Annotated in this window: 45 protein-coding genes, 1 tRNA gene and 2 pseudogenes (2 of these 48 cut by a window edge); 28 read left to right on the top strand and 20 right to left on the bottom strand. The window is 68.3% G+C overall.

Going from position 1 to position 57671, the window contains the following annotated elements:
* A protein-coding gene (locus BUF17_RS03125; protein WP_073626026.1) for an oxidoreductase crosses the window boundary here: on the top strand, positions 1–187 show its end. The gene continues 734 nt to the left of window position 1, outside the view; 187 of the gene's 921 nt are visible here — the last part of the coding sequence; its start codon lies beyond the left edge, outside the window; the stop codon is at positions 185–187.
* A gap of 48 nt (positions 188–235) precedes the next feature.
* Here the strand turns inward: BUF17_RS03125 and BUF17_RS03120 are convergent, their stop codons facing one another.
* Positions 236–934: a glutathione transferase, Atu5508 family gene (locus BUF17_RS03120; protein WP_073625693.1), complete on the bottom strand. Its 699-nt coding sequence runs from the start codon at positions 932–934 to the stop codon at positions 236–238.
* 177 nt (positions 935–1111) lie between these two features.
* Here BUF17_RS03120 and ppk2 point away from each other — a divergent pair, with 177 nt between their 5' ends.
* Positions 1112–2092 carry a polyphosphate kinase 2 gene (ppk2, locus tag BUF17_RS03115; RefSeq protein WP_428977615.1) on the top strand — a complete coding sequence of 327 codons (981 nt, stop codon included), beginning with the start codon at positions 1112–1114 and terminating at the stop codon, positions 2090–2092.
* A gap of 96 nt (positions 2093–2188) precedes the next feature.
* On the opposite strand, the gene BUF17_RS03110 is transcribed toward ppk2, so the two are convergent.
* The 3 genes from BUF17_RS03110 to BUF17_RS03100 form a co-directional block, all read right to left on the bottom strand.
* Positions 2189–2800: a general stress protein gene (locus BUF17_RS03110; protein WP_073625692.1), complete on the bottom strand. Its 612-nt coding sequence runs from the start codon at positions 2798–2800 to the stop codon at positions 2189–2191.
* A gap of 38 nt (positions 2801–2838) precedes the next feature.
* Positions 2839–3156 carry a hypothetical protein gene (locus BUF17_RS03105; RefSeq protein ID WP_073626024.1) on the bottom strand — a complete coding sequence of 106 codons (318 nt, stop codon included), beginning with the start codon at positions 3154–3156 and terminating at the stop codon, positions 2839–2841.
* 323 nt (positions 3157–3479) lie between these two features.
* Complete coding sequence (locus BUF17_RS03100; protein ID WP_073625691.1) at positions 3480–4517, bottom strand: aldo/keto reductase; 1038 nt, start codon at positions 4515–4517, stop codon at positions 3480–3482.
* Positions 4518–4813: 296 nt separating this feature from the next.
* Here BUF17_RS03100 and BUF17_RS03095 point away from each other — a divergent pair, with 296 nt between their 5' ends.
* Positions 4814–5719 carry a LysR family transcriptional regulator gene (locus BUF17_RS03095; RefSeq protein WP_073625690.1) on the top strand — a complete coding sequence of 302 codons (906 nt, stop codon included), beginning with the start codon at positions 4814–4816 and terminating at the stop codon, positions 5717–5719.
* Between the two features lie 83 nt (positions 5720–5802).
* Here the strand turns inward: BUF17_RS03095 and BUF17_RS03090 are convergent, their stop codons facing one another.
* Genes BUF17_RS03090 through BUF17_RS03080 form a run of 3 tightly spaced genes read right to left on the bottom strand, consistent with a single transcriptional unit; the run spans position 5803 to position 8571 of the window.
* A complete protein-coding gene (locus tag BUF17_RS03090; RefSeq protein WP_244530738.1) occupies positions 5803–6582 on the bottom strand; it encodes a YggS family pyridoxal phosphate-dependent enzyme in 780 nt (259 codons plus the stop codon).
* 22 nt (positions 6583–6604) lie between these two features.
* Positions 6605–7870, bottom strand: coding sequence for a serine hydroxymethyltransferase (gene glyA / locus BUF17_RS03085; RefSeq protein ID WP_073625688.1), 1266 nt, complete (start codon positions 7868–7870; stop codon positions 6605–6607).
* On the bottom strand, positions 7846–8571 hold the full coding sequence (locus BUF17_RS03080) for a glutamine amidotransferase (protein WP_073625687.1): 726 nt from the start codon (positions 8569–8571) through the stop codon (positions 7846–7848). Before BUF17_RS03080 ends, glyA begins: the two co-directional genes overlap by 25 nt.
* A 125-nt stretch (positions 8572–8696) precedes the next feature.
* Between BUF17_RS03080 and pdxR the strand changes: the two genes are divergently transcribed.
* Both pdxR and BUF17_RS03070 read left to right on the top strand, forming a co-directional pair.
* Positions 8697–10127, top strand: a complete 1431-nt coding sequence (gene pdxR, locus BUF17_RS03075; protein WP_244530737.1) for a MocR-like pyridoxine biosynthesis transcription factor PdxR — start codon at positions 8697–8699, stop codon at positions 10125–10127.
* 428 nt (positions 10128–10555) lie between these two features.
* Positions 10556–10816 carry a hypothetical protein gene (locus BUF17_RS03070; protein ID WP_073625685.1) on the top strand — a complete coding sequence of 87 codons (261 nt, stop codon included), beginning with the start codon at positions 10556–10558 and terminating at the stop codon, positions 10814–10816.
* Between the two features lie 68 nt (positions 10817–10884).
* Here BUF17_RS03070 and BUF17_RS03065 read toward each other — a convergent pair.
* A tRNA-Arg gene (locus BUF17_RS03065) sits at positions 10885–10961 on the bottom strand.
* Between the two features lie 695 nt (positions 10962–11656).
* Between BUF17_RS03065 and BUF17_RS03060 the strand changes: the two genes are divergently transcribed.
* On the top strand, positions 11657–12706 hold the full coding sequence (locus tag BUF17_RS03060) for an aldo/keto reductase (RefSeq protein ID WP_073625684.1): 1050 nt from the start codon (positions 11657–11659) through the stop codon (positions 12704–12706).
* Between the two features lie 244 nt (positions 12707–12950).
* Here BUF17_RS03060 and BUF17_RS03055 read toward each other — a convergent pair whose 3' ends face one another.
* A complete protein-coding gene (locus tag BUF17_RS03055) occupies positions 12951–16658 on the bottom strand; it encodes a vitamin B12-dependent ribonucleotide reductase (protein WP_073625683.1) in 3708 nt (1235 codons plus the stop codon).
* A gap of 830 nt (positions 16659–17488) precedes the next feature.
* Here BUF17_RS03055 and BUF17_RS03050 point away from each other — a divergent pair.
* Complete coding sequence (locus BUF17_RS03050) at positions 17489–17896, top strand: NADH:ubiquinone oxidoreductase subunit NDUFA12 (RefSeq protein ID WP_073625682.1); 408 nt, start codon at positions 17489–17491, stop codon at positions 17894–17896.
* A gap of 243 nt (positions 17897–18139) precedes the next feature.
* Here BUF17_RS03050 and BUF17_RS03045 read toward each other — a convergent pair whose 3' ends face one another.
* The gene (locus BUF17_RS03045) at positions 18140–19570 is read right to left on the bottom strand and encodes a helix-turn-helix domain-containing protein (RefSeq protein WP_073625681.1); all 1431 of its coding nucleotides are present in this window, start codon (positions 19568–19570) and stop codon (positions 18140–18142) included.
* A 268-nt stretch (positions 19571–19838) separates the two neighbouring features.
* Here BUF17_RS03045 and aceA point away from each other — a divergent pair, with 268 nt between their 5' ends.
* Both aceA and BUF17_RS03030 read left to right on the top strand, forming a co-directional pair.
* Positions 19839–21134 (top strand): isocitrate lyase, encoded by a 1296-nt coding sequence (gene aceA / locus BUF17_RS03040; RefSeq protein ID WP_073625680.1) that lies wholly within the window; start codon positions 19839–19841, stop codon positions 21132–21134.
* 295 nt (positions 21135–21429) lie between these two features.
* Complete coding sequence (locus BUF17_RS03030; RefSeq protein WP_073625678.1) at positions 21430–21654, top strand: DUF4170 domain-containing protein; 225 nt, start codon at positions 21430–21432, stop codon at positions 21652–21654.
* A 97-nt stretch (positions 21655–21751) separates the two neighbouring features.
* On the opposite strand, the gene BUF17_RS03025 is transcribed toward BUF17_RS03030, so the two are convergent.
* The 4 genes from BUF17_RS03025 to BUF17_RS03010 all read right to left on the bottom strand — a co-directional run bounded on the left by BUF17_RS03025 (position 21752) and on the right by BUF17_RS03010 (position 25679).
* Positions 21752–22519 carry an SDR family NAD(P)-dependent oxidoreductase gene (locus BUF17_RS03025; RefSeq protein ID WP_073625677.1) on the bottom strand — a complete coding sequence of 256 codons (768 nt, stop codon included), beginning with the start codon at positions 22517–22519 and terminating at the stop codon, positions 21752–21754.
* A gap of 240 nt (positions 22520–22759) precedes the next feature.
* A complete protein-coding gene (locus BUF17_RS03020) occupies positions 22760–23188 on the bottom strand; it encodes an HIT family protein (RefSeq protein ID WP_073625676.1) in 429 nt (142 codons plus the stop codon).
* Between the two features lie 186 nt (positions 23189–23374).
* The gene (locus BUF17_RS03015) at positions 23375–24205 is read right to left on the bottom strand and encodes a sulfotransferase family 2 domain-containing protein (RefSeq protein ID WP_073625675.1); all 831 of its coding nucleotides are present in this window, start codon (positions 24203–24205) and stop codon (positions 23375–23377) included.
* A gap of 199 nt (positions 24206–24404) precedes the next feature.
* Complete coding sequence (locus BUF17_RS03010; RefSeq protein WP_139282382.1) at positions 24405–25679, bottom strand: GNAT family N-acetyltransferase; 1275 nt, start codon at positions 25677–25679, stop codon at positions 24405–24407.
* A 302-nt stretch (positions 25680–25981) separates the two neighbouring features.
* Between BUF17_RS03010 and BUF17_RS03005 the strand changes: the two genes are divergently transcribed.
* The 7 genes and pseudogenes from BUF17_RS03005 (at position 25982) to mfd (ending at position 37174) form a co-directional block, all read left to right on the top strand.
* Complete coding sequence (locus tag BUF17_RS03005) at positions 25982–27037, top strand: ArsR/SmtB family transcription factor (RefSeq protein ID WP_073625673.1); 1056 nt, start codon at positions 25982–25984, stop codon at positions 27035–27037.
* A 14-nt stretch (positions 27038–27051) separates the two neighbouring features.
* Entirely contained in the window at positions 27052–27987 is a 936-nt protein-coding gene (gene metF, locus BUF17_RS03000; protein WP_084563848.1) for a methylenetetrahydrofolate reductase [NAD(P)H], read from the top strand.
* Positions 27988–28107: 120 nt separating this feature from the next.
* Positions 28108–29191: pseudogene (locus tag BUF17_RS23475) on the top strand (homocysteine S-methyltransferase family protein); the annotation flags it as partial.
* 105 nt (positions 29192–29296) lie between these two features.
* Positions 29297–31954: pseudogene (gene metH, locus BUF17_RS02995) on the top strand (methionine synthase); the annotation flags it as partial.
* Between the two features lie 333 nt (positions 31955–32287).
* Positions 32288–33013 carry a hypothetical protein gene (locus BUF17_RS22465; RefSeq protein WP_139282381.1) on the top strand — a complete coding sequence of 242 codons (726 nt, stop codon included), beginning with the start codon at positions 32288–32290 and terminating at the stop codon, positions 33011–33013.
* A gap of 256 nt (positions 33014–33269) precedes the next feature.
* Positions 33270–33578: an FAD assembly factor SdhE gene (locus BUF17_RS02985; protein WP_073625671.1), complete on the top strand. Its 309-nt coding sequence runs from the start codon at positions 33270–33272 to the stop codon at positions 33576–33578.
* A 56-nt stretch (positions 33579–33634) separates the two neighbouring features.
* Positions 33635–37174 carry a transcription-repair coupling factor gene (mfd, locus tag BUF17_RS02980; RefSeq protein ID WP_073625670.1) on the top strand — a complete coding sequence of 1180 codons (3540 nt, stop codon included), beginning with the start codon at positions 33635–33637 and terminating at the stop codon, positions 37172–37174.
* A gap of 43 nt (positions 37175–37217) precedes the next feature.
* Here mfd and BUF17_RS02975 read toward each other — a convergent pair whose 3' ends face one another.
* The 3 genes from BUF17_RS02975 to BUF17_RS02965 form a co-directional block, all read right to left on the bottom strand.
* Positions 37218–37595 carry a VOC family protein gene (locus tag BUF17_RS02975; protein ID WP_073625669.1) on the bottom strand — a complete coding sequence of 126 codons (378 nt, stop codon included), beginning with the start codon at positions 37593–37595 and terminating at the stop codon, positions 37218–37220.
* Positions 37596–37788: 193 nt separating this feature from the next.
* The gene (locus BUF17_RS23470) at positions 37789–38643 is read right to left on the bottom strand and encodes a winged helix-turn-helix transcriptional regulator (protein WP_073625668.1); all 855 of its coding nucleotides are present in this window, start codon (positions 38641–38643) and stop codon (positions 37789–37791) included.
* Between the two features lie 464 nt (positions 38644–39107).
* A complete protein-coding gene (locus tag BUF17_RS02965; RefSeq protein WP_073625667.1) occupies positions 39108–39776 on the bottom strand; it encodes a DsbA family oxidoreductase in 669 nt (222 codons plus the stop codon).
* Positions 39777–40154: 378 nt separating this feature from the next.
* Here BUF17_RS02965 and BUF17_RS02960 point away from each other — a divergent pair, with 378 nt between their 5' ends.
* The gene (locus BUF17_RS02960; protein WP_175563593.1) at positions 40155–40991 is read left to right on the top strand and encodes an invasion associated locus B family protein; all 837 of its coding nucleotides are present in this window, start codon (positions 40155–40157) and stop codon (positions 40989–40991) included.
* A 207-nt stretch (positions 40992–41198) separates the two neighbouring features.
* Here BUF17_RS02960 and hspQ read toward each other — a convergent pair whose 3' ends face one another.
* The 3 genes from hspQ to BUF17_RS02945 form a co-directional block, all read right to left on the bottom strand.
* Positions 41199–41528 carry a heat shock protein HspQ gene (hspQ, locus tag BUF17_RS02955; RefSeq protein WP_073625666.1) on the bottom strand — a complete coding sequence of 110 codons (330 nt, stop codon included), beginning with the start codon at positions 41526–41528 and terminating at the stop codon, positions 41199–41201.
* Between the two features lie 238 nt (positions 41529–41766).
* Positions 41767–42753, bottom strand: a complete 987-nt coding sequence (locus BUF17_RS02950; RefSeq protein WP_175563592.1) for a lysophospholipid acyltransferase family protein — start codon at positions 42751–42753, stop codon at positions 41767–41769.
* Positions 42754–42775: 22 nt separating this feature from the next.
* The gene (locus BUF17_RS02945; RefSeq protein ID WP_084563838.1) at positions 42776–44068 is read right to left on the bottom strand and encodes a UbiH/UbiF family hydroxylase; all 1293 of its coding nucleotides are present in this window, start codon (positions 44066–44068) and stop codon (positions 42776–42778) included.
* A 207-nt stretch (positions 44069–44275) separates the two neighbouring features.
* Here BUF17_RS02945 and BUF17_RS02940 point away from each other — a divergent pair, with 207 nt between their 5' ends.
* The 11 genes from BUF17_RS02940 to dnaG form a co-directional block, all read left to right on the top strand.
* On the top strand, positions 44276–45277 hold the full coding sequence (locus BUF17_RS02940; protein ID WP_073625665.1) for a quinone oxidoreductase family protein: 1002 nt from the start codon (positions 44276–44278) through the stop codon (positions 45275–45277).
* Between the two features lie 301 nt (positions 45278–45578).
* Positions 45579–45956: a hydroxyisourate hydrolase gene (gene uraH, locus BUF17_RS02935; protein ID WP_244530736.1), complete on the top strand. Its 378-nt coding sequence runs from the start codon at positions 45579–45581 to the stop codon at positions 45954–45956.
* Positions 45957–45960: 4 nt separating this feature from the next.
* Positions 45961–47442, top strand: a complete 1482-nt coding sequence (gene xdhA / locus BUF17_RS02930) for a xanthine dehydrogenase small subunit (RefSeq protein WP_073625664.1) — start codon at positions 45961–45963, stop codon at positions 47440–47442.
* Positions 47426–49816, top strand: coding sequence for a xanthine dehydrogenase molybdopterin binding subunit (xdhB, locus tag BUF17_RS02925; RefSeq protein WP_084563836.1), 2391 nt, complete (start codon positions 47426–47428; stop codon positions 49814–49816). The genes xdhA and xdhB overlap by 17 nt, the downstream gene beginning before the upstream one ends.
* A 10-nt stretch (positions 49817–49826) precedes the next feature.
* Positions 49827–50846 (top strand): xanthine dehydrogenase accessory protein XdhC, encoded by a 1020-nt coding sequence (gene xdhC / locus BUF17_RS02920; RefSeq protein ID WP_073625663.1) that lies wholly within the window; start codon positions 49827–49829, stop codon positions 50844–50846.
* A 148-nt stretch (positions 50847–50994) separates the two neighbouring features.
* Positions 50995–52170, top strand: coding sequence for a urate hydroxylase PuuD (locus BUF17_RS02915; protein ID WP_073625662.1), 1176 nt, complete (start codon positions 50995–50997; stop codon positions 52168–52170).
* 109 nt (positions 52171–52279) lie between these two features.
* Positions 52280–52834: a 2-oxo-4-hydroxy-4-carboxy-5-ureidoimidazoline decarboxylase gene (uraD, locus tag BUF17_RS02910; protein ID WP_428977614.1), complete on the top strand. Its 555-nt coding sequence runs from the start codon at positions 52280–52282 to the stop codon at positions 52832–52834.
* Complete coding sequence (locus tag BUF17_RS02905; RefSeq protein WP_073625660.1) at positions 52831–54108, top strand: allantoate amidohydrolase; 1278 nt, start codon at positions 52831–52833, stop codon at positions 54106–54108. Before uraD ends, BUF17_RS02905 begins: the two co-directional genes overlap by 4 nt.
* Positions 54105–55325: a M20/M25/M40 family metallo-hydrolase gene (locus tag BUF17_RS02900; protein WP_073625659.1), complete on the top strand. Its 1221-nt coding sequence runs from the start codon at positions 54105–54107 to the stop codon at positions 55323–55325. The genes BUF17_RS02905 and BUF17_RS02900 overlap by 4 nt, the downstream gene beginning before the upstream one ends.
* A gap of 370 nt (positions 55326–55695) precedes the next feature.
* Entirely contained in the window at positions 55696–57381 is a 1686-nt protein-coding gene (locus BUF17_RS02895; RefSeq protein WP_084563834.1) for a methyl-accepting chemotaxis protein, read from the top strand.
* A 159-nt stretch (positions 57382–57540) separates the two neighbouring features.
* Positions 57541–57671, top strand: partial view of a DNA primase gene (gene dnaG / locus BUF17_RS02890; RefSeq protein ID WP_073625658.1) — the start only. It continues 1867 nt past the right edge of the window; 131 of the gene's 1998 nt are visible here — the first part of the coding sequence; it begins with the start codon at positions 57541–57543; its stop codon lies off the right edge, out of view.

Here is a 57671-nt window from a genome sequence, read left to right as displayed (position 1 = left end):
CCTTCAGGCCGCCACCGGCGCCGTCACGCCCGGGGCCTATTACGGCCCGCAGGGATTTCGCGAGATCAAGGGGCCGTCGGGCGTGGTACGGCGCGCGCCGCACGCCACCGACCCTGCCTTGGCGAGACGGCTCTGGGACCTGTCGGTCGAGATGACCGGCATCGAACCGGCCCTGCCGCCGGCGTGAACCACTGCCCGGGGAAACTCGCCCGGGCGGCCGGAGCGTAGCCTTCCGTCAGCCGAGAACCCGCCGCAGCGAGGCCTCGATCTGGCCGCCGCAATAGGCCTCGCCATAGTCCCGTCGCGCCCTGGCGGCGAGGGCGGCGAGCGGCGGCAGAGCCGAAACGCGCCGGGTCAGGCCGGCCGTCATCGGCGCGGCGTCCTCCAGCATCACGGCGATCGGCGGGAAACGGTCGGCCATGGTCGACCAGAGCGTGGCGCTTACGACGTCGGCGATGCCGGGGGATTTGCCGCCGAGCAGAAAGCCTGCATCTGCGGTCAGGCCATTGCGGCGTCCGGTCTCTTCCCAGAACGACATCCAGCGTTTCAGGCGCGGCACGAACTCCCGCCAGCGCCGTTCCGTCCACATCTCGCGCCCGCCATCGATCGTGATGTCGTCGATCACATCGTTGGCGTCGTTGACGATCTTCAGAGTCATGGCGCGCAGGGCAGGGGTGTCGGGCATGAGATCGAGCGTCTCGCCCAGATAGAGCACGATCGCTGGCATTTCGGAGATCGCAAACTTCGCCTTGCGGTCGATCAGCATCGGCGGCCCCATGAACGGCACCGGCATCTCGCTCGCCGGCGCCTCCATCAGCCGCGCGATCTCGGCATCACCAGCCTCGGTCCAGGTCTTCCCGGCGAAGGCGAGCACGGCCCGCACGAACTGGCCCCGGAACGGCACGGACCAGTAGTAGAGATCGTAATCGGCCATTTCGGCTTCTCCCTGTGTTGAGCGCACGACCGGCCCCGCGCGGGCGTCAGTCGGCGATGCCCACCTTCCATGCGTCGGCGACATCAAGGTCGCAGCACAGCGTCGGCCAGCGCCATCGATTTGTCACCAAACCGCATTGGCTTTTCGGTATGGCAGGCGTTGCAGGAGGCGCGACAGATGGCAGATTCCACCACCGATACCGAGATCACCGAAGCCGGCACGACCCTTGCGTCGCAGGGCGAGGCGGACGCGCCTGAGGCGCCGTCGCGCAGCTGGCTCGAGATCGAGCTCGAAGACGACATGGACGAGGAACTCGAACAGGCGGTCGATGATTCCCGCGTGCCGCCGGAGCTTCGGGCGAAGTTCGAGCGCCACAGGAAGAACTCACTCGACCGGCACACCTATTTCAGCGAACTCCTCCGTCTGCAGGGCGAACTCGTCAAGCTGCAGGACTGGGTCCGCTACAAGGGGCTCAAGCTCGTCGTGCTGTTCGAAGGGCGCGACAGCGCGGGCAAGGGCGGCGCGATCAAGCGCATCACCCAGCGCGTCAATCCGCGAACCTGCCGGGTCGTGGCGCTGCCGGCGCCCTCGGATCGCGAGAAGACCCAGTGGTACTTCCAGCGCTACGTGCCCCACCTGCCGGCGGCCGGCGAAATCGTGCTGTTCGATCGCAGCTGGTACAACCGCGCCGGCGTCGAGCGCGTCATGGGCTTCGCCAGCGAAGGTGAGGTCGAGGACTTCTTCCGCGACGTGCCTGAATTCGAGCGCATGCTGGTGCGCTCCGGCATCATTCTGGTGAAGTACTGGTTCTCGATCACGGACGAGGAGCAGCAGCTGCGCTTCCTCATGCGCATCCATGATCCCATCAAACAGTGGAAGCTTTCGCCGATGGACCTCCAGTCGCGGGTGCGCTGGGAGCAGTACACCAAGGCGAAGGAGGCGATGTTCGAGCGCACAAGCATCCCCGAGGCGCCGTGGCACATCGTGGAAGGCAACGACAAGAAGCGCGCGCGCCTGAATTGCATGGCGCACCTTCTGTCGGTGGTTCCCTACGAGGAAGTGCCGCACGAGGAGATCACGCTGCCCGAGCGCGTGTTCGATCCGAACTACGAGCGCCGGACCCTGCCGCCCGAACTCTACGTTCCCGAGCGGTACTGACGCGCGGACAGCCGATCCTGATTGACATGCAGACGCCGGGACGCATCGCGCCCCGGCGTTCGCTTTTCAGCATGTTCTGAAGAAGGTTCGCAGCCGTCAGTAGCGCGAGCGCTCGCGGGCGGCTTCGTCGGCGGTGTAGAGCGGCGCGTCGGGGTCGAAGCGCGACCAGCCTTCCGAGCGATAGAGCTGCTCGCGGGAGGTCATGTCGACGCCGTTGCGCAGGATGGCCGTTGCCTCGGGCACGAGGCCGTCGTGCACGCGAGCGGAAACCAGCGTGCCGCCGCGGCGCACACCCTCGGCATAGAGATTGGCCTCACGCTCCGGAACCCCCTGCGCCGTCATGGCACCGACGAGACCGCCCACGGCGCCACCCGCGGCCGCGCCGGCCACCGCGCCGACGCCGGTGGCGACCAGCCAGCCGGCCGCAACCACCGGGCCCACGCCCGGGATCGCCAGCATGCCAAGGCCGGCGAGCAGTCCGCCAGCGCCGCCCACGAGCGCACCGACGCCCGCGCCCGTCGCGGCATCGTCGCCGGCATTGCTCGCCGTGTCGCGCCGCTCGGCCGGGCGAACATCGTCGCTGTACCATTCGTCCGCATTGTTGGCGACGATGCTGATGTCGTCGCGATCGATGCCGAGCGCTTCCAGCTTGTTCACCGCGATGACGGCGTCGTCATAAGTGTCGAAGAGACCGGAGACTGTGGTCATGTTGTTATCCTCCTGGTGATTTCTCGAGGCTGGGACGCTCAGCGCGGGAAGACGTTGCCCTGATAGTCGATGGCGACATCGACCGGCATACCGTTCTTCTGGGCCGTGCCGCGCCAGACGCCGCTGTTGTCCTTGGTCAGGCCGCTGACGTTCGAGAAGCCCTTCTCCTCGATGCGCTCCTTCGCCTGTGCCTCGGTGAAGCTGTTGGCGCCCTCGGCCGGCTGCGCAGGCTGTGCGGTATCCGGAGTGGCGACCGCCGGGGTATCCGGATCAGGGTTCGCCCCCGGAGCCTGCGTCTGCGCGAGAACTGGAGACGACAAAGCGAGCGCGAGCACGCCAATAACGACGCGTTTCATGTTGACCATCCGTTTCTAATCGATAACGCGGATGATAAACGTCGCGACAGCGTGCGCGTTCCATCGAGTTGAGCGGAACAATTTCACATTTCATGAAGACCGCGTTCGACGGAATTCCCGTCTCTCGTGCCGAATGCGCTCTTTTTGTCTGATTTGGACGAAGGCGAGAACGCGCTCAACTTGAGTGCGAGCGGCGAAGCTGCGGCGTCTCGGCGGCGATCAAGGCCTGCGGGCTGCCGATGATGGCCGCGGCCGAGGCGAAGTCGACCGCGAAGCAGACGCCGGGCAGGGAGGGCCGCGGGTTGAGCCGGCGCCCCTCGATTTTATCCCGCGATCGGCGGATCGAGCCGCGCGAAGCCCTCCTGCCGGCGATAGGGGAAATGCGGGTAGGGCGCGGTGACGGCGCTGGCTGCATCCAGCGTCGCGATCTGCTCGGCTGTAAGCGTCCAGCCGACCGCCCCGAGGTTCTGGCGAAGCTGTTCCTCGTTGCGCGCGCCTATGATGACGGAGGACACGGTGGGGCGTGTGGTCAGCCAGTTGAGCGCCACCTGCGGCACCGTCTTGCCGGTTTCCGCCGCCACATTCTCGAGCGCATCGACGACCCGGAACAGATGTTCGTCCTCGACGGGTGGGCCGTAGCGCGCCGTATCGTGCAAGCGGCTGCCCTCGGGCAGCGGCAAGCCACGCCGGATCTTGCCGGTCAGGCGGCCCCAGCCCAGCGGCGACCAGACCAGAGCGCCAAGCCCCTGATCGTCGCCCAGCGGCATCAGATCCCATTCATAATCGCGGCCGATCAGGGAGTAATAGACCTGATGGGCGACGTAGCGAGGCCAGCCATAGCGGTCGGCGACGGCCAATGCCTTCATGATCTGCCAACCGGAGAAGTTGGATATACCGACATAGCGGACCTTCCCATCCCGCACGAGCGCGTCGAGCGCGGACAGAACCTCCTCCATCGGGGTCGCCGCGTCGAAGGCGTGCAATTGCAGAAGATCGATATAATCGGTGCCCAAGCGCCTCAGCGCCTGTTCGACGGCGCGGATCAGGCGGAACCGCGATGAGCCGGCGTCATTCGGACCATCGCCCATCGGCAGGCCGGTCTTGGTCGAAATCAGCACGTTGTCGCGCCGTCCCTTGAGGGCCGCGCCGAGCACGTCCTCGGAAGCGCCGTTGGAATAGACATCCGCGGTGTCGAACAGGGTGACACCCGCCTCCAGGCAGATGTCGACGAGCCGTCGCGCCTCCTCGACATCCGTGGTGCCCCAGGCCCCGAACAGCGGCCCCGTTCCGCCGAACGTGCCGGCACCGAAGCTCAGCACCGGCACCCTGAGACCTGATCGGCCCAGTAAGCGAGTGTCCATGAGATGACCCTTTCAGAGACTTTCGATCGGGCGCCGACCTAATGGCCGCGCGGGGGAACAAGTCGGCGCCGGCGCGCACGCGGTCTTCCCGGCGCCCGTGCGATCAGAGCGAACTGCGCGAGTCTTGCGCGGTCAGCGCGGGCGGGCCGCCGATGCCGAAGGCCCCGGACGGCAGGGAACGGGGAGCGAAAGGCATGATCTGTCTCGCCATATTGACGTTCGAGATGAGACATAGATCTGCCTTGCGCTGTGATATAGTGCGCTGAATGGAACATCATTTATGAAATCAACGACCAATGGCGCGTTCTGAAATCAACCGTTCCGGCGAAATGGAAGTGTTCGTCTGCGTCGTGGAGCGCGGTGGATTCTCAGCCGCTGCGCGGGCTTGCCGGATGACGCCGTCAGCCGTCAGCAAGCTCGTTTCCCGACTCGAAGCGCGGCTCGGCGTGCGCCTCGTCAATCGATCGACGAGAGCATTCCAGCTCACGCCGGAAGGATGCGGGTTTTATGAACGCGCGACGCATATTCTGGCGGACATCGCCGACGCAGAGCGCAGCGCGGGGGCTGGAGAACAGCCTGTGGGACGTATTCGCCTCAACACCAGCGCGTCCTATGCCACCCATGTTCTGGCGCCGATCATGCCGGCGTTTCTGGAGCGCCACCCGGGCGTGACGCTCGATCTCGTGCAGACCGATATGGTGGTCGATCTGCTGGCGGAGCGCACCGATGTGGCGGTGCGCGCCGGCCCCCTTAAGAGTTCCAGTCTCGTCGCCCGCAAGCTCGGCGACACCGCGATGGTCGTCGTTGCCGCTCCGTCCTATCTCGCTCGGTTCGGCGCGCCTGAGACGCTCGAGGATCTGGAATCGCATCACCGTCTCGGCTTCGGCTACGTCCGCTCCGTCGAAGGCTGGCCGATGAAGAAGGGAACCGGGACGATCATCGTCCCCGCGGTCGGGCGGGTTCAGGTCAGTGATGGCGAGGGGCTGCGCCTGTTGGCGCTGAACGGTGCCGGTCTGGCGCGTCTCGCAGCCTTCAGCGTGCGCGGGGATATCGACGCCGGACGTCTGGTGCCGGTGCTCGAACATCTGAACCCCGGTGATCGCGAAGCCTTCCACGCCATCCATATCGGTCAGGGCGGACCGCTGCCCTCGCGCGTCAGGGCGCTGCTCGATTTCCTGGGGGAGCGCGGCCGGATCTCCTGAGTGCCGCGGCTCCGGCGTAGAGCCGTTGCTATCGGATCGTCGGCGGCAATCCGTTCACCGGAAACGTCACTGACGCGGAGGCATCACGCCGTCCCCGCCGCGCCGGGCCAGTAGTGGGAATCCGGCAGCGGCCGAGGACCGAACACCGCCTGGCCGACGCGCACGACCGTCGCGCCTTCTTCGATCGCCCATTGATAGTCGCCTGACATGCCCATCGACAGATCCGTGAGCGTGTCGCCCTGGGGCGCGTCCTGCCGCGCCCGATCGCGGATGTCGCGCAGCAGGCGGAAGCAGCGCCGCACCTCGGTCTCGTCGGGCGTGAAGGTGGCGAGCGTCATGAACCCTTTGGGGCGTAACGTCTCGAAAGCCGCCAGGTCTTTCAGAAAGGCTGGCACATCCTCGGGCGTCAGGCCGAATTTGCTGGCCTCGCCGGACGTGTTGACCTGCACGAGCACATCGAGGCCGCGCCCCACGGACTGGAGCCGCTTGTCCAGCGCCGTCGCCAGCGAGCGGCGATCCAGCGACTGCACCTCATCGGCGAAGCGCAGCACGTCCTTGACCTTGTTCGATTGCAGATGGCCGATCATCGACCAGCGAACCGGCTCGCCCGCCAGCGCGTCTGCCTTGCGCCCACCTTCCTGCACCTTGTTCTCGCCGAGATCGGCTTGCCCGGCGCGCACGGCTTCCAGAATGCGCGACGGCTCGACGGTCTTCGTCACGAGGACCAGACGGACCGCGTCCGGCGCGCGCCCGGATCGCACCGCCGCCTCCGCGATCCGCTCGCGAACGAGGTTCAGATTCGCGACCACCTCAGACATGGCAGGCTCGGACATGGCAGGCTCAGACATGGCAGGCTCAGACATGGCAGGCTCAGACATGGCAGGCTCAGACATGACAGGCACCATCGACCGGCCAGCGATCGGTCAGGATGCGCACCCGCTTTTGAATCGACGGGTCCGCACATCGCCCGTGTCGAAGCGCTCGCAAACCACCGAGGATCAGATCGCCGACCTCCCGGAAGGCGGCCTCGTCGAAGCCGCGCGACGTCGCGGCAGGCGTGCCCAGCCGCAGGCCGGAGGTAACGGTCGGCGGAAGCGGATCGAAAGGGATCGCATTCTTGTTGGCGGTCAGCCCATAGTGTTCCAGGGCCTCGACCGCGGCCTTGCCGGTCAGGTCGAACGGCCGAAGATCGACCAAAAGAAGGTGGCAGTCGGTTCCGCCGGTGACGAGCTGCAATCCCCCCTCCATCAATGTCTGTCCGAGTGCCTTCGCGTTGAGGATCACCGCTTTCGCATAGTCGCGAAACGCCGGCTGCAAGGCTTCGTGAAACGCCGCCGCCTTGCCCGCGATCACGTGCATCAATGGCCCGCCTTGGGTGCCGGGGAAGACGGCTTTGTCGATCCTCTTCGCCAGGGCCGGATCGTCGGTCAGGATCAGGCCGCCGCGCGGGCCGCGCAGCGTCTTGTGCGTGGTCGAGGTCACGACATGGGCGTGCGGCAGCGGATTGGGATAGAGGCCGGCCGCGATCAGCCCGGCATAATGGGCGACATCGGCGACGAGCCACGCACCGATGCTGTCGGCGATAGCCCGCATCCGTCCGAAATCGATCTCGCGCGGATAGGCCGAGCCGCCGGCGAAGATCAGTTTCGGGCGCTCCTCCTGTGCCTGCCGTGTCAAGGCATCGTAGTCGATCCGGTCATCCTCCGGACGGACCTTATAGGCGGAGACCGCGAACCATCGGCCCGATAGGCTGACCGGCGCGCCGTGGGTGAGATGGCCGCCGCAGGCGAGATCGAGCCCCATGATCCGGTCGCCCGGATCGAGAAGCGCAAACAGGACCGCGATATTGGCATTCGCCCCGCTGTGCGGCTGCACATTGGCGTGGGCCGCGCCGAACAGTCGGCAGGCGCGGTCGATTGCCAGTTGCTCGACCCTGTCGGCCGCTTCGCAGCCGCCATAATAACGCCGCCCCGGATAGCCTTCCGCGTATTTGTTGGTGAGGATCGAGCCTTGCGCAGTGCGAACGGCGGCGCTGACGATATTCTCCGAGGCGATGAGTTCGATATGCGCGTGCTGCCGTTCGGCTTCCTGCGCAATGGCGAGGCGGAGATCGGAATCCAACGCCATCATGGCCGCACCCCTTGCAGCCATTCGGTCAGCATCCGGCGCGCCGCGTCGCGCAGCGTCGGCCCGAAACCGGCGGCATCTTCGCGCAGAACGTTCGGGTCGATACCCGCACCGGCAAGCTCGCTGGCATGACCGACCAGCCAGCGCTCGATCCCGGCGCAGGCATCGACTTCAGGGTGAAACTGAAGGCCAAGGACATGGGCTCCGAGCGCGAACCCCTGCGTCGCGCAGAGCGGAGTCGTCGCCAGAGATGCGGCGCCGTCGGGGATCTGGAAGGCGTCACCGTGCCAATGCAGCACGGCGACGCCTTGCAGATGCCGCAGCGGCGAGGCTCGCCCGGCGTCGGTCAACGTCAATTCCGAAAAGCCGATCTCCTTGCGTCCGGTCGGCGCGACGTCGGCGCCCAGCGCGGCCGCGATGAGTTGCGCGCCGAGGCAAATGCCGAGCGTCGGGCGGCCCTCCGCCAGCCGCGCCTCCAGGATACGCTTCTCGTCGGCAAGAAAAGGGTATGCGTCCGTTTCATAAACGCCGACGGGGCCGCCGAGGACGACCAGCAGATCGGGCAGCAACGGATCGAGGGTCCACAGCTCATGCAAGCCCACATCGTAATAATGGAGGCGGTATCCGGCCGCAGTCAGCACGGTCTCGAACGTGCCCAGATCCTCGAAATGGACGTGACGGATGGCGACGGCGGTTTTCAGTGTGGCGGGCGCACCCTTGGCCATGTGAATCTCCTTCCGGGTCGCGGCCGGTTGCCGCGATCCTCCGCTCGTGCGATAGGCCGTATCCGGCCTAGCATAAAGTGCCGGTTCTGAGATTCGAGATAGGCCGGATGCCGAAACGCGCGGACATGACGATCGAGCTGCCGGAGGACGGCACACAGCCGGTGTTCCTCGCCATCGCCGCGTCCATCATCGGCGAGATCGAACGCGGCCGTCTCAAGCCGGGCGATGCGCTGCCGGGAACGCGCGCACTGGCTGCCAAGCTGAAGGTCCACCGCAACACCGTAGACGCCGCTTTCCAGGAACTGACCATGCAGGGCTGGCTCACGGCAAAGCCGTCGCGCGGCACCTTCGTCGCCGACGACCTGCCCGAGCCCCGGAAGTCCGTGATGAGGGCACCGCCCCGGACGCTGGCCGCCGGCGGAACCAGCACGGAGCCTCCACCGCTCTTGCGCATCTCTGACGGAGCCGCCGACCCCCGTCTGATGCCGCGCGGCGAGTTGGCTCGCGCCTTCCGCCGCGCGCTTTCTGCGCCGGGCTTTCTCGCCGATGCAAGCTACGGCGATCCGCGCGGCGCCCTCGCACTCCGGACGGCATTGGCCGACTATCTCATCGGGGAACGCGGCCTGACGGCGGCGCCCGATGACCTGATGGTGACGCGCGGGAGCCAGATGGGCCTGTTCCTCGCCGCCGCCGCGATCCTGGCGCCCGGCGAAGCTATCGCGGTCGAAGAGCCGGGCTATCCGCTGGCCTGGTCGGCGTTCCGTGCAGCCGGTGCTCGCGTGATCGGCGTCCCCGTCGACGCGCACGGGATCGACATCGACCGGCTGGCGCATCTGGTCGAGCGCGAACCCGGCCTGAAGGCGGTCTACGTCACCCCGCATCATCAATATCCGACGACGGTGACTCTCGGCGCTGGACGACGTCTCAAGCTCCTCGATCTTGCCCGCCGCCGCTCGCTGACGATCATCGAAGATGATTACGACCACGAATACCGCTTCGAGGGACGCCCGGTGCTGTCACTGGCGGCGCGGGCCGGGCCGGGCCTGTCTGTCGTCTATGTCGGCTCGCTCTCCAAGCTGCTCGCACCGGCCGTTCGGCTGGGCTATGTCGTCGCATCGCCGCAAATTCTCCGGCGGATGGCCGATCGACGCGAAGCGATCGACCGCCAGGGCGATCTTCCGCTCGAACATGCCCTTGCCAGTCTGATCGCGGATGGCGATCTGCGCCGCCACACGCGCAAGGCCCGCCGCATCTATGCCGCGCGCCGCGATCGTCTGGCCGAGGAGATTGCGGGAACGCTTGGTGATGCCGTGTCCTTCGATCCGCCGGCCGGCGGTCTCGCCATCTGGCTGCGCCTTCGCGCAGGTCTCAGCGCGGAGACCTGGGCCGCTAACGCTGCGCGAAGCGGCCTTGTCATCACGCCGGGCGTTCGCTTCGCCCTCGACGCCGGGCAGGCTCCCCAAGCGTTCCGGTTCGGCTACGCCAATCTCGATGAGACCGAACTGAAGCGGGCCGTGGCTTTGCTTTCAAAGACAATGCCGCACGCAGGAAATTAAATCGCACCAATAGCGATTAAATCAGATCGCTACTGATTTAAGCAGACCGCTATTGATGCCCGCGAAGGCGTATTTGACGGTCTGTTTCCCGGCCCTTACTGGCGCTCATGCCGGGCGGTTTGCTTTGCTGCGCTACTCCCGGCACGGCGCAAGGGATCGCCGACACCCGGCCGGGCCGGCTTCCCTGACTTGCCTCGCGTCGTTCCTCAGTTCCGAGCCGGCCGCCGCCGAACAACGCGGATCGAAGGCCAAGAGAAACGGAGATCGCTCCGCTGCAGCCCAAGTGACAAGAAGCCGTTCTCACCAGCGTTGTCGACTGTCGGCAGGACCGCGTGGAGCGTCGCCGCAAGCATCTTACAGAGCTTCACAGGCGGGTCGCGGAGACCGACCACCGCCGCGGCCGTCTCCTTGACGCTATCGATGCCGGCATGGTGGACGAGGACGATGCCATGGCGAAAGCGCGCTTGGAGAGCCTCAAGGAGTTTCGGGATCAGGCCGCCGCCGACGCCGAGCGCATTCAGCTTGCACTCAACACGTCAGCCCTGATTGCCCAAGGGGTTTGCCCGCAAGGCCCGCGAACGGATACGGCTCGAAATGGCGGCTATCGGCGCGACCATCTGCGCACACTGGCGCAACGCGTCGAGGTGCTGACGATGAAGTTCGCATCACGGGATCGAAGTCGAAATTGATGCAAACGCCCGACGCCGCTTCGAGCGGGCAATCGGCGGCTTTTGCGGTTCGCAGTTCTGTACTGAAATGGCGCGCCCGAAGAGATTCGAACTCCTGACCCCCAGATTCGTAGTCTGGTGCTCTATCCAGCTGAGCTACGGGCGCCTGCCTTGTGTCGGGGTGTTGTCCCCGTCGGCGAGGCAGGAAATAGCGGCATTGGCCGGACATTTCAAGCCGCATTTGCGATCGGCGGCGATGTCGGCTTGATGCCTGTGGATGACGGGCGAATGCTTTGCCGGGTTTCCTCAGGCGGCGCGCGGCTTTTCCCGCGGCCGCCGCCGGTTTCCGCGCCGAACCACCCGGAAGCCGCTGCGCCCCGGCGAAGGTCGGGGCGCAGCGGCGGCGGCACGGAACGGGACGTCTGCGGGTCCAAGAGTCGCCGCCACGGGTCCAAGAGTCGCCGCCACGGGTCCAAGAGTCGCCGCCACGGGCCCAAGAGTCGCCGCCACGGGCCCAAGAGTCGCCGCCACGGCGCATGAGTCTCCGCCACGGGTCCATGAGTCTCTGCGACAGGTCCATGAGTCGCCGCGATGGGTCAAAGCGTCTCCGGTCAAGGCACGCGAGTCTCCGGGAGGGGCCGTGTCCGGGGCCACCCCGATCGCCCGGGGGAGCGCCCCGCAAATCTCCGCATGATGCGCCGGCGGCTGATGTCTCGCGGGCCGATGCGTCTCCTGGGGGCGCCTCAAGCGGTCTCTGCTGCTATATGGAGGCCAAGGCCCCGCCGCCGCGTCACATCGGTCGGACAGGGGCTCGTGTCGCGCCGCCGGGCCTGCCGGGGCGCCTTTCAAGGGGAAACGCGCGTGGAATATCGTCCGCTCGGCCGTTCCGGCCTGAAGGTCTCGACCATCACCCTCGGCACGATGACGATGGGCGGCGGCGGCCAGTTCGCCCAGACCGGGACCGCCGGCGTCTCGGAAGCGCGCCGCCAGATCGATCTCTGCCTCGACGCCGGCGTGAACCTGATCGACACCGCCGACATGTATTCGACCGGCATCTGCGAGGAGGTCGTTGGCGAGGCGCTGGGCGGCCGCCGCAAGGACGGTGTGCTTATCGCCACCAAGGCCCGCTTCGCCATGGGGCCGGGTCCCAACGACGCCGGCCTGTCGCGTTATCACCTGATCCGGGCGTGCGAGGCGAGCCTGAGGCGGCTGCGGACCGACGTCATCGACCTCTACCAGCTCCACGAGTGGGATGGCGCCACGCCGCTGGAGGAGACGCTGGAGGCGCTCGACATCCTCGTTCGTCAGGGCAAGGTGCGCTATGTCGGCTGCTCGAACTATTCCGGCTGGCACATCATGAAGGCGCTCGGCGTCTCCGAGCGGCAGCGGCTGCCGCGCTTCGTCAGCCAGCAGATCCATTACACCCTCGAAGCGCGCGAGGCGGAATACGAACTCGTGCCGATCTCCCTCGACCAGGGCCTCGGCATCCTGGTGTGGAGCCCGCTCGCGAGCGGGCTTCTGTCGGGCAAGCACCGCCGCGGCGTGACGCCCGAAGGCACGCGCCAGTTCGCCGGCTGGGACGAGCCGCCGATCCGCGACGAGGACCGGCTGTGGCGCATCGTCGACACGCTGGTGGAGATCGGCGACGCCCGCGGCGTTTCGGCGGCCCAGATCGCGCTTGCCTGGACGCTGGGGCGCCCGGCGATCGCCTCCGTCGTCATCGGCGGCCGCACCGAGGCGCAGCTGCGCGACAATCTCGCCGCAGCCGACCTGAAGCTCTCCGCCGACGAGCGCGGCCGCCTCGACACCGTCAGCGCCCCGCCGCTGCTCTATCCCTACTGGCACCAGGCGGCGACCGCCCGCGACCGCCTCAGCCCCGCCGACCTCTCCCTGCTCGGCCCGCATCTCTGAGGCAGGCTGGGGTGGGCGACGCCCACCCCGCGTGCGTTTCGGCTGGTGATCCAACAAAAAATCCGGCGGTCTGAGCCGCCGGATTTCAAGAGCCCTCAGTCTGTCTACCGGCCGTTCCGGCGTGCCCGTCGATCAAATGATCCCATCTGATCGACGAGCGTAAGTGCCGGATTCGGCTGCCTTCGCGAAGTCCCGCCGTTCAGGCCGCTTCGATCGAGCGGGGCCTGAACAGCGGCGCCGGCGATTACGAACAGCCGCTGGTCGAGCCGCAGGTGTCGCACTTCAGGCAGGTGCCGTTGCGCACCATGGTGAAGTTGCCGCACTCCGAGCAGGATTCGCCTTCGTAGCCCTTGAGGCGGGCGAGGGCGGACCGCTCGGCGACCGAGGCCGTCGCGCTGGGCTGCGGGGCAGGGGCGACTTCGACCTCCGGCTCCGGCGCCACGTCGAGCGCGCGGTGGAACAGCGTGGCGGTCGCAACCGCCGCGGCCGCGCCGCGGCCGTGCAGCGTCGTCACGTTGGCGGCGCCCGAGGCGCGCGGGCCCGAACCGGCCGCGCCGGCCGGCTCCAGCACCCGGAAGCGCTCGGTCTGGCCGCGCACCAGACCGCGGGAGACCACGGCTTCCGCGCCCGGCGCCCGGCCCTCGTTCACGCCCGAACCCATCGTCGTCGCGCCGATATCCTCCGGCGAGACGTGGCTGAGATCGGTGCGGCCGAGATAGGAAACGGCCAGCTCGCGGAAGATGTAGTCGAGGATCGAGGTCGCGTTCTTGATCGCCTCGTTGCCCTGCACCATGCCGGCCGGCTCGAACCGGGTGAAGGTGAAGGCGTCGACATATTCGTCGAGCGGCACGCCATATTGCAGGCCGAGCGAGATGGCGATGGCGAAGTTGTTCATCAGCGAGCGGAAGGCGGCGCCTTCCTTGTGCATGTCGATGAAGATTTCGCCGAGGCGGCCGTCATTGTATTCGCCGGTGCGCAGGTAGACCTTGTGGCCGCCGACGATCGCCTTCTGGGTATAGCCCTTGCGACGGCCCGGCAGCTTCTCGCGGCGGCGCACCTCGCGCTCGATGATGCGCTCCACGATCTTCTCGGCGGCGATCGCCGCCTGCTGGGCGGTCGGGGCGGTGACCAGCGCCTCGACGGCGTCCTCCGCCTCGTCCTCGTCGTCGGACAGAAGCTGGGAGTTCAGCGGCTGCGACAGCTTGGAGCCGTCGCGATAGAGCGCGTTGGCCTTCAGCGCCAGGCGCCAGGACAGCATGTAGGCGTTCTTGCAGTCCTCGACGGTGGCGTCGTTCGGCATGTTGATCGTCTTGGAGATCGCGCCGGAGATGAACGGCTGGGCCGCCGCCATCATCAGGATGTGGCTCTCCACCGACAGGAACCGCTTGCCGAGGCGGCCGCACGGATTGGCGCAGTCGAACACCGGCAGGTGCTCGTCCTTCAGGCCGGGCGCGCCTTCCAGCGTCATCGCGCCGGAGCACCAGATGTTGGCCGCCTCGATGTCCGCCTTGCTGAAGCCGAGATGGGCCAGAAGCTCGAACGACGGGTCGTCCAGCTTCTCGCGGGCGATCTTCAGCGTCTTGAGGCAGAATTCTTCGCCGAGCGTCCACTTGGTGAAGGCGAACTTGATGTCGAACGCCGACTTCAGCGACCCCTCGAGCTTCTCCAGGGTGGCGTCGTCGAAGCCCTTCGCCTTCAGCGCCTCATGGCCGATGGCGGGCGCGCCCTTCAGCGAGCCGTGGCCGACGGCGTAGTCGATGATGGCCGTGATCTCGGTCTCGCCGTAGCCGAGCGCGCGCAGCGCCTCGGGAACCGCGCGGTTGATGATCTTGAAGTAGCCGCCGCCGGCCAGCTTCTTGAACTTCACCAGCGCGAAGTCGGGCTCGATGCCGGTGGTGTCGCAATCCATCACCAGGCCGATGGTGCCGGTCGGGGCGATCACCGAAACCTGCGCGTTGCGATAGCCGTAGAGCTCACCCCATTCGAGCGCGCGGGTCCAGGCGGCTTCCGCGTGGCGCACGAGCACGGGATCGGGGCAGTTCGCGCGATCGAGCGGCACCGGGTTGATGGCGAGCGCCTCGTAGCCCTCCGCCTCGCCGCGGGCGGCGCGGGCATGGTTGCGGATCACCCGCAGCATGGCGTCGCGGTTGGCCTTGTAGCCGGGGAAGGCGCCGAGTTCTCGGGCCATCTCGGCCGAGGTCGCATAGGCGACGCCGGTCATGATGGCGCTCAGCGCGCCGGCGATCGCACGGCCCTCGTTGCTGTCATAGGGAATGCCCGACGACATCAGCAGGCCGCCGATATTGGCGTAGCCGAGGCCGAGAGTGCGGTACTCGTAGGAAAGCTTGGCGATCTGGCGCGAGGGAAACTGCGCCATCAGCACCGAGATTTCGAGCACCACGGTCCACAGCCGCACGGCATGCTCATAGGACTCGACGTCGAAGCTGCGGTCGTCGCGGCGGAACTGGAGCAGGTTCAGCGAGGCGAGGTTGCACGCCGTGTCGTCCAGGAACATGTATTCCGAGCACGGATTGGACGCGCGGATTTCGCCCGAGGCCGGGCAGGTGTGCCAGTCGTTGATGGTGGTGTGGAACTGGATGCCCGGATCCGCCGAGGCCCACGCGGCATAGCCGACCTGGTCCCACAGCTCGCGGGCCTTGATGGTCTTGGCGATCTTGCCGTCGGTCCGGCGCACCAGCGCCCAGTCGCCGTCGAGTTCGACCGCCTTCAGGAAGGCGTCGGTCACGCGCACCGAGTTGTTGGAGTTCTGGCCGGAGACCGTCAGGTAGGCTTCCGAATCCCAGTCTGTGTCGAAGATCGGGAACTCGATCTCGGTGTAGCCCTGGCGCGCGAACTGCATCACGCGGCGGATGTAGTTTTCCGGCACGAGCGACTTCTTCGCCGCGCGGATCTCGCGCTTCAGCGCCGGGTTCTTCTCGGGGTCGAAGCAGGCCTCGCCCGGTCCGTCGCAGTTCACGCAGGCCTTCATCACCGCCTTGAGGTGGCGGGCGACGATCTTGGAGCCGGTGACGAGCGCGGCGACCTTCTGCTCTTCGCGCACCTTCCAGCCGATATAGTTTTCGATATCGGGATGGTCGACGTCGACCACGACCATCTTGGCCGCGCGGCGGGTGGTGCCGCCGGACTTGATGGCGCCGGCCGCGCGGTCGCCGATCTTGAGGAAGCTCATCAGGCCGGACGACTTGCCGCCGCCCGAAAGCCGCTCGCCCTCGCCGCGCAGGGCGGAGAAGTTGGAGCCGGTGCCGGAGCCGTACTTGAACAGGCGCGCCTCGCGCACCCACAGGTCCATGATGCCGTTCTCGTTGACGAGATCGTCATTGACCGACTGGATGAAGCAGGCGTGGGGCTGCGGGTGCTCGTAGGCGCTCTCGGAGGCCTTCAGCTCGCCGCTCTTGTAGTCGACATAATAGTGGCCCTGGCCGGGTCCATCGATGCCGTAGGCCCAGTTGAGGCCGGTGTTGAACCACTGCGGCGAGTTCGGCGCCACCTTCTGGGTCGCCAGCATGTAGCGCAGCTCGTCGAAGAAGGCGCGGGCGTCGCGCTCGCTGTCGAAATAGCCGCCCTTCCAGCCCCAGTAGGTCCAGGTGCCGGCCAGCCGGTCGAACACCTGGCGGGAATCGCGCTCACCGGTCATCCGCTCGGAGGGGGCGATGTCGCCCATCGCCTCCTCGTCGGCGGTCGAACGCCAGAGGAATTCCGGCACGCCCTCTTCGGCGACGCGCTTCAGCCGCACCGGCACGCCGGCCTTGCGGAAATATTTCTGCGCCAGAACGTCGGAGGCAACCTGGCTCCAGGTCGCCGGCACCTGGATGTCTTCCAGGCGGAACACGACCGAGCCGTCCGGGTTGCGGATCTCGCTCAGGGCATTGCGGAACTCGATCCCGCCATAAGCCTGTCCGCTCTCGCTGGTATAGCGCCGTTCGATCCGCATCGTCGTCGTCCTTGCTCGCCCGCCTGGGGGCGCTGGTGCATCCGGGGCGCGCGGGCGCGCCTCATTCTGTCGAGCGGGCACGCAGACGCGCCCCATATTCGCCGAGCGGGCACGCGGGCGTGCCCTCTGTCCATCGAGTGGGCACGCGGGCGTGCCCCATGTCCGTCGAGCGGGGCACGCGGACGTGTCCCCGTTTCCCTCGACCGCGCGACCGAGTCGTCCTCGATCTGCATCTGGTCGGGATCGTGCTCTCAAGCACTAAATATAGTGTTACTCGCGCGCCTCTGCCACTTCATGTGGGGACAATGCCCGTGTTGGGGGCGCACTCAAAGGACGCCCGTATCAACGCGATACGAACGCAACAGCTCCGGAACGTAATAAGGTTTGCCTGTCGGGAACGATCACACACCCGTCTGTCGGCCTTGAAGGCAGACTAGGGCGACTCGGCGCGGCGGGTCAAGGTGCGCTCATAGGGATGGTGGTGGACGCTTGGCGACATCCCTAGATGTTGTGTGTTTCGCGCGCCTCTTTTCCCCCGCTATCCCCAGGCTCGTGCAAAGAACGCCGCCGCGTGGCGTCTGTGCGCTTGACGGGCCGGCGAATCTGTTGCCGGCGCAGGAATAGGCGACTGCGAAGGCGTCAGCCGGCTCGCGCGGCGAGGGGCCGCGCCCGCCGGCGCGCTGCGGACTGGACACCGCCGTGCTGCAATGCGATGGTCCGGCGACATTCCGGGGCGGCGGCGGCCCGGAAGCGGCTGCGCTTGGGGTCCTGGCAGGGCGTCGCGCAATCGGTACATTGGTTTCCGTCGGCTCGAACAGGCCTTGTGTGCGATGAAGAACTTCCTCCTGCGTTTCTTCACCTGGTGGAACAGCTACACGTTCGGCACGAAGCTCTACACCACGCGCTTCGGCGAGAAGGTGGGCGAGGACGAGTTCGGTAACGTCTATTACCGGCAGAAGTCCAAGGAGATTTCGCCGGATTTCCGGTTCGAGCGGCGCTGGGTGCTCTATAACGGCCCGGTCGAGGCGAGCCGCATTCCCCCCGGCTGGTGGGGCTGGATGCACCATCGCCATGATACGCCGCCGACCCAGGAGGCCTACAAGCCGCGCCCCTGGCAGAAGCCGCATCGCCCGAACATGACCGGCACCCGCGAGGCTTACCGCCCGGCCGGCTCCATCCTGCGTGACGCGCACCGTCCGGCCGCGACGGGCGATTACGACGCATGGACGCCGGGCTGAGGCGCTGGCCGGCGCCGCCGGCGAATCGCTGCGAGTTTCGAAAGGCCCGCCGGCATCCCGGCGGGCCTTTCGCGTTTCACGGCGCCTCATGGCGCGTTCTGTGGATGATTCCGTCGGGCGGGCGGCCGGCGAGAGCATAACCCGTTCAGATCGGACCGATCTGAACGACAAGGATATGCTCAAGCTTTTGAATCTGGAGCGATTTCTTGTCGATCTGATGATTCCATCAGATCGGAAAGCGCTCTACTCGAACCGGAACGGTGCGATGCCGCGGGTGTGTTCCTCCACCAGCAGCGTCTTGGAGAACGGCGGCATGGCGCGCTGGGTGCAATCCGGCCGGTCGCAGAGCCGGCAGTTCATGCCGATCGGCGTCGCGTCGGGCCGGGCGAGGTCGAGCCCGCGGGCATAGACCAGCCGCTGGGCGTGTTTGAGGTCGCAGCCGAGGCCGATCGCGAGTTCCGCCTCCGACTGCACCCACGACGACACCGTGCGGCTCACCGCGCGGGCGATGGTGAAATAGCGCTGGCCGTCCGGCATCTCCACGACCTGAGTGAAGATGCGGTTCGGGATCTTGAAGGTCGAGTGCAGCGCCCACAGCGGGCAGGTGCCGCCATAGCGCGAGAACGGGAAGTTCGCGGCCGCGAATCGCTTGGAGACGTTGCCGGCCGAATCGACCCGCACCATGAAGAACGGCACGCCGCGCGCGGTCGGCCGCGACAGCGTCGTCAGCCGGTGGCACACCTGCTCGAAGCTCGCGCCGAAGCGGGCCGCCAGCACCTGGATGTCGTAGCCGAGATTTTCTGCCGCGGTCAGGAACGGGCCATAGGGCATCATCAGCGCCGCCGCGCCGTAATTGGCGAGGTTGACGCGCAGCAGCCGCCGCGTCGCCGCAGAGCCGATGCCCGCCTTCTCCGAAAGCGTGTCGAGCACCGGGCCGAATTCGAGCTGGGCGAGCTGGTAGGCGGCCGAGAACGTCCGGCCGGCGCCGTCCAGCATCTCCGAGATCAGGAGCTGGCGGCGGTGGCGGTCGAACCGGCGCAGCGCACGCGGCATCACGTCGACCGGCAGCACGCGCAGGGTGATGCCGTGCTTCTCCCGCAGCCGCTCGCGGATGGCATGGAGCAGGTCGGGCGAGATCGCCAGCAGCGTGCCCGACAGCGTCTCCGCCGCTTCCTCGATGGCAGGGAAGTGGTTGCGCTGGTCCTGCACATAGTCTCGGACGAGTTCGACGGCGTCCTCGGCGCCGGCCGGCGGCGCGTCGCGGTCCGCCGCCTCGCGCGTCGCGGTCTCCGCGCGCCGCTTGGCATCCAGATAGGCGCGATAGAGCCGGGCGAACGCATCGCCGATTCCCGGCGCGACGGAGGCGAGTTCCACGATCTCGTGGTGCGGCACCGGCGTCTCGCGGAACAGCGGATCGGCCAGCACCTCGGCGAGATCGACGACCGCCCGCTGGTCCGCCTCGCCCGCGAGAGCGCGCAGGTCGACCTCGTAGACTTCGGCGAGGCGCAGCAGAAGTTGCGCGGTGACGGGCCGCTGATTGCGCTCGATCAGGTTCAGGTAGCTCGCGCTGACCGAGAGTTCCTCGGCCATGCGCATCTGCGTCAGACCGAGGTCCTGCCTCACCCGCCTGAGCCGCGGGCCGATGAACAGCTTCTTGGCGCCGATATCCGCCATCGGGGTCCTCCCGCGCGGTTCCCCGCGCCGGCGTTGTGAAGACTGTCGATCTTTACAAAATTGACAGTTTTACATTTGTGACGAGTACACACACGTACATGCCTGCATTATCTGCACTTCCCCAGTTCCCTGGAAAAATGTCAAGTGTCCCTGCCGCTGAACGGCGCGGCGGAGCACGGTTGAAGCCGATCCTCCCGGCCGGACAGCGACGGAAGACGAACTTGCGAACGGCTGTTGTAACAACAGTAACAGTGAACTGGAGAGGACTATGACGACCCGTTTCGAGACCCTCGTTCCCGGTGCCCCCGCCGGCCGCTTCGCCGGCATCGAGCGGCCCTACGCGGTAGCCGATGTCGAGCGGTTGCGCGGATCGCTGGTCCCGCAGATGACGCTGGCCGAGCGCGGCGCCAACCGGCTTTGGGCCGACCTTCACAGCGAGGACTTCATCGCGGCGCTCGGCGCCGTCACCGGCAACCAGGCGATGCAGATGGTGCGCGCCGGCCTCAAGGCGATCTACCTGTCCGGCTGGCAGGTCGCGGCGGATGCCAACGTCGCCGGGGCGATGTATCCCGACCAGAGCCTCTATCCGGCGAACTCCGCGCCCGAGCTTTGCCGCCGCATCAACCGCACGCTCCAGCGCGCCGACCAGGTCGAGCATGCCGAGGGCGGCGCCGGGCGGGACTGGTTCGTGCCGATCGTCGCCGATGCCGAGGCCGGCTTCGGCGGACCGCTCAACGCCTTCGAGATCATGAAGGCGTTCATCGAGGCAGGCGCCGCGGGCGTTCACTTCGAGGACCAGCTCGCGTCGGAAAAGAAGTGCGGCCATCTCGGCGGCAAGGTGCTGATCCCGACGGCGCAGCACGAGCGCAATCTCGTCGCCGCCCGCCTCGCGGCGGACGTCATGGGCGTGCCGACCCTGACCGTGGCGCGCACCGATGCGGAGAGCGCCCGGCTCATCACCTCCGACATCGACGAGCGGGATCGTCCGTTCATCGAATCGGGCGAGCGGACGCCGGAAGGCTTCTTCCGCCTGAAGGAGGGCACGGGCCTCGATCACTGCATCGCCCGCGGTCTCGCCTACGCGAAATATGCCGATGTGCTGTGGTGGGAGACGTCGCACCCCGATCTCGACGATGCGCGCAAGTTCGCCGAGGCGGTGCACAAGCAATATCCGGGCAAGCTGCTCGCCTATAACTGCTCGCCGTCGTTCAACTGGCGCGCCAAACTCTCGCCGGAGGTGATCGAGACCTTCCAGCGCGAACTCGGTGCCATGGGCTACAAGTTCCAGTTCGTGACGCTCGCCGGCTTCCACAGCCTGAACCACGGCATGTTCACGCTGGCGAACGGCTACCGCGACCGCGGCATGGGCGCCTACAGCGAGCTTCAGCAGGCGGAATTCGCCTCGGAGGTGGACGGCTACACCGCCACCCGCCACCAGCGCGAAGTCGGCACCGGCTATTTCGATCAGGTGGCGATGGCGATCTCCGCCGGCCGGTCCTCGACCACGGCGATGAAGGAATCGACCGAGTCCGACCAGTTCACCACGGCCGCCGCGGCCGAGTGAACCGCGTTGGACGGCACCGGTGACGTAAAGGCGGGCGGCGAGGCGCCGTCCGCATCCGACAGCGGCGACGGCGCGATGCCGTCGCCGATCCCGGCGCCCCGGAGCGGGCTCCGTCCCGGCCGGATCGATCCGGCCCGGCGGAGAGGCTCCCCGAAGCGGAGGCAGGCCTGAGCGAGGGCCGGCACCGAGGCGGGCAGGGGCGGCGGGCATTCAGCGGGGATCCGGCGCGAGCCTTCGGTCCCTCCGTTCTTCACCCCGTTTCGCGCGCCCGGCAGGGGCGCAGAGGGAGAGTGTCATGCACCATCACATCCGCTTCTGGGTCGTCGGCGGCAAGTACCGCGACATGAACTTCACCGATCTCGTTCCCGGCACCGAGAACGTGTTCGGCCCGTTCCCCACGCGCCGCGACGCCGAGGAAACCTGGCGGCGCATTTCCGAAAGCCACCGCAGCCAGTGCCTGACCCGCTTCGTGATCACCGCCGAGGGCGCGCCGGCGCGGGCGCAGCCGCTCCACGCCTGATCGCCGCACCGGTCTAAAAAACGAAACGGCCGCCGGGTTATCCCCGGCGGCCGTCTGCCGTGTTCGATATCGTTCGGGCGGCGATGGCCGCGGGCGGTCAGATCCAGCCGCCGTCGACGATGAATTCCTGCGACGTGCACTTCGACGAGGCGTCGGAGCCCAGGAACAGCGCCATGTCGGCGATGTCCTCGGGCATCACCCGGTCCTTGATGCACTGGTTGCGGTCGATCTCGGCCTCGCCTTCCGGCGTCACCCACAGGGTGAGCTGGCGCTCGGTCATCACCCAGCCCGGCACCAGCATGTTGAGGCGGATGCGGAACGGGCCGTAATCGCGCGCGAGACCGCGCGTCAGGCCCTGCACCGCCGACTTCGCCGTGGTGTAGGCCGGCATCCCGCCCTGGGGGATCATCCACGAGACCGAGCCGAAATTGACGATGGAGCCGCCGCCGAGCCGCTTCATCTGCGGCACCACGGCCTGGATGGCGAAGAACATCGGCCGGATGTTAATGGCCATGCGGTCGTCCCAGTACTCGACCGTGACGTCTTCCGGCTTGTGGCGCTGGTCGTTGGCGGCGTTGTTGAGCAGCACGCCGATATCGCCGAGTTCCTCGCCCGCGCGGGCGATCGCCGCCTGCAGCGCCGCGACATCGCGGATGTCGCACGGCATGAACAGCGGCGCGCGGCCGGTCTCGCGTTCGAGGCGTTCGACCAGGGCGCGGCTCGGCTCCTCGGCGATGTCGACGAAGGCCACCTTCGAGCCCTGCAGCACGAAGGCTTCCGTCAGTGCCGCGCCGATGCCGCTGCCCCCACCGGTGATGAACACGGTCTTGCCGGCGAGATCGGAATAGGTGGCTTTCTGGAGCATGAAGAACGGTCTCCTGAGGGCCGGGGGCGGCCCGCTTCGCGGAGGTTCACTTATACGAGAGAACTGCCCGCGGGAAGGGCATCGCAGCGTGCACGCGCGCCGCCGCGTCCGGCGGCGCCGGGTGTTGCATCAATGCCAACGGCCCCCGGCACGAATGCCAAGGGGGCCGGCACCGAAGCGAAGGTCCCTGCGCGGGCGGATGCCCACTCTGCCCCGGCCCGGCCGCTCCCGTCCGATGGCTCAAAGCGCCTCGAGCGCGGCCTTCAGCTTGCCGGCGCTGGCGGCGAGTTCCGCGGCCGGCGCCATCTGCCCGGTGTGGGGCTTCAGCGGCACGTCGGCGTGGCGGGGAATGACGTGGAAATGCAGGTGGAACACGGTCTGGCCCGCGGCCGGCTCGTTGTACTGCATGATGTTGATGCCGTCGGCGGCGAACGCCGTCTTCGCGGCCCTTGCGACCTTCTTGACGAGAGCGATGGCCTTGGCGAGCACCGCGTCGTCGGCATCGAGCAGGTTGCGCGAGGGCGCCTTCGGAATCACCAGGCAGTGGCCGGGCGCCTGGGGCATCGCGTCCATGATCACGACGAAGCCGTCGTCCTCGAACACCGTGTGGGAGGGGATTTCGCCGCGCAGGATGCGGGCGAACACGTTCTGGTCGTCATAATCCGACACGCGATGGTCTCCTCGTGGGCCGGCGCTCCGTCCGGCGATGGGGCCGGCCGGCCCTCCGCCATCCGGCAACGGGCGGCCTGAATGCGGCAGGCATATTGCCTTTAGAGTGCTTTCCGACCGGATGGAATCATCCGATCGACCGGAAAATCGCTCCGGATTCTCGGTTCGATCCAAACGGGACGGGCTCTAGGCGCGCGGCACCGTGCGGTCCAGGCTCGTGGTGAACTGCACGCGGTCATAGGCGGAATCCGCCGATCCCGCATCCGGCTCCGGCAGGCTGTCGCGCTTCTGCCGCCGGCCGAACAGGCGGGCGAGCGCGCTCAGCGCCCGCGGCGCCTTCACCTCGTCGCGAATCTTCAACCGGCTGAGGAACACCTGGGTCGCCTCGGAATAGAGCGCGAGATCGGGAATGTTCTCCATGGCGATCGCCGCGCGGGTCGCGCGGTCGGCGCTCGGCCGCCCGCCGTCCACGTCTGGCAGGATGCGCTTGCCGCCCGGCAGCGGCAGGCCCAGCATTTCCACCCCGGCGGAAAAATGCTCGGTGATGCCGACGAAGCCGAACGCGCCGATCGGCAGCGAGCCGATATAGCGGGTTTGCAGGTTGCGGATCGCGGCATGGGCGGCGAAGCCCGCCATCGTCACGCTGCCGCTCGCCACCGCGCGGCCGAGCTTGGAGCGCCCGCCGGCCTGCTGCTTGTAGAACTGGTACTGCGCGATGGTGCGCTCGATCGGGTCGCGCAGCCAGATCCAGTAGCGGCTCGGATCGGGCTCGACCTCCACGAGATCGGCGACGGTGAAGTGCCCGTGCACCACCAGCACGCCGTCGCTCGCCAGCGCGCGCGCCGCGGCCTGGTCGATGGTGGCTCCGGACTCGCGAATCCGCGGATGCGTGCGCGGATGGTCACGGCCGTAGGAGAACGCGACCCGGGCGCCGTAGGCGTGGCTCAGCACCTCCGCGAAGGTGGTGCCCCCGGTCTTGGGAACGTGGATCGAGAAGATCGGGCGGTGTTCGGTCATCGGTTGATCGTCGCGTGTTGATGTCGCGCTGCTGGGCGGATGAGCGGGCGTCTGCGTCTACGTCTCGGGCGTTTCCTCGGGCGTCTCTTGGGGCGTTCGCACGCCGCCTTCGCGCGCCGCGCGGCATCCCCGGTCCGCCTTCCGGGCGGAAGCCGGCGAACGCCAGGGCAGCCTCCACCTTCGCCGCGAAGAGTGAATATTACGTCGCCTTCCCGTCCCGGTCTGCCTCCTCGTCCGTTGAGGCGGCGAAATTCTTCCGGAACGGCCCGGTCTCGGCCAGGTACTCGGTTTCGGCCTCCACCGCCGGCCGCTCGCGGGCCAGAAAATCGGCTACCGCGTCGCGCAGGCCGCCGTGGGCGATCCAGTGGGCCGAGCGCGTCAGCACGGGGCGATAGCCGCGCGCCGCCTTGTGCTCGCCCTGCGCACCGGCCTCGACGCGCGACAGGCCGTGGGCGAGCGCGAACTCCACCGCCTGATGATAGCAGACCTCGAAATGCAGGAACGGATGGTCCTCGACCGCACCCCAGTAGCGGCCGAACAGTGTGTCCGAGCCGATCAGGTTGAGCGCGCCGGCGATGGGCCGGCCGTCGCGCACGGCAAAGATCAGCAGGATCCGCTCCGCCATCCGCTCCCCGATCAGTGAGAAGAACGTGCGGTTGAGATAGGGCGTGCCCCACTTGCGCGCGCCGGTGTCGGTGTAGAATTCGTAGAAGGCGTCCCAGTCGGCCTCGGTGATGTCCGCGCCGGTGCGGTGGACGATGGAAATCCCGTCTGCGAGCGCTTCCCGCCGCTCGCGGCGGATCTGCTTGCGCTTGCGCGACGCGAACGCGGCGAGGAAATCCTCGAAATCGCGGTAACCCTCGTTGAACCACTGGAACTGATGGTCGTAGCGGGCGAGCCAGCCGGCCTCGACGAGCGCCTGCCAGTCCTCGTCCTCCGGGAACGTGACGTGCACGGACGACGCGCGCCGCGCCACCGCCACCTGTTCCAGCGCCCCGGCCAGCAGCGCGCGGCCGGCCGCGGCGTTCCCGTCTTCCTTCACCAGCAGCCGGGGGCCCGTCACCGGCGTGAACGGCACCGCCACCTGGAGCTTCGGATAGTAGCGTCCGCCGGCCCGCTCGAATGCGTCCGCCCAGCCCCAGTCGAACACATACTCGCCGCGCGAGTGCGATTTCAGATAGGCCGGCACGGCCGCCCGCGGCGTGCCGTCGTCCTCGGCGATGAAGATGTGCTGCGGCATCCATCCGGTTGCCGCGTCCACCGTGCCGGAGGCTTCAAGCGCGTCGAGGAAGTCGTGGGCGACGAACGGGTTGAACGGCCGCGCCGCCGCGTCCGTCCGTTCGATCCGTCCCCCCGGACCGATGGTCCAGCCCGGATTGGCGAGGCTGTCCCAGGCATCCCGCCCGATGGCGGAAATGCGGTCGGCGATGGAAACGGCGACCGTGCGGCTTTCCTCGGCGGGACTGGGACTCATCATCAACTCCGGCGTTCGCACGGTGGTGCGTCCAGATCGGGCAGGCGGGGAAGGGCAGGGACGCGACGGCGGCAGGCTGCACTCCGGCAAGCGGCACTCCGGCAAGCGGCACTCCGGTAGATGGTGGTCATGGCAACGCGCCGCAAATACGGCGGCGCCGTCTTGTCGCGGGCCGGCGCCAGGGCGCGCCGGCGCTCTCCCGGCAGGGGCGGGGCGGGGCTGCCAACTTGCGTTCGTGCGAAATAAGAGATAAAGATATCTTTATATCAGCCATGCGAAATGGCGCAGCTCCGAAGGCCACGATGCCCGGCAACGCACCCGCCGTCGATCTCGATACGCTCGTCGCGGCCCTCAAGGCCGCTGGCGAGCCGACGCGCCTGCGCATCCTCGCCCTGCTGCGGGAAGGCGATCTGACGGTCAAGGATTTGACGACCATTCTCGGTCAAAGCCAACCCCGCATCTCGCGCCATCTCAAGCTCCTCGTGGAAGCCGATCTCGTGCGGCGTTATCCCGAAGGTGCGTGGGCCTATTATCGTCTTGCGGAGACCGGGCGCAACGGTGGCTTTGCCGCCGGTCTCGTCGGGTCCCTCGACCGTGGCGAGCCGCTGCTCCGGCGCGATCTGGAGCGGCTCGATGCCGTGAAGCGCGCCCATGCCGAGGCCGCGGCCGCCTATTTCGCCACCAATGCCGGCAGCTGGGACGAACTGCGCTCGCTGCACGTCTCCGAGGCCTCCGTCGAGCGGGCGATGCGCGAGGCGATCGGCGAGCGGCCGTTCAACGCCATGCTCGACATCGGCACCGGCACCGGGCGGATCCTCGAACTGTTCGGCGACCTCTACCAGCACGGCATCGGCATCGACCAGAGCCAGCCGATGCTCGCCGTCGCGCGCGCCAATCTCGACCGCACCGGCGACGGCCGCGGCCAGCCTGCGGGCGCGCCGTCGCCGAGCGTCCAGGTCCGCCACGGCGATGTCTACGCCATTCCGCTCACGCCCGGCTCGTTCGATCTCGTGACGATCCATCAGGTGCTGCACTTCCTCGACGATCCGGCCCGCGCGGTGCGCGAGGCGGCGCGGATGCTGCGGCCGGGCGGCCGGCTCCTGATCACCGATTTCGCCCCCCACGGGCTGGAGTTCCTGCGCTCCGACCACGCTCACCGCCGGCTCGGCTTCGACCACGCCACGGTGGAGGACTGGATTCGCGCCGCCGGCCTCGAACCCGTGTCGACCCGCGACCTCGTCGCCGCCGACGAGACCGCCGATACCCTCACCGTGACCATCTGGCTCGCCCGCGATCCGCGCATCGAGATCGCCGGGGAGCGGGCCGATGGCGCCCGGACCGCGGTCCGGACCGCATGACTGGAGACCCTTCGATGACCGACCTGCCGACGCCCGATTCTCCGACGTCCGGCCACACCCGCCTCAGCCGGGCGGTGGGCGATGCGCCCATCAACGTCTCGTTCGAGTTCTTCCCGCCGAAGACCGACGAGATGGAGAAGACGCTGTGGACCGCGATCCAGCGTCTGGCTCCGCTGGCGCCGAACTTCGTCTCGGTCACCTACGGCGCCGGCGGTTCGACCCGCGAGCGCACTCATTCCACCGTCGCCCGCATCGTGCGGGAAACCGCGCTGAAGCCGGCGGCGCACCTCACCTGCGTCGCCGCCACCCGGGCGGAGGTGGAGGACGTGGTGCGCGGCTATCGCGAAGCGGGCGTGCACCATGTGGTGGCGCTGCGCGGCGATCCGCCGGAAGGGCCCGGCGCCGTCTATCATCCCCATCCCGACGGCTTCGCCTCGACGCCGGAACTCATCGAGGGCATCCGCGCGATCGGCGATTTCGAGGTTTCGGTCTCCGCCTATCCCGAGCGGCACCCGGCGAGCCCGGACTGGGCGAGCGAGATCGATCTTCTGAAGCGCAAGGTCGATGCCGGCGCGACGCGGGCCATCACCCAGTTCTTCTTTGAAAACGACCTCTACGATGCCTATGTGGAGCGGGTTCGCGCCGCGGGCATCTCGATTCCCATCGTGCCCGGCATCCTGCCGATCCTCGGCCTCGCCCAGGTGACGCGGTTCGCCGAGCGGACCGGGGCGAGCGTTCCGGCCTGGGTGGCGCGGCGTTTCGAGGGGCTGGAGGACGATGCCGGCACGCGGCAGCTCGTTTCTGCGGCGGTGGCGGCCGAGCAGGTGCTCGATCTCGTCGATCGCGGCGTGACCGACTTCCATTTCTACACCATGAACCGCGCCGATCTGGTCTATGCCATCTGCCATCTGCTGGGCCTGCGCCCGCAGCCGGCGGCGGTGGCGGCCTGATCCCTGTCCTTCCTCGAACGCTCCGGGCGTGTTCGCGCCGGGGTGTTCCGGGCTTTCGATGCGAGCGTTTCCCTTCCGGCCGGCTCATCGCCCGGCGGGGAAGCGGTCCGGAGGTGAACCATGACTGTCAGGGCACATGACGCTGCTTCCGCCGCGAAGCTGAAGGCGCAACTCAAGGCCATCGCGGCCGAGCGCATCCTTGTCATCGACGGCGCCATGGGCACCATGATCCAGGGCCGGCGGTTCGACGAGGCCGCCTTCCGCGGCGAGCGCTTCAAGGACTGGGACCGCGACCTGAAGGGCAACAACGACCTTCTGATCCTGACCCAGCCGGATGCGATCCGCGACATCCACCGCCAGTATTTCGCGGCGGGCGCCGATATCGTCGAAACCAACACGTTCTCGTCCACCACCATCGCCCAGGCCGATTACGGCATGGAGGCGCTCGCCTACGAGCTGAACCGCGAAGGCGCGCGGCTCGCCCGCGAGGCGGCGGACGCGACCTCGACGGCGGACAAGCCGCGCTTCGTCGCCGGCGCCATCGGTCCCACCAACCGCACCGCGTCGATCTCGCCGGACGTCAACGATCCCGGCTACCGCGCCGTCACGTTCGACGATCTGCGCATCGCCTATGGCGAGGCCGTGCGCGGGCTCGTCGACGGCGGCGCCGACCTGATCCTGATCGAGACGGTGTTCGACACCCTCAACGCCAAGGCGGCGCTGTTCGCGGCCGACGAGGTGTTCGAGGAGAAGGGCTTCAAGCTGCCGGTGATGGTCTCCGGCACGATCACCGACCTGTCGGGCCGCACGCTGTCCGGCCAGACGCCGACGGCGTTCTGGTACTCGGTCCGCCATGCCGACCTGTTCTCGGTCGGGCTCAACTGCGCGCTCGGCGCACGCGAGATGCGCGCCCACGTCGACGAACTGTCGCGCGTGGCCGATACGCTGATCTCGGCCTATCCGAACGCGGGGCTGCCGAACGAGTTCGGCGAGTACGACGAGAGCCCGGAGGCGATGGCGGCGCTGGTCGGCGAGTTCGCCGAGGCCGGGCTCGTCAATGTCGTCGGCGGCTGCTGCGGCACCACGCCGGCCCATATCGGCGCGATCGCGCAGGCGGTGGCCGGCAAGGCGCCGCGCAAGGTGCCGACGCTCGCCCGCAAGCTGCGGCTGTCCGGCCTCGAGCCGTTCGACATCGCGGCCTGACGGCCTACCCTGCTACCGGCCGCGGGTGCTGAACGCCCGCGGCCGTCTCCCGCACCCGACGTCCTTCGATCCCACCGCCGGAAACACGCTCATGACCGCTCCGATCGCCACCTTCATCAATGTCGGAGAGCGCACCAACGTCACCGGCTCGGCGCGGTTCCGCAAGCTGGTGCGCGAGGGCGACTACGCCGCCGCGCTCGACGTCGCCCGCGAGCAGGTGGAGAACGGCGCCCAGATCATCGACGTCAACATGGACGAGGGCTTGCTCGATTCCGAGAAGGCCATGGTGACCTTCCTCAACCTCGTGGCCTCCGAGCCCGACATCGCCCGCGTGCCGGTGATGGTCGATTCCTCCAAGTGGAGCGTGATCGAGGCCGGGCTGAAGTGCCTGCAGGGCAAGGGCATCGTCAACTCGATTTCGCTGAAGGAAGGCGAGGAGGCGTTCATCGCCTCGGCGCGCAAGGTCCGCCGCTACGGCGCCGCCGTCGTGGTGATGGCGTTCGACGAGACGGGGCAGGCCGACACCTACCAGCGCAAGATCGACATCTGCAAGCGCTCCTACGACATCCTGGTCGACGAGGTCGGGTTCGATCCGGCCGACATCATCTTCGATCCGAACATCTTCGCCGTCGCCACCGGCATCGAGGAGCACAACAATTACGGTGTCGACTTCATCGAGGCGACGCGCTGGATCCGGCAGAACCTGCCCGGCGCCCACGTCTCCGGCGGCGTCTCCAACCTGTCGTTCTCGTTCCGCGGCAACGAACCGGTCCGCGCGGCGATGCACTCGGTGTTCCTCTACCACGCCATTCGCGCGGGCATGGACATGGGCATCGTCAATGCCGGCCAGCTCACCGTCTACGACGACATCGACCCGGAGCTGCGCGAACTCTGCGAGGACGTGGTCCTCAACCGCCGGCCGGATGCGACCGACCGCATGGTGGAAGCCGCCGCGCGCTTCAAGGGCGACGGCGTCAAGCAGCGCGAGGTCGATCTCAAGTGGCGCGAGGCGCCGGTCGAGAAGCGGCTGGAGCACGCGCTGGTCAACGGCATCACCGAGTTCATCGAGGCCGATACCGAGGAAGCCCGCGCCGGCTCGAAGCGCCCGCTCGACGTGATCGAGGGCCCGCTGATGAGCGGCATGAACGTGGTCGGCGACCTGTTCGGCGCCGGCAAGATGTTCCTGCCCCAGGTGGTGAAGTCCGCCCGCGTCATGAAGCAGGCCGTGGCCTATCTGATGCCGTTCATGGAGGAGGAGAAGCGCCTCTCCGGCCAGTCGGAAGCCCCGGCTCAGGCCAAGATCCTGCTCGCCACCGTGAAGGGCGACGTCCACGACATCGGCAAGAACATCGTCGGCGTCGTGCTCCAGTGCAACAATTACGAGGTGATCGACCTCGGCGTGATGGTGCCGACCGCGACCATCCTGGAGCGGGCGCGCAAGGAGAAGGTCGACGTGATCGGGCTTTCGGGCCTCATCACCCCGTCCCTCGACGAGATGTGCCACGTCGCCGCCGAGATGGAGCGCGAGGGCTTCGACGTGCCGCTGCTGATCGGCGGGGCGACCACGAGCCGCGTCCACACCGCGGTGAAGATCAACCCGAATTACAACCGCGGCCAGACCGTCTACGTCACCGATGCCAGCCGCGCCGTCGGCGTGGTGTCGCGCTTGCTCTCCGACCGCGAGGGTTACTTCGCCGAGGTCCGCAAGGAATATGCCGCCATCGCCGAGGGCCACGCCCGCGCGCAGGACGACCGCCGCCGGCTTTCCATCGCCGATGCGCGCGCCCGTGCGCCGAAGCTCGACTGGTCCGGCTATACCCCGACCCGCCCGCGCTTCATCGGCACGCGAACCTTCAACGACGTCCCGCTCGACAAGATCGTGCCCTATATCGACTGGACGCCGTTCCTGTCCGCCTGGGAAATCAAGGGCACCTATCCTCTGGTGCTGGAAGACCCCAAGGTCGGTCCGGCGGCCAAGGCGCTGATCGCCGATGCGCAGCGGATGCTGGCGCAGCTCGTCCGCGAGCGCTGGCTGACGGCGAACGGCGTCGTCGGGTTCTGGCCGGCGAACGCCGACGGCGACGACATCGTGCTCTATACCGACGACAGCCGCACCGAGAAGCTCGCCGTGCTGCACACCCTGCGCCAGCAGATGGCCCGCTCCGGCGACCGCGGCAATGTCGCACTCGCCGATTTCGTCGCCCCGGTCGGCTCCGGCATCGCGGATTATGTTGGCGGCTTCGCCGTCACCGCCGGTCTCGGCGAGGATGCCGTCGCCGAGCGCTTCGCGCGCGCCAACGACGACTATTCCAAGATCCTGTCGCAATCGCTCGCCGACCGTCTGGCCGAGGCCTTCGCGGAGGCGATGCACGCCCGGGTGCGCCGCGAACTCTGGGGCTACGCCGCCGGCGAAGCGCTCGATTATCCCGATATCATCGGCGAGAAGTACCAGGGCATCCGCCCGGCGCCGGGCTATCCGGCCCAGCCCGACCACACCGAGAAGGCGACGCTGTTCCGCCTGCTCGATGCCGAGGCCGCGACCGGCATCAAGCTAACCGAGAGCTACGCCATGTGGCCGGCTTCCGCCGTCTCAGGGCTCTATTTCGCCCATCCCGGCAGCCACTATTTCGGCGTCGGCCGCATCGAGCGCGATCAGGTCGAGGACTATGCCGCCCGCAAGGGCATGAGCCTGGCGGAGGCCGAGCGCTGGCTGGCCCCGATCCTCGCCTACGATCCCGCCCGCGTCGGCATCGCCGCGGCCTGAGGGAAGGCCGGCCGGTCTCCCGCTAGAGCGCTTTACGATCTGATGGAATCATCAGATCGACAAGAAATCGCGCCAGATTCAAAAGCTTGAGCATATCCCGTCCAGATCGATCCGATCTGGACGGGATATGCTCTAAGGTCCGGTCCCTGTCGCGACGGCGGGTGAGAGCCCGTCCCCGCGCCGCGATTGCCGTTGCGGGCAGCGCCTGTCCTGCGCCTTGGCGGTCGTTCTACCGGACGACGTTTCGCCGTTGCGGGACGATTCACCCCTTTCGCATTCTCGGATTGTCTTCTACGATTACTTGAGGGTGGCCTCTTGAAATCGGAAGTGTACATGCTGACAAAGGTGCAAATGTACGCGCGGACAGCCCCAGGCAGAGGCTTCCTGCAGCATTTCCGGCTTCTCACGGACAGCCCGCTCCACCTACCCGGCGTGTGCTACGGGGCGAGCGTGGAATGGCTGAGCAGCTATTACCTGAACGATGGCGACCGGCGATTCTGGGAGAAGTATTCCAATCCGTTCAAAAGTCATCACGAAATCGTGACAGCTCATGACACCAAGAGAAGTTCGGCTGGCCTGAAGATTTGCGATCCAGGGATGCCGGGCGCTCCGACCGATCCGCAGCTCTGGCGGTCCGGGCATGAGAGCGGTCTGAAATATTACAGGGTCGGCTTCGAGACAGGCATTTTGTCGAAGAAGATGATGGCCCATGCGATGGCCGCCTACACCACAGGTGACGACAGGCGAGGCAGCCTGTTCGACCCCAATATCGGCCAATACGATATCGGCGAGGGATACTACAAGGACTGGCCGAGCCTCTGGAAGGATCTCTGGGAATATTACGATTTCAAGTCCGTCGAGGCGTGCGACGTCATCCCGGCGAGGATGGTTCACCACACCGATGGCGACGATTTCGTCCATGTCGACTACGACACCCTGCTGACGTTCAGCCCGGGCAGTTCCGCCGCTGCTTCCCATGCGCCGCCGCCACCGTCCGCATCAGCGGCGTCCGGACTGAAACGGTCGGATTCGACCGACTCGTTCACGTTGATCGACTGAATACAACGCCGCTCGCCACCGCATCGGGCATCGCGAGCGCGGTTGCCCGGTGGGCGAGGCGGGTGACGCCCCGATCCTCCGGCAACGCCGCGTCGTCGGTGCCGCTGTCCTGCGCGGGCTGCATCCCGCGCGGTTGCCGGGCGCTTGTGCGTCACAGCCGCCGCCGCCGTCAAACGCCTGCTGACAGCCGCGCCCGACGGCGCTATGACCGCAGCGGTTCCCCGTTCGTTCGGGGCCGCAGCGGAGTTCAGCTTCCATGACCGGCACATCCGTCACCAGCGCCGAAGTCGATGCGCGCCGCCGCAAGGTGCTGTTCCGGGCCTGGCATCGCGGCATGCGGGAGATGGACCTGCTGCTCGGCTCCTATGTCGATGCCCGCATCGTCGGCTGGTCCGACGACCAGCTCGCCGTGTTCGAGGCGCTGATGGACGTGCCCGACCAGACCCTGTTCGGCTGGGTCGTCGGCCGGATGCCGATCGACCCCGAGCACGACACGGCGATCTTCGCCGACTTTCTCGCGTTCCATGCGGGAACCGAGATCGCCAAGGGGCTTTATGACCTCTGATACTTCGCCACTTGTGAGACTTTGCCACCCGTGAGGCTTCGACACCCGTGCGCCCGATGACCCGCCCGAGCTTCGCCGACCTGCTGGCGCACGGTGGCGACGCCACCCTCTCCGCCGTGCCCGACGGCTACGACGCCCTCGTCGTCGCCGATCTCGCGCGCGCGTCGTTCGCGCGGGGCGGCGAGGGGCCTTCGCTGGTCGTCGTCGCGCGCGACGGCGTGCGGCTGTCGGCGATGGCGGAAGCCCTCGCGGTGTTCGCGCCCGAGGCGGAGCTGATCCACCTGCCGGGTTGGGACTGCATGCCCTATGACCGGGTGTCGCCGTCCGCCGTCGTGGCGGCACGCCGCATGGCGGCGCTGGCCTCGCTCGCCCGGCCTCCCGCCAAGGGCGGTCCGTCCCGCCCGCGCATCGTGCTCACCACCGTCAATGCCACGTCCCAGCGCGTGCCGGCGCGCGACGATCTCGCCGCCGCGCTGTTCTCCGCCCATGTCGGCAATCGCGTCGACATCTCCGTGCTGGTACGCTGGCTGGAGGACAACGGCTTCCTGCGCACGGCGACCGTTCGCGACGCCGGCGAATATGCGGTGCGCGGCGGCATCGTCGATCTGTTCGCGCCTGGGGCCGAGGCGCCGGTGCGGCTCGATTTCTTCGGCGACACGCTGGAATCGATCCGCCGTTTCGATCCCGAAAGCCAGCGCACCACCGGCCAGCTCACCCGCGTCGACCTGATGCCGATGAGCGAGGTGGTGCTGACGCCGGATACGATCCGCCGCTTCCGCCAGGCCTATGTCGCGGCGTTCGGCGCACCGGACCGCTCCGACGCGCTCTACCATTCCATCAGCGAGGGTCGGCGCTTTCCCGGCATGGAGCATTGGCTGCCGCTGTTCCACGAGCGGCTCGACACGGTGTTCGCCTATTTCGGCGCGGCACCGCTGGTGCTCGATCCGCTGGTGGACGAGGTGCTCGGCGAGCGGCTGAAGCAGGCGCTCGATCACTACGAGGCGCGCCGCGCCACGCTGTCCGGCCCGAAGCAGGCGGCCGGCGAGGTGCCCTACCGGCCGATCGCGCCCGAAAGCCTCTATCTCGATCAGGATTCCTGGATCGCGGCCATGGCCGGCCACACCCGGCTGCGGCTGTCGCCGTTCTCGGTGCCAGAGACCGCGCTCAGCGGTCCCGTCATCGACATGGGCGCCAGGCACGGCCGCACCTTCGCCGCCGAGCGGGCGGCCGGCGCCAACGTGTTCGACGCGGTGGTGTCCTACATCGTCGACCTGCGGCGGGCGAAGCGGCGCATCGTGCTCGCGTCCTGGAGCGCCGGCTCGCGCGACCGCCTCGGCCAGATCCTCGCCGATCATGGCCTCGGCGCCGTCAAGCCGGTCGAGGCGTGGTCCGAGATCGACGGGCTGCCGCGCGAGGTGGTGGCGCTCGCCGTGCTCGGCGTCGAGACCGGCTTCGAGGCGGGCGACCTCGTCGTCGTCGGCGAGCAGGATATTCTCGGCGACAGGCTGGTGCGCCAGCGGCGCCGCAAGTCGAGCGGCGCCGAGGCGCTGACGGAAGCCTCCAGCCTCTCCCAGGGCGACCTCGTGGTCCACGTCGACCACGGTATCGGCCGCTTCGTCGGCCTCAAGACCGTGGAGGCCGCCGGCCATCCGCATGATTGCCTCGAGATCGTCTATGCCGGCGGCGACAAGCTGTTCCTGCCGGTCGAGAACATCGAGCTTCTCACCCGCTACGGCTCCGAGGACAACGACGCCCAGCTCGACAAGCTCGGCGGCGGCGCCTGGCAGGCCCGCAAGGCGCGGATCCGCCAGCGCATCCGCGAGATCGCCGAGCAGCTCATCAAGACCGCGGCGGCGCGGATGCTGCGGGCAGCGCCGGTGATGGCGCCGGCCGAAGGCGTCTACGACGAATTCGTCGCCCGCTTCCCCTATGACGAGACCGAGGACCAACTCGCCGCCATCGAGGCGGTGGTCGAGGACCTCTCGGCCGGCCGGCCGATGGATCGTCTCGTCTGCGGCGACGTCGGCTTCGGCAAGACCGAGGTGGCGCTGCGCGCGGCCTTCGTCGCCGCCATGTCGGGCCATCAGGTCGCGATCCTCGTGCCGACCACGCTGTTGGCGCGCCAGCACTTCAAGACCGTGGTGAGCCGCTTCCAGGGCATGCCGCTCAAGCTCGCCCAGCTTTCTCGGCTGGTCACCGCCAAGGAGCAGTCCGAGGTCAAGAAGGGGCTTGCGGACGGCAGCATCGACGTCGTCGTCGGCACCCACGCTCTGCTCGCCAAGGGCATCCAGTTCCGCGATCTCGGCCTTCTCATCGTCGACGAGGAGCAGCACTTCGGCGTCAAGCACAAGGAGCGGCTGAAGGAACTCAAGGCCGACGTGCACGTGCTGACGCTGTCGGCGACGCCGATCCCGCGCACGCTGCAACTGGCCCTGACTGGCGTGCGCGAGCTGTCGCTGATCGCGACGCCGCCGGTCGACCGGCTGGCGGTGCGCACCTTCATCTCGCCGTTCGACCCGCTCGTCATCCGCGAGACGCTGCTGCGCGAGCGCTTCCGCGGCGGCCAGACCTTCTATGTCTGCCCGCGCATCTCCGACCTCGCCGAGGCCAAGACGTTCCTCGACGAAACGGTGCCCGAGGTGAAGGTCGCGGTCGCCCACGGCCAGATGCCGCCGGGCGAGCTCGACGACATCATGAACGCGTTCTACGACGGCCAGTACGATGTGCTGCTGTCGACCACCATCGTCGAATCCGGCCTCGACATCCCCTCCGCCAACACGCTGGTCGTGCACCGCGCCGACATGTTCGGTCTGGCGCAGCTCTATCAGCTGCGCGGCCGCGTCGGCCGTTCCAAGACGCGCGCCTACGCGCTGTTCACCGTACCGGCAGGCAAGCCGATGACGGCGACCGCCGAGCGCCGTCTCAAGGTGCTTCAATCGCTCGACACGCTCGGCGCCGGGTTCCAGCTCGCCAGCCACGATCTCGACATCCGCGGCGCCGGCAACCTTCTCGGCGACGAACAGTCCGGCCACATCAAGGAAGTCGGCTTCGAACTCTATCAGTCGATGCTGGAGGAGGCGGTCGCCAACCTCAAGGCCGGAGGCGACGAGGACGAGACCGACGAGCGCTGGTCGCCGCAGATCTCCATCGGCACGCCGGTGCTGATCCCGGAAGACTATGTGCCGGACCTGCAACTGCGCCTCGGGCTCTACCGTCGCCTCGCCGACATCGCCGAGCCGGCCGAGATCGACAGCTTCGGCGCCGAGATGGTGGACCGCTTCGGGCCGCTGCCCGAGGAGGTCGAGCACCTTCTCAGGATCGTCTACATCAAGGGCCTCTGCCGCCGGGCCAATGTCGAGAAGATCGATGCCGGGCCGAAGGGCGTCGTCATTGCGTTCCGCGGTGGCGTGTTCGCCAACCCCGTCGGGCTCGTCCGCTATATCGGCGAGCAGGGCGTGCTGGCGAAGATCCGGCCGGACCATCGCGTCGTGCTCTCGCGCGAATGGGCGAAGCCCGACGACCGGCTCAAGGGCACGGCCGCCGTGCTGGTGAAGCTCGTCCGGCTCGCCGAGGAAGGCACCAAGAAAGCGGCGTGAACCGAAGAAGGCGGCGCCCGCTCGGCCGCCGCCTTCCGCTTGCTCAGCGAGCGATGGGCTTCATCAGGCCGACATAGGCCCCGCCGGCGTCCTGCACGACGGCGATGCGGCCGACATTCGGAATGTCCCAGGGCGCCCGGGCCACGCAGCCGCCGGCTTCCGCGAACAGGGCGGCGCGACGGTCGACATCGTCGACCTCGATATACGAGAACCAGTGCTCCGGCACGCCCTCGAAATACTTGCCTTCCATGGTGAAGATGCCGGCGACATAGGCCTCGCCGTCGCGCGCGGTGTAGTAGGTGCCGCCGCCTTCCATCGGCATCACCTCGAACGTCCAGCCGAGGGTCGCCTTGTAGAAATGCACGGCCGCCTCGGCATTGCGGGTGGTGAGCTCGTTCCAGATGAAGTGGCCGTGCGACATCTCGTTGTTCTCCGGTTTTCTCGCGCCGCTGCGCGCACGAATGCCATGGTCGGGACGGCGACGGCCGGCCCGCCGCGCGCGCCCGTATCGTCCGTCCGGCCGATCATGAAGTCTCGCCGAACAATATGACAGTGCGTCCACCGCGCCGGCATTTCGGCGCGCGGAAAGGCCGACTGCGACAGGCGGGGGAGGCTTATCGGAACAGCGAGAAGTCGCGCGGCGTCCAGGGCCGAATGCGGTATTTCGGCTGCTCTTCGGTCTTGGCTTGCTCTTCGGTCTTTGGCTGTTCTTCGGTTTCGGGCTGCGCGGCGCTCTCGGGCTCCGCCGGAACATCCGCCGCAGGCGCTTCCGCCGCCGCGTCGGTGGGAGCGGCCGTGTTCGCGTCCGGCTCCGACGTGGCGGCCGGATCGGGCTCGGCCGGCGCCTCATAGGTCTCGGCATAGGCCGAGCCGCCGAAGACCTCGCTCGGCCGGAACGCCTCCTCCTGTCCGACCGACGGGGCCGCCTCGGGCTCACCGGCGTCCTCTTCCTCGCGCGTCAGAGCCGACAGCGCTTCCATGAAGCTCGCGGCAGCGGCGGGGGTGGCGATGAACGGGGAGGGGATGAACGGCTCCTCCGCCTCCGGCCGGACACTAGTAGCACGGGGCGGCGGCAAGGGCTCGACGGCGGGCAGCACCGGCTTCAGCGCAGCGGCCGCCGTCACGGCTGCGGGCTCGGGCGCCGGATGGGCCGCCCCCCACGCTTCGAGCGCCGAGAGGATCGAGGCGAGGCTCGTCCCAAGCGGCGACAGCGCATAGTCCACCCGCGGGGGGACCTGGGCATAGACGGTGCGGGTGATCAGGCCGTCGGCCTCGAGTTCCCGCAACTGGCTCGTCAGCATCCGCTGGGTGATGCCCGGCATCCGGCGCCTGAGCTCGTTGAAGCGCAGCGTCGACGCCGAGAGATGGTGCAGGATCACGCCCTTCCACTTGCCGCCGATCATCGACAGCGTCCGCTCCATCGCCTTGCCGGCGGGGGATTCCTGATGGGACTGGCGGGCACGCGCCATTGCGAGGCTCCGTTTGCAGTATCCTGATCGCCACTATACGTGGCCGGCACCCTTGTGCACGACTATGTACGTTGTTCTGAATCGGCGGGCAACGTCGCGCCGCCGACCAAGGCCACCGATCTGTCCGAATCCACCCATCGGCCGTCAGGGGTCCGCGCGGGATCGTTCCGTCACCGGCGAACGGTTCTCACACGGGCGTCGATTGAAGGGGAGGCGGGCACCGGTCGCGGTATCGAGGTGGCATCTGCGGACGAGAACGAACGCAAACCGCCACGGCCGTGACGGTTGTCGCCGGTCGATCCTATGCCGGTGCGGTAAAGAGAGCGTTAGGCGCTCATCGACCAGGCCTCAGCCGCTCATGCGCGCGCATCGGGCGCGCATTAAGTGAGCCATGAGCGGGCCATGAGCGGCCGTTGTCAGAGTGGGCCTCGCGCGCGTCCCCGTCGTCGGGCAAGGGGCAGACCTCAGTCCGCCGCCTCCGTATCGCCGCGCTGTTCGGCCGCCTGCCGGATCGCCTCTGCGAGGGACTCGGCCTCCTGCGCGCCCATCACGGCATATTTGCCGTCGAGGATGAAGCAGGGAACGCCGGTGACGCCGATGCGCTGGGCGGTCTCGATCTCGCTGCGCACCGCGTCGACGTCGGACGGCCCCTCCAGCAGGCGCGCCACGACGGTGCCGTCCATGCCGGCGTCCTTCGCCGCTTCGACCAGCACGGCGTGATCGCCGATGTCCGCGCCCTCGGAGAAGAACAGGGTGAACAGCCGGTCGACCACCGCGTCCTGCGCACCCTCCATCCCCGCCCAGCGAATCAGCCGGTGGGCATCGAGGCTGTTCGGCTGCCGGGCGATGGCGTCGAACGCGAAGGCGATCTCCTCGTCGGCGCCGAGCGCGTTGAGACGGGCGTGGATCTCCTCGAGATGCACGGGATCCTTGAACTTCGCCGCCATATAGTCCTGCCGGTCGACGCCCTCCTTCGGCACGCCGGGATCGAGCTGATACGGCCGCCAGCGAACCTCAATGGCAAGGTCTGGCAGCATTTCCAGCGCGCGGTGCAGCCGGCGCTCGCCGAGAAAGCACCAGGGGCAGACGACGTCGGAGACGACGTCGATGATCATGGGCTCCAGCGGGTTCATTCTGGCCTCGATGGGGTCGGCGGGCTTGGCGGGCGGTGTGCCAGGCCGGCGGGCTGCGGGCTGCGCCCCGTCGCGGCGGCACGCCGGCGGCGGGATCGTCATGTCGCCTTACATAGTTCATGCGCCCCGCTCATTCGAGGGTCCCCGACAGTAACAGGAAACCGATCCAGGGCCGGCCGCCGCTTCTGTTGCCGGCTTGCCATGGGGCGGCGGATTTCGTCCGGGCTCACTCTGGAAGGACGGAAATCCGCTCTGTCACGCTGGCAATGGCGTGGGTGGGGCGTTAAGGATGCGCGCGATATGCGGCGGGTCGTAAATCGGCCATGCTCTCGCCCCAGTCGGCAGTCACGACGGCTCGCTCATAGCGAAGCGTGCGCCATGGACTGCTCACCGGTCGGTGTTGAGACGGGCTGCCGCGATTGCTGGATCGGCAACGGATTCGAGAACGACGGGGATTCCATGACGAGTGAGATGCTCGCAAATCGCGGACGGACCAATCGCGGGCGGCGTCTGGCGACGGCCGGCGCGGCGGCTGCGCTGCTCGCGGCCGTGTTCGGCGCGGATGCTCAGGCCCAGGACCAGCAGGCCGCTCCGGCACCCAAGGGTGGCCAGCAGCAGGCGGCGCCTTCGCCCAACAACTTCCTCGACACGCCCTGGCTGAAGTTCTGCAGCACCGATCCGCAGTCCAAGAAGCAGCTCTGCGTGGTCGCCAAGGACCTTCGCCTCGACACCGCCGGCGGTGCGCCGATCGCGTCCGTCGCCGTGCGCGAGTTCCAGGGTGAGTCGCGCCGCGTGCTGATGGTTGCCGTGCCGGTCGGCATGCAGATCCAGCCGGGCCTGCGTGTGCAGGTCGACAGCGGCAAGCAGGATCAGGCCAAGTACTCGATCTGCTTCCAGAACGCCTGCTTCGCGGAGATGGTGGCGAGCGACCAGCTCATCGCCTCCATGAAGAAGGGCAACCAGATGACGCTGGTGACCATCAACCAGCAGGGCAGCCCGATCGCGTTCCCGGTTTCGCTGAAGAACTTCTCCAAGGTCTATGACGGCCCGGCGACCGATCCCGCGGTGCTGCAGAAGCAGCAGGAAGAGCTGCAGTCGCAGCTCGACAAGCGCGCCGAAGCCCAGCGCCAGAAGCTCATCGAGGAGCAGAAGAAGGCGACCTCGGGCGAGACCAGCGACACCGGTTCGGCGCCGGCTCCGGCCCCGGCCCAGTAACGGCGACGCGGCCGTCCCGCTGACGCGCATCCCGGCCAGGCGGAGCCGCCCGGCCGGGCCGATCGCGGAAAACCGTCCTTCAGGAAACAAAAAAGGCGGCGAGCCCAAGGGTTCGCCGCCTTTTTTGTTCGGGTCGGTGTTCGTTCGGTTGCTCGATGTCGCGCCAAGGCCGGCTGGTCGCGCGACGGCGCGACGAGGTCTGCGGCCTCAGTGCCGCCGCTTCAGGCGGGTCTGATAACGGCCGTCTTCCATGTCGAACACTTCGTCGATCTGCGGATGGCGCACCGGCTCGCCGGATTCGTCCGGCAGCAGGTTCTGCTCGGAGACATAGGCGATGTATTCGGATTCTTCGTTCTCGGCGAAGAGGTGATAGTAGGGCTGTTCCTTGGTCGGGCGGATTTCTTCCGGAATCGACAGCCACCATTCCTCGGTCTTGTCGAAGATGGGGTCGACGTCGAAGATCACGCCACGAAACGGGTAGAACCTGTGCCGGACGATCTGGCCGATACTGAACTTCGCTGTCCGGACTTTATCCATCGTTCCTTGCCCGTCCGCCGTACCTGGCTTCATGCCTGCTCTTTCCCGGTTGTGCCTTCGAGGCAACCGTCGATGAAGGTTGGCGGGTCACTCGATCCGTGGCCTCAATGGCCGGTCCGGGGCCGCAAAGTCAAGACGAAGGCGGCCGGGGCGGTGTAAGTCGCCTCATTTTTCGCCCTTCCGTCCACGGACACCGGCGACGCGCCATGAGGCTCACGGCCCGCCGGACCGGCCCGACTCACGACTGCGCAGCCGCACGCCGCTGAACGCCGCGCTTCGGATGCTTGATGGCCCATTTGCGGTGGGTCCACATCCACTGCTCCGGGTTCTCGCGAATCCACGTCTCGAACTGCTGGTGCAGCGCCGCGGTCGCCGCCACGATGTCGGCCTGCCGGTCGGCGGTCTCCGGCACCTCGATCGGGGCCGAATCGATCAGGAAGCGTGCGCCTCCATCGAGCCGGCGGACACGGACCGCGACCAGCGGCGCGCCGGAGCTGCGGGCGAGCACCGCGGGAAAGGAATTGGCGAGCGCCGGCATGCCGAAGAACGGCACTTCGACGCCCGCCGCCTCGCGAAGATCGCCGAGGACCGCGATGGTGCCGCCGCGCTTGATTCCGGCGAGAAGGCTGCGGGCGATATGCGGGCTCTTCGCCAGCAGCGCGCCATAGAGCGGCCGGCGCATCCTCCAGAGCCAGGCGTCGATCAGCGGATTCTGGATGGCCTGATACACGCTCGTCGGACGGACGCCGTAATTGCGGCCCGCCACGATGGCGACTTCCCAGTTCGCCATGTGCAGCGACACGAACACCGCCTGCTTTTCCACGCGGATGAAGGTATCGGCGGTCACCGGCTCGACCTGAACGCGGGTGACGTCCTCGCTCAGGTGGTCGAGATGGAAGGTCTCCGCCATCACCCGCCCGTAGTTCATCCACATCTCGTGGATGATCCGCGCGCGCTCGTCAGCGCTTAGCTCCGGCATCGCCAGGGCGAGATGCCGGTCGGCACGCTGCTGGCGCCGGGTCATCGGCGCCAGCAGTGCCCAGATCCGTCCGAACACGACCGAGGCGACATCGATCGGCATCAGGCGCACGATGCAGGCCAGCACGCGCATCGCCCAGTATTCGACATGGTGGCGCGGCGTTGCGGCGTCCGTCGCCGGCGCGTGGTCGCCTGCCTTTTCCGTGGCGGCCTTGCGCTCGGCCGGAGTGCGTTCTGTATCTGGCACGTGATGCCCGGGCCCCACGGTCTCAGAAGCCGCCGGAGGCGACCAGTGGACGGCGGGGGCGGCCCGCGGGCAGCGCGCCGGGACCGAGGCCGCCGCGCATGAGAAGGCGGCGCAGCGGCGGGAACTCGGCGGCCGCATAGAGCCCGACCGAGCGGGCGAGCTGCAGCGGCAGGAAATCCGACAGCAGGCTGCGGTTTAGAAGATCGACCCCGACCGCACGTCCCGCTACGTCCGTCCGTCGTGCACGGTCGTAGGCGTCGAGCACGCCGGCCTTGCCCGGATCGCCGTTGCAGCGCGTTTCCTCCGACACCAGGGCGGCGAGGCTCCTGACGTCGCGAAGGCCGAGATTGAGGCCCTGGGCGCCGATCGGCGGGATGCGGTGGCCGGCCTCTCCGATCAGCGCGACGCGGTTGCCGGCGAAGCGCCGGGCGACATGGGTTGAAAGCGGCAGCACGCCGCGGGGGCCGTCGACCTGCATCGCCCCGAGGATCGAATGGGCGCGCCGCTCGATCTCGCGCGACAGCACGCCGTCGGCAAGTGCGGCGAGGGCATTCGCCCGCTCCGGCCGCTCCACCCAAACGAGGCTCGACCGCCGTCCGGCGAGCGGCACCAGCGTGAACGGACCCGTCGTCGTGTGGAACTCGGTCGAGGCGAGGCCGTGCGAGCGCACGTGCGAGAGCGTGGTGACGAAGGCCGCCTGCGGATAGGACCACGAGATCACGTCGAGGCCGGCAGCCTCGCGCGCGGGCGAGCGCGCACCGTCGGCGGCCACCAGCAATCGGGCCCGCACGCTGCCTCTGGCTGTCTTCACCGTCACGCCGGCGGCATCGATCTCGAATCCGTCGGCCGTCACCGGCCGGTGGAGCAGGTTGGAGGCCGCGGCGACGGCCGTGGCGAAGCCTTCGTTGAGGGCCTCGTTGGCGACGTTCCAGCCGAAGGCGTCGAGGTCGAGTTCGCCGGCATGGAACGTCACTTCCGGCGCGCGCACCAGCCGGCCGGTGTCGTCGATCAGCCGCATGGTCTCGAGCGGCGTCGATGCCGCCTCGACATGCTGCCAGACGCCGATCTCGCGCAGCACGTCGGCGGAGGCGCCGAGGAGCGCGGTGGTGCGCGGATCGGCGCCCGTCGGCGGCCCGATCAGCACCGTGTCGATGCCGGCGGCGGCGAAGGCGAGGGCGGCGGCCATGCCGGTCGGCCCGGCGCCGACCACGGCGATCTCCGCGACGATGTCGCCGTCCGTGTGTGCCGGGGACAGGGGGGCCTCTCCGGCTGCCACGGGTTCGTCCGCCGATGCGCTCGCCAGTCCGTCCGCCATGGTTCCAATCCCTCATGCTGCACCGCAGGCGCGGTGGCGCCGGCATCCCCTGCGTGGCGGGGTTGCCGGCATCTTGATAAAACGATCCGGGCGGCGACCCTCCGCGCGGCCTGCCGTCGCGGCAGCCGTGTGGCTGGCCGCACCGGGGCCGGCCGCATCGCTGCGGACCGGAACCCGGCCATGTAAGACCATCGAGGAGCGCCGACAATGGCCGATACGCAGTCCACCACTATCAATGCCCACGCCATCAGGCTCCACGACTATGGCGGTCCGGAGGTATTGCGGTACGAGGAGGTCGCAGTGCCGCCGCCCGGCCCCGGCGAGGTTCGGATCGCCAACCGCGCCGTCGGGCTCAACTTCATCGACGTCTACCAGCGCAGCGGGGTCTACAAGGCGGCGTCGCTGCCGCTGGTGCTGGGTGGAGAGGGCGCGGGTGTGGTCGAATCGGTCGGCGAGGGCGTTGCCGGCCTCGCGCCGGGCGACCGCGTGGCGTACGTGCTCGGCGACGGCGCCTACGCGCAGGTCCGGCTGGCGCCTGCCGCCCGCCTCGTGAAGATCCCCGAGACCATCGACGACAAGACCGCCGCGGCGATGATGCTGAAGGGCATGACCGTGCAGTACCTGCTGCGGCGGACCTATCCGGTCAGCCCCGGCACCACCATCCTGTTTCATGCGGCGGCGGGCGGCGTCGGGCTCATCTTCGGCCAGTGGGCGCGCCATCTCGGCGCGGTGACCATCGGCACTGTCAGTTCTCCCGCCAAGGCCGAGCTTGCCCTGGCCCACGGCTTCGACCATGTGATCGACTATTCCCGCGAGGACTTCGTCGCGCGCACCCGCGAGATCACGGGCGGCAAGGGCGTGGACGTCGTCTACGATTCGGTCGGCAAGGACACGTTCCCGGCCTCGCTCGACTGCGTGAAGCCGCGCGGGCTATGGGTCACGTTCGGGCAGTCGTCCGGCATGGTGCCGCCGTTCCCGCCGACGCTCCTGTCCTCGAAGGGGTCGCTATTCATGACGCGCCCCTCGCTGGCGCACTATACCGGCACGCGGGAGGACCTCGTCGAGACGGCGGCCGACCTGTTCTCGGCGGTCGGCAGCGGCATCGTCACGATCCGCGTCGACAATGAATATCCGCTCGCCGATGCCGCCCGTGCCCATGCCGATCTCGAGGCGCGCCGCACCACCGGCTCGACGGTGCTGATTCCCTGATGCGCGTGCGGGACAGGGGAGTTCAAGCGACAGGAATCTGACCCGCTGAATCGCGGGGGATTCCCCGCGATTTTAGGCGATCGGACGACACCATTCGATCGCAGGGTTCTCCATCGGGGGGTGCGGCACCGTGGCGCCACACCCCGCTGCGGCGGCGCTTCCGGCGGCGGGATCGCTGCTGCATACTCCTTATGCATGGGTGCAGATTGTGCATTGCGCCGATGCCGGGCGCTGGCGCACGATGCCGGCGATACAAGCCCAGGTGGGCGCCGCCGGCGCCCCTGACGGCAAGAGGCGCTGAATGACGATGAACGACGGCGTGCCCAAGGGCTGGCTTTCGACCCACGTGCTCGACACCGCCGCCGGCCGCCCGGCCGCGGGCATTCCGGTCACGCTGTGGCGTCTGACCGAGACCGGACGGGTGGAGATCGCGAGCGCCGTCACCAACCACGACGGCCGCTGCGACGGCCCGCTTCTCGCGGGCACAGACTTCGAGCCGGGCCTCTACGAGCTGGTGTTCGCGACGAAGCGCTATCTCGCCGCCAACGGCCACCCGCTGCCGGACCCGCCGTTCCTCGACGAGATCCCGATCCGCTTCGGCATCGCCGATTCGGCCGCGCACTATCATGTGCCGCTGCTGCTCTCGCCCTATGGCTATTCGACCTACAGGGGGAGCTGAGCCGATGGCGCGCGACCGCATCCGCTTCATCCGCCGGGGACGCACGGTCGAGATCCGCGACCTGAAGCCGACCGAGACGCTGCTCGACTATCTGCGCCTGCGCGAAGGCGCGAAGGGCACTAAGGAAGGCTGCAACGAGGGCGATTGCGGCGCCTGCACGGTGGCCATCGGCCGTCCGCACGACGGCCGCATGATCTACGAACCCGTCAATGCCTGCATCCACCTCGCCGGCATGGCGGACGGCGCGGAGGTGGTGACGGTCGAGGATCTCGGCACGCCCGAGAACCTGCATCCGATCCAGGAGGCGATGGTGCAGCACCATGCCTCCCAGTGCGGCTTCTGCACGCCCGGCTTCGTGATGTCGCTGTTCGCGCTCTATCAGGACGGCCGGCCGGTCGACCGCCAGGGCCTGAACGAGTGGCTCGCCGGCAATCTCTGCCGCTGCACCGGCTACCGGCCGATCGCGGACGCCGCGCTCGGCGTGTGCGGACATGGCGCCCGCGACGTGTTCTCCGCGGCCTCGGCGGGCAAGGCGACCGCGCTCGCCGCGCTTGCCGACGACGAGGACGTGATCCTCGGCGGCGAGGAGCGGTTCTTCGCCGCCCCGGCGAGCCTTTCCGCCCTCCTCGCGCTCTATGGCCGCCATCCGGATGCGGTGATCGTGGCCGGGGCGACGGATGTCGGCCTCTGGATCACAAAGGCGCTGCGCGACCTGCCGAAGGTGATCTGGCTTGGCCGCGTCGCCGAGTTGAAGCGGATCGAGGAGGCGGCCGACAGCCTGATCATCGGCGCCGGCGCCACCTACAATGCCGTCGAGCCGTTCATCGACGCCGTCGATGCCGATCTCGCGGTCCTCTGGCGGCGGATCGGTTCGCGGCAGGTGCGCGCGGCCGGCACGGTCGGCGGCAATGTCGCCAACGGTTCGCCCATCGGCGACACGCCGCCCGCGCTGATCGCGCTCGGTGCCGAGGTGGTGCTGGCGAGCGCGGCCGGGGAACGCACCCTGCCGCTGGAGGATTTCTTCATCGCCTACGGCAAGCAGGACCGCCGGCCGGGCGAGATCGTCGCCCGGCTCGTGCTGCCCAGGCTCGGGGAGGGCGACGTGTACCGCGCCTACAAGCTCGCCAAGCGCCATGACCAGGACATCTCGGCCGTCATGGCCGCCTTCCGGTTCCGCGTCGCGGACGGCAGGGTCGCCGCGGCTCGGATCGCGTTCGGCGGCATGGCGGCGACGCCGAAGCGCGCGGCGGCGGCGGAACGGGCCGTGATCGGCTGCCGGGTGGGCGATCTTTCCGCCGCGCTCGCGGTTGCGGGCGTGCTCGCCGAGGACTTCGCCCCGATCGACGACATGCGGGCGAGCGCCGCCTATCGGCTCGACGCCGCCGGCTCGCTTCTGGTCAAGGCTCTGGTGGAGGCGGGCGGCGAGGCGACGACGACCACGCGCGTCCGCGGGTTCCGGGAGGTTGCCGATGCCGCTTCGCTCTGAAAGCGAACATGCCGCGGTCGCTCTCGACGTGCGGCCGGAGGACCGGCCGGGCGTGACGCCGTTCCAGACGCGCGTGGTCCACACCTCGCGCTTCCATGACAGCGCGGCGCGGCACGTTTCCGGCACGGCCGCCTATATCGACGACGTGCGCGAGCCCGTCGGCACGCTCCACGTCGTTCCGGGCTACGCCAGGCAGGCCGCCAAGGGGCGGATCGTCGGGCTCGATCTCGCGGCGGTGAAGGCGTTTCCGGGCGTCGTCGCCGTGCTGACGGCGGCCAATGTTCCCGGCCATAACGACATCTCGCCTTCTGGCTTCCACGACGATCCGCTGCTGGCGGAAACCGAGATCCGCTTCCACGGCCAGCCGGTGTTCGCGGTTGTGGCCGAAACCCGCGAGGCGGCGCGGCGCGCCGCGCGCCTCGGGCGCGTCGACGTCGAAGCGGAGACGCCGATCGTGACCGTCGACCAGGCCATCGCCTCCGACCGGCCGGACATCCTGCCGTCCTATGCTTTCGTGCGTGGCGATGCCGAGGCGGCGATCGCGGCGGCGGAGCCCGAGGCGGTGGTGGAAGGCTCGATCCTCATCGGCGGCCAGGAGCATTTCTATCTCGAAGGCCAGATCTCGCTCGCGGTGCCGGGCGAGGATGGCGAGATGCATGTGTTCGCCTCGACCCAGCATCCGAGCGAGGTCCAGCACCTCGTCGCCCACGTTCTCGGCCTGCCGAACGCGCGGGTGACCGCCGAGGTGCGCCGCATGGGCGGGGCCTTCGGCGGCAAGGAGAGCCAGGCCTCGCAGTGGGCCGCGCTCGCCGCGCTCGCCGCCCACGTCACGGGCCGGCCGGCGAAAGTCCGGCTCGACCGCGACGACGACATGGCGATGACCGGCAAGCGCCACGATTTCCGCGTCAACTACCGCGCCCGCATCGACGCGGAAGGCCGTCTCGAAGCCGTCATCCACGACCAGTTCGCCCGCTGCGGGCACTCGGTGGACCTCTCGATCGGCATCTGCGACCGCGCGATGTTCCATGCCGACAACGCCTATTATTACCCGGAAGTGGCGATCAACAGCCGCCGCCTGAAGACCGACACGGTGTCCAACACCGCCTTCCGCGGCTTCGGCGGGCCGCAGGGCGTGCTTGCGGCCGAGCGGCTGATGGACGAGATCGCGCTGCGCACCGGCCGCGATCCGTTCGACGTGCGCCTCGCCAACCTCTATGGCGAGGGCGAGCGCGACGAGACGCCCTACGGCATGAAGGTCCAGCAGAATCTCGGCCGCGAAATGATGCTGCGGCTTGCCGAGACGAGCGAATACCGCGCCCGCGCCGCCGCCATCGACGCCTTCAACGCGAACAGTCCGTTCCTGCGCAAGGGCATCGCCATCACGCCGGTGAAGTTCGGCATCTCGTTCACGCTGACCCACCTGAACCAGGCCGGCGCGCTGGTGCACGTCTATACCGACGGCTCGGTCCACCTCAATCACGGCGGCACCGAGATGGGGCAGGGGCTCTACGTCAAGGTCGCCCAGGTGGTGGCCGAGGTGTTCGGCATCAGCCTCGACATGGTGCACATCACCGCCACGACGACGGCGAAGGTGCCGAACACCTCGCCGACGGCGGCGTCCTCCGGCACCGATCTCAACGGCATGGCCGCCCTGCTCGCGGCCCAGGCGATCCGCGACCGCATGGCGTCCCACCTCGCGAACGTTCACGGCGGCGTGCCGCCGGAAAGCGTGGTGTTCGCCGACGACCACGTGGTGGTGGGCAACGAGCGGATGACGTTCGCCGCCGCCGCGAAGTCGTCCCACGCCGGCAAGGTCGGGCTTTCCTCGACCGGCTACTACGCCACCCCGGACCTCGTGTGGGACCGGAGCGTCGCCAAGGGGCGGCCGTTCTACTACTTCGCCTGGGGCGTCTCGTGCTCGGAGGTGACGGTCGACACCCTGACCGGCGAGACGCGGGTCGACCGGGTGGACGTGCTGCACGATGTCGGCCGGTCGCTCAACCCGGCGATCGATATCGGCCAGATCGAGGGCGGCTTCGTGCAGGGCATGGGCTGGCTGACGACCGAGGAACTGGTCTACGACGCCGAAGGCCGCCTGCGCACCCACGCGCCGTCGACCTACAAGATCCCGACCGCGACCGACGTTCCGGCCGATTTCCGGGTCGAGCTCTACGAGAGCGGCGGCAACGCGGTCGACACGGTCTACCGCTCCAAGGCGGTCGGCGAGCCGCCTCTGATGCTGCCGATCTCGGTCTTCTCCGCCATCGGCCGCGCCGTCGGCAGCCTGAAGCCCGGCGCGCCGGTGCCGCTCGATGCCCCCGCGACGCCGGAAGCGGTGCGTCGCGCCGTGAAGGCGCTGGTGGACCGGGCGTAGGAGGGGCGCGATGGAGGTCTGGCAGGCAGTCGCCGAGGCCCTGGAGACCGTCGGACGCGCGGCCCTCGTGACCGTCGTCGAGGTGCGCGGCTCGTCGCCACGCGAGGCCGGGGCGCGGCTGGTGGTGTGGCCGGACGGCCGCTTCCGCGGCACCATCGGCGGCGGCGCGCTGGAATGGCGGGCGATCGCCGAGGCAAGCCGCGACCTCGGATCCGGCAGGCGCAGCGTGCGGCTGTCGCGCATCGCGCTCGGTCCCGAACTTGGCCAGTGCTGCGGCGGCCAGGTCGGGCTGATCACCGAGGTGCTGGACGCATCCGACCTGCCGGCGGCCAAGGCGCTTGCCGAACGTGCGAAGGCTGGGCCGTTCACGACCGTCGCGCGGTTCCGGCGCAGCGCCGAAGCGCTGGAGCGCGACGCCGTCGACACGCTCGCGGGGCCCGTGGGCGCACGGCTCGACGATGACGGTCTGCTGACCGAGGTGTTCGGCGAACGGCGCCGGTCCGTGTTCCTGTTCGGCGCCGGCCACGTCGGTCGCGCCCTCGTGATGGCGCTGGCGCCGCTGCCGGTGTCGGTCGCATGGTTCGACCCGCGCCCGGATGCCTTCCCGGCCCATGTGCCGGCGAATGCCGGCGTGTCGCTGCTGGGCGATCCGGCGGACACCCTTGCGGCCGCGCCGGAGGGCAGCTTCGTCGTGGTGATGACCCACAGCCATTCGCTCGATCTCGCCATCGTCGACGCGGCGCTCGCCGCCGATGCGGCGCGGTTTCCCTATGTCGGGGTGATCGGGAGTGCCACCAAGCGCGCGCGGTTCGAACGCCGCCTGACCGAGGCCGGGCGGGCGGCGACGCGTGTCGCGGATCTCGTCTGTCCCATCGGCGGCACCGCGCTGAAATCCAAACTGCCCGCGGTGATCGCCGCGGCCACGGCCTGCGAACTGCTGGTCCGGGATGAGCAGTGCATCGCCGCGCTGTCGCCTGTCGCCGGCGGACGCCCGGTGGACCTGCGTGCACCCCTGTCCGCCCAGGCCTGAAGTACGTGACTGATCCCGGAGACCGACGACGTTGCCGATCGGCCGTCCCGGTCTTCGAACCGCCTGCCTTCTGAACCGCCTGCCTTCTGAATTGCTGCCTTTCGTACCGCCTGCCGACCCCGCCCTTTCCACCGGAGCGCCCCGCTTCATGAGCGCCTTCTTTCTCGATTGGCTCAATCTCCTCGCCCGCTGGTTCCACCTCGTCGTCGGCATCGGCTGGATCGGCGCATCGTTCTATTTCGTCGCGCTCGATCTGGAACTGCGCAAGCGGGAGAAGATGCGGCCCGGCGTCTACGGCACCGCGTGGCAGGTTCACGGCGGCGGCTTCTATCATGTCGAGAAATATCTGGTCGCGCCGGACGAACTGCCGCCGGACCTGATCTGGTACAAGTGGGAGGCCTACCTCACCTGGATGTCGGGCTTCGCGCTGCTGATCATCCAGTACTACGCCAATGCCCGGCTGTTCCTGATCGATCCGAACGTGCTCGACATGACGCCCGGCGAAGCCGTGGTGATGTCGGTCGCGACGCTGATCGGCGGCTGGCTGATCTATAACCGGCTGTGCCGTTCGAAGCTGATCAACTATCCGGCCGCCCTCGCGCTCTGCGTGATGGCCCTGATCATCGGGGCGGCCTATCTCTACACCCACATCTTTTCCGCCCGCGGCGCGTTCCTGCATGTCGGTGCCTTCGTCGGCACCATCATGGCGTTCAACGTGTTCATGGTGATCATCCCGAACCAGCGGAAGGTGGTGGCGTCGCTGATCGCCGGCGAACAGCCCAATCCGGCCTACGGGCGCGAGGGCAAGCAGCGCTCGCTGCACAACAACTATCTGACGCTGCCCGTGCTCCTGATGATGCTGAGCAACCACTACCCGTTCCTGACCGGGCATCCGCAGGGCTGGCTCGTGGTGGCGCTGGTGGTGGTGGTCGGCGGCTCCATCCGCCACTTCCTCAACCGAACGGACGCCCACGATCCCTTCCATAAATATTCGTGGACGGTTCCCGTTGCAGTTGTCGGACTCGGTATCCTGGTGTACCTGACGGCGCCGGCGAGAACGACGTCCGAGGGAACCGTTTCCGACGCGCAGGTGATGGCGATCGTCGATAAACACTGCGTGATGTGCCACGCGGTGAAACCGACCCACGCCGGCATCGACGCGCCCCCGAAGGACATCGCCTTTACCGGCCCGCCCGCCCTCATCCGCTACAAGCCGCTCATCATGGCCCAGGCCGTGCAATCCCAGACCATGCCGCTCGGCAACGAGACCGGAATGACCGAGGCCGAGCGCCAGGAACTGGGGGAATGGCTCAACGCGCACTGAAAGCCGCGCCCGAACGCCCGGGCGCATCTCCTTCCGGGGCTCCTGGTTTAGCCCTATGACAAAACGGGCGGGGAACGCCCCGCCTTGAGGTCCGGGAGGAACGAGCGCCATGGCATCTTCAACCGCAGCTTACCGGGGCGGATCGCCGTTCCCGATGACCATCGGCGAGGTCAATGCGCTGGACGACGCCGAGTTCGTCGCGCTGTTCGGCGAGATCGCGGAGCACTCGCCCTGGGTGGCCGCGCGTGCCTGCCGGTCGCGGCCCTATATCGACCGCAACGGCATGATCGCGGCGTTCGCCAACGCCGTCGCCGACGCGGACGAAGACGACCAGCTCGCCCTTATCCGGGCGCATCCCGATCTCGCCGGCAAGGCGGCGATCGCCGGAGACGTCGCGCCGGATTCCCGCAAGGAACAGGCCTCCGCCGGGCTCGGCAGCCTGACGCCGGAGGAATATGCCCGCTTCACGGAGCTCAACGACCGCTACCGCACGCGGTTTGGATTTCCCTTCATCCTCGCGGTGAAGGGGGCGACCAAGGATGTCATTCTGTCTGCCTTCGAAGAACGAGTGGAAAACTCGCTGGAGACCGAATTCGCAACGGCTCTCGTGCAGATCGAAAGGATCATCCGATTCAGACTGGAAGAAAGAATAGGGGAACCATGACGGAAGACTCTCTCTCGTTCGGCCGTGAGGCCGAATCGATGCTTCAGACGCTCGCCGGCTTCACCTCCGAGCCCGGCCGCATCACCCGCCTCTATCTCACGCCCTCTCACCGCGCCGCATCCGGCCGCATCGCCGGCTGGATGGCGGAAGCGGGGCTCGCCGTCTCCGAGGACGCCATGGGCACCGTGCGCGGCGTGCTCGCGGCCGGCGATCCCGCGTCCGGCAACCGGCGGCTGCTGATCGGCTCCCATATCGACAGCGTGATCGATGCCGGCCGCTATGACGGCACCCTCGGCGTGGTGGTCGCGATCCTCGCCGTGCGCGAGCTGCGCCGGCGCGGTGTTCGCCTGCCGTTCGGCATCGAGATTCTCGCGTTCGGCGATGAAGAAGGCGTGCGCTTTCCGATCACCCTGTCGTCGTCTTCCGCGGTGGCCGGCATCCTCGAACGCGACGCGCTCGACGTGAAGGACAGCGACGGCGTGAGCGTGCGCGATGCACTTAAGGCGTTCGGCTGCGATCCGTCCCGCATCACCGAAGCGGCGATCGACCCCGATTCGGTGATCGGCTATCTCGAAGTGCATATCGAGCAGGGGCCGGTGCTGGAGCAGGAGGGCCTCGCGCTCGGCGTCGTCACCTCCATTGCCGGGGCGACGCGCGCCACCTTCCGGGTGAAGGGCGAGGCCGGCCACGCCGGCACGGTGCCGATGGCCGGCCGCAAGGACGCGCTGGCGGCGGCGTGCGAGCTGGTGGTCGCCATCGAGGCGATTGCCAGGGCGCAGGGCGGCGATCTCGTCGCGACGGTCGGGCGCATGAAGGTGGAGCCCGGCGCGATCAACGTCATCCCGGCGGCGGTCGAATTCAGTCTCGACCTGCGCGCGGGCGCCGACGATCCCCGCGAGGATGCCTTCGCCGCCATCACCGAGGCGGCCGAACAGATCGCGGCACGGCGCGGCGTTGCCATCAGCTGGAATCGCGACCACGATCGTTCGACGGCTGCCTGCGCGCCCCGGCTTCAGGCGGCGCTGGCGGCGGGCATTGCCGGGCGCGGCGACGGGCGGGTCCGCTCGCTGATGTCGGGAGCCGGTCACGACGGCCACGCCATGGCGGCGCTGACGGATATCGGCATGATGTTCGTGCGCTGCCGCGGCGGCGTCAGCCACACCCCGGCCGAGTTCTGCTCGGTCGAAGACATGAACGAGGCCGTCGAGGCGCTGGTCGGGACGATCCTGGCCCTCGCGGATCAGACGGCCGATCAGGAGGCGCCGGCAAAATGAGACAGGCCATCGAGGCCGCGTTCGCGGAGGAAGTCGATTTCCTCAAGGCCATCGTGCGCGTGCCGAGCGACAACCCGCCCGGCGATTGCGCCGGGGCCGCGGAGGTCGCCGCCGGGTTGATCGAGGCGCTTGGCTACGAGGTCGAGCGCCATCCCGTGCCCGAGGCGTTCGTGCGCGCCTACGGCATGCGCAGCGTGACCAACCTCGTCATCCGCCGGCGCTTCGGCACCGGCGCCGGTCCCGTGATCGCCCTCAACGCCCACGGCGACGTGGTGCCGCCGGGCGAGGGCTGGACGGCCGATCCCTATGGTGGCGAGGAGCGCGGCGGGGCGATCTACGGCCGCGGCGCGGCGGTGTCGAAGTCGGACTTCGCCACCTACCTGTTCGCCCTCCGCGCCCTGGAAACCGAGGCGGAGGAACGCGGCCTCGATGGCACCGTTGAGATCCACCTCACCTACGACGAGGAGGCCGGCGGCTTCGTCGGCCCGAAATGGCTGATCGCCCAGGGGCTGACCAAGCCGGACTTCGCGATCTCCGCCGGCTTCTCCTATGCGGTGACCGTTGCCCACAACGGATGCCTGCATCTGGAGATCGTCGTCAGGGGGCGGCAGGCCCACGCGGCGATGCCGGAGAGCGGCGCGGACGCGCTGGAGGCCACGACGCCGATCCTCGCCGCGCTTTATGCCGAGCGGCACCGTCTTGCCGACGTCGTCAGCGCCGAGAAGGGCATCGGGTCGGCGAAGCTGACCGTCGGCCTGATCTCCGGCGGCATCAACACCAACGTCGTCCCGGACCGCGTCGCGCTGCGGCTCGACCGGCGCCTGATCCCGGAGGAAAACGGCGAGGCGGTGGAAGCCGCCCTCGTCGCCCTCGTGCAGGCGGCGGCGCCCGCGACGCCGGGCATCGAGGTCGAGTGCCGGCGCATCATGCTCGCCGAGCCGCTGAAGCCGCTGCCGGGCGTCGAGCGGCTGGTGGAGCCGCTGACCCGCCATGCGAGCGCTGTGCTCGGCACGTCCGTCGAACCGACCGGCGTGCCGCTCTACACCGACGCGCGGCATTATTCGGAAGCCGGCATTCCGACCGTGCTCTATGGCGCGGGCCCCCGCTCCATCCTGGAGGCGAACGCCCACAGCGCTGACGAGCACCTGGAGCTCGCCGACCTGAAGGCGGCGACGCTCGTCATCGCCGAAACGCTGGCCGACCTTCTCAAACGATAGGTCGGGCCGGGACGGGCGGGGCGCCGGACGCTCCGCCCGCCTGTGTGAAGGACCGATGCAGTGCGCGAGTGCACGCAGAGGTGGTTTATTGTTTTGCCGTAAAAGTATTTCAGATTAACCGGATTGAATTTAAGTCTTTTTGTTTAACGACATTGATTTTATCAAGACGAAATATCGTCTATAGACGTGTCATCAAAGTGCAGTCGTGACGACATAGACTTCGCGCCCATCAGTTCGATGCATGCCGGCGAACGTGCCGGCGATCGAATCGCGCTGTTGATCGGTCGAGGAACGGGCGGGCTCGCCCCGTGCTCTCGTGCCGGTGCCCCGGGGTCGGCCGGGCGCAACAGACGCTGGCGAAGCGGAGTTCATGACCATGCATCTCACCATCGGCCGAAAGATCGGTCTGGTTCTCGGCCTGCTTGCCGCGGCCGCGGCCGCGTTGGCGGCCTTCTCCGTGGTGCAGCTTTCGGCTGAACGGGCGCGCGGCGACCTGATCGAGACGCGCTGGGGCGCGGCCTATCAGGCGATGTCGCTGGCCGAGGCGATCCAGAGCGCGGTGGTGCAGGCGACGGCGGTCTACACCGCCGAGGACAAGGACGCCGCCAAGCCGAAGTTCGAGGCGCTGCAGGGCGCGCTGAAGCACGTCGAGGCCTTGCGCAAGCCGTTCTTCGCCGCTGTCGGCGATCAGCTCAACGAAAAGGACCGGCGCGTGCTCGAAAACGCGCTGACCGAATTCCTCGCCTATCAGGAAGATACCGCCAAGCTCGGACTGGACGTCTCGCCCGCCGCCGCCCTGATCCAGGCGACCGACGAGCCCACCATCCAGAGCCGCGAGCGCATGGTGGCGAGCATCGGCAAGCTTGCCGAACTGGAGCTTCAGACGCTCGCCGCCGACCGTGCGGAAGCGGCGACCGCCCGCCAGCAGGCTGTGGTGGCACTGGTGGCGATCCCGGCGGTCGGCATCGTCGTCGCGCTGATCGCCGCGTGGTGGATTTCCGCCAATCTGATCCAGCGTCCGCTGCACCGCCTGAAGGGCGCGACCACCCAGCTCGCCGGCAACGACCTCGATGCCGAGGTGCCGTTCGAGGGGCGCCGCGACGAGATCGGCGAGATGGCGGACGCGATCCGGGTGATGCAGACCGCGCTCCTCGAAAAGCGCCGGCTGGACGAGGCCGCCCGCGAGCAGGCGGAGATCGAGCGCCGGCGGATGATGGCGCTCGCCGATGCAAGCCGGGCCTTCGAGGAAGAGGCGCAGAGCGCGCTGGAGGAATTCCTCGCCACCGCGTCGGAGATGGAATCGGCCGCCGCCACGATGGAGGATGCCTCCGAACAGGCCCGCGAACAGGCCGGCGTCGTCGCCAACGCGGCCTATCAGGCGGCCGAGGCGGTCAACACCATTGCCGCTTCGAGCGAGGAACTGTCCTACACCGCCAATCACATCCAGTCGCGGATCGACTACACCAACCAGATCGCCGCCAACGCGCTGAAGGAAACCCGCGAGAACAGCGCGACCATGCGGCAGTTCGCGTCCGCCGCGCAGGAAATCGGCGAAGTGGCCGACATGATCGCCGGCATCGCGGGCCAGACCAACCTCTTGGCCCTCAACGCCACCATCGAGGCGGCGCGGGCCGGCGAGGCCGGCAAGGGCTTTGCAGTGGTCGCCAACGAGGTGAAGGCGCTGGCCGGCCAGACCAAGACCGCCACCGAGAAGATCGCCGCCCAGATCGCCAACGTCCAGGCCATCACCGAGGACGTGATGCAGGCGATCGCCGCCATCGAGGGCCGCATCGAGCAGATGCACGAGGTGGCGGCCGACGTCGCCACCGCAACCCACCAGCAGGGCCAGGCGAGCCAGACCATCGCCAGCGGCATGGCGCAGGCGGCAGCCGAGGCCAAGACGGTGTCGAGCAGCATCGGCCACGTCCGTCAGGCGACGGAGGCCAACAACATGGAGGCGAGCAAGGTGCGCTCGGTGACGGCGAACCTCCACCGCTCGTCGCAGGTGCTGACAGACGCCGTGCAGCAGTTCCTGAGCCGGGTACAGACGGCCTGACGAACTGCCGCCTGATGACCGGGGTGCGCGGCCGTCGGCATCCGCAGCCAGGCGGCCTCCGCCGGTTCCTGGCGAGCGCCCGCCGGATTCCCCCGCCGGCGGCGCGCGGCGGCTGCAAGGGCCGTGAAACGGCCCGGGCATCCGTGCTATCGTCGCGCCATGCGTCTGCCCGATACCCTTCTCGATGAAATCCGCGCCCGCCTGCCGCTGTCGGAGGTGGTTGGCCGCCGCGTGACGTGGGACCGGCGCAAGTCGCAGCCGACCAAGGGCGACTTCTGGGCCTGCTGCCC

The sequence above is a fragment of the Pseudoxanthobacter soli DSM 19599 genome, assembly GCF_900148505.1.
Taxonomy (GTDB): domain Bacteria; phylum Pseudomonadota; class Alphaproteobacteria; order Rhizobiales; family Segnochrobactraceae; genus Pseudoxanthobacter; species Pseudoxanthobacter soli.
The sequence above is the reverse complement of the archived record's forward strand: the minus strand, read 5'-3'. Positions and strand labels throughout refer to the sequence as shown.

Bases quoted from the DNA above. Each gene is read 5' to 3' on its own strand.
- BUF17_RS03120 (WP_073625693.1), bottom strand. From the start codon at position 934: ATGGCCGATTACGATCTCTACTACTGGTCCGTGCCGTTCCGGGGCCAG.
- ppk2 (WP_428977615.1), top strand. From the start codon at position 1,112: ATGGCAGATTCCACCACCGATACCGAGATCACCGAAGCCGGCACGACC.
- BUF17_RS03110 (WP_073625692.1), bottom strand. From the start codon at position 2,800: ATGACCACAGTCTCCGGTCTCTTCGACACTTATGACGACGCCGTCATC.
- BUF17_RS03105 (WP_073626024.1), bottom strand. From the start codon at position 3,156: ATGAAACGCGTCGTTATTGGCGTGCTCGCGCTCGCTTTGTCGTCTCCA.
- BUF17_RS03100 (WP_073625691.1), bottom strand. From the start codon at position 4,517: ATGGACACTCGCTTACTGGGCCGATCAGGTCTCAGGGTGCCGGTGCTG.
- BUF17_RS03095 (WP_073625690.1), top strand. From the start codon at position 4,814: ATGGCGCGTTCTGAAATCAACCGTTCCGGCGAAATGGAAGTGTTCGTC.
- BUF17_RS03090 (WP_244530738.1), bottom strand. From the start codon at position 6,582: ATGTCTGAGCCTGCCATGTCTGAGCCTGCCATGTCCGAGCCTGCCATG.
- glyA (WP_073625688.1), bottom strand. From the start codon at position 7,870: ATGGCTGCAAGGGGTGCGGCCATGATGGCGTTGGATTCCGATCTCCGC.
- BUF17_RS03080 (WP_073625687.1), bottom strand. From the start codon at position 8,571: ATGGCCAAGGGTGCGCCCGCCACACTGAAAACCGCCGTCGCCATCCGT.
- pdxR (WP_244530737.1), top strand. From the start codon at position 8,697: ATGACGATCGAGCTGCCGGAGGACGGCACACAGCCGGTGTTCCTCGCC.
- BUF17_RS03070 (WP_073625685.1), top strand. From the start codon at position 10,556: ATGGTGGACGAGGACGATGCCATGGCGAAAGCGCGCTTGGAGAGCCTC.
- BUF17_RS03055 (WP_073625683.1), bottom strand. From the start codon at position 16,658: ATGCGGATCGAACGGCGCTATACCAGCGAGAGCGGACAGGCTTATGGC.
- BUF17_RS03050 (WP_073625682.1), top strand. From the start codon at position 17,489: ATGAAGAACTTCCTCCTGCGTTTCTTCACCTGGTGGAACAGCTACACG.
- BUF17_RS03045 (WP_073625681.1), bottom strand. From the start codon at position 19,570: ATGGCGGATATCGGCGCCAAGAAGCTGTTCATCGGCCCGCGGCTCAGG.
- aceA (WP_073625680.1), top strand. From the start codon at position 19,839: ATGACGACCCGTTTCGAGACCCTCGTTCCCGGTGCCCCCGCCGGCCGC.
- BUF17_RS03030 (WP_073625678.1), top strand. From the start codon at position 21,430: ATGCACCATCACATCCGCTTCTGGGTCGTCGGCGGCAAGTACCGCGAC.
- BUF17_RS03025 (WP_073625677.1), bottom strand. From the start codon at position 22,519: ATGCTCCAGAAAGCCACCTATTCCGATCTCGCCGGCAAGACCGTGTTC.
- BUF17_RS03015 (WP_073625675.1), bottom strand. From the start codon at position 24,205: ATGACCGAACACCGCCCGATCTTCTCGATCCACGTTCCCAAGACCGGG.
- BUF17_RS03010 (WP_139282382.1), bottom strand. From the start codon at position 25,679: ATGAGTCCCAGTCCCGCCGAGGAAAGCCGCACGGTCGCCGTTTCCATC.
- BUF17_RS03005 (WP_073625673.1), top strand. From the start codon at position 25,982: ATGCCCGGCAACGCACCCGCCGTCGATCTCGATACGCTCGTCGCGGCC.
- metF (WP_084563848.1), top strand. From the start codon at position 27,052: ATGACCGACCTGCCGACGCCCGATTCTCCGACGTCCGGCCACACCCGC.
- BUF17_RS22465 (WP_139282381.1), top strand. From the start codon at position 32,288: ATGCTGACAAAGGTGCAAATGTACGCGCGGACAGCCCCAGGCAGAGGC.
- BUF17_RS02985 (WP_073625671.1), top strand. From the start codon at position 33,270: ATGACCGGCACATCCGTCACCAGCGCCGAAGTCGATGCGCGCCGCCGC.
- mfd (WP_073625670.1), top strand. From the start codon at position 33,635: ATGACCCGCCCGAGCTTCGCCGACCTGCTGGCGCACGGTGGCGACGCC.
- BUF17_RS02975 (WP_073625669.1), bottom strand. From the start codon at position 37,595: ATGTCGCACGGCCACTTCATCTGGAACGAGCTCACCACCCGCAATGCC.
- BUF17_RS23470 (WP_073625668.1), bottom strand. From the start codon at position 38,643: ATGGCGCGTGCCCGCCAGTCCCATCAGGAATCCCCCGCCGGCAAGGCG.
- BUF17_RS02965 (WP_073625667.1), bottom strand. From the start codon at position 39,776: ATGAACCCGCTGGAGCCCATGATCATCGACGTCGTCTCCGACGTCGTC.
- BUF17_RS02960 (WP_175563593.1), top strand. From the start codon at position 40,155: ATGGACTGCTCACCGGTCGGTGTTGAGACGGGCTGCCGCGATTGCTGG.
- hspQ (WP_073625666.1), bottom strand. From the start codon at position 41,528: ATGGATAAAGTCCGGACAGCGAAGTTCAGTATCGGCCAGATCGTCCGG.
- BUF17_RS02945 (WP_084563838.1), bottom strand. From the start codon at position 44,068: ATGGCGGACGGACTGGCGAGCGCATCGGCGGACGAACCCGTGGCAGCC.
- BUF17_RS02940 (WP_073625665.1), top strand. From the start codon at position 44,276: ATGGCCGATACGCAGTCCACCACTATCAATGCCCACGCCATCAGGCTC.
- uraH (WP_244530736.1), top strand. From the start codon at position 45,579: ATGACGATGAACGACGGCGTGCCCAAGGGCTGGCTTTCGACCCACGTG.
- xdhA (WP_073625664.1), top strand. From the start codon at position 45,961: ATGGCGCGCGACCGCATCCGCTTCATCCGCCGGGGACGCACGGTCGAG.
- xdhB (WP_084563836.1), top strand. From the start codon at position 47,426: ATGCCGCTTCGCTCTGAAAGCGAACATGCCGCGGTCGCTCTCGACGTG.
- xdhC (WP_073625663.1), top strand. From the start codon at position 49,827: ATGGAGGTCTGGCAGGCAGTCGCCGAGGCCCTGGAGACCGTCGGACGC.
- BUF17_RS02915 (WP_073625662.1), top strand. From the start codon at position 50,995: ATGAGCGCCTTCTTTCTCGATTGGCTCAATCTCCTCGCCCGCTGGTTC.
- uraD (WP_428977614.1), top strand. From the start codon at position 52,280: ATGGCATCTTCAACCGCAGCTTACCGGGGCGGATCGCCGTTCCCGATG.
- BUF17_RS02905 (WP_073625660.1), top strand. From the start codon at position 52,831: ATGACGGAAGACTCTCTCTCGTTCGGCCGTGAGGCCGAATCGATGCTT.
- BUF17_RS02900 (WP_073625659.1), top strand. From the start codon at position 54,105: ATGAGACAGGCCATCGAGGCCGCGTTCGCGGAGGAAGTCGATTTCCTC.
- BUF17_RS02895 (WP_084563834.1), top strand. From the start codon at position 55,696: ATGACCATGCATCTCACCATCGGCCGAAAGATCGGTCTGGTTCTCGGC.